Here is a 57,671-nt window from a genome sequence, read left to right as displayed (position 1 = left end):
TACAGAACAGATGTTTGTACATTTGTTTAGTAAATCAGCCAGTGCATTTTGGTTAGATAGCAGTCGGGTTGAACCTGGTCTTTCTCGCTTTTCTTTCATGGGAGATAACAGTGGTGAAAACAGTCTCCTAATCCATTATCGGACGCAAGGGCAAGAACTGACAATTACACAGTCCGATACTGTCAGTTTCAAAACAGAGGGGATTTTTGATTATCTCCAGCGGGAAATTGAACGGCGACATTGCCCATCCGAGCATTTACCTTTTGATTTCAATTGTGGGTTTGTGGGTTATTTTGGCTATGAATTAAAGGCAGAATCTGGAGGGAAATTCAATCACACATCTGCCTTACCTGATGCCATGTTTATGTTAGCAGATAGAATGATTGCAATTGATCACCAAGAGCAAACTATCTATCTGCTTTGTCTAATTCATAAAGGAAAAACAGCCTCCGCAGAAGATTGGTTTGAAGCGATCAAAAACCAAATTGACAATCTTCCTCCTCTGTCGCCTATTGTTCCTCAAAACAAAAAAACACCTGTTATTTTTAGATTGAGCAGGTCTGAAAAGACTTATCTTGATGATATTGAAAAATGTTTGCAAGAAATTCATGAAGGAGAAACTTATCAAGTTTGTTTAACAAACCAGATTCACACAGACACAACAGCAGATCCTCTGGAATTCTATCGTTCATTACGTCAGATCAATCCTGCTCCTTATGCGGCATTTTTGCGCTTTGGTGATGTGGGAATTGCCTGTTCATCTCCAGAGCGATTTCTGCAAATTGATCGCCAAGGTTGGGTGGAAACAAAACCCATCAAGGGAACTCTACCACGAGGAAAAACACCCGCAGAAGATTTTATTCTACGCGATCGCTTGCAAAATAGCGAAAAAGATCGAGCGGAGAATCTGATGATTGTGGATTTACTGAGAAATGATCTGGGACGGGTTTGTGCTGTGGGTACTGTTCATGTTCCCAAATTAATGGCTGTGGAAACCTACGCTACAGTACATCAATTGGTGACAACAATTCGTGGTCAATTACGCGCTAATATGAGTGCTGTAGACTGCATTCGTAACGCCTTTCCTGGGGGTTCTATGACGGGCGCACCTAAGATTAGAACCCTGGAAATTATTGATAAATTAGAGCAAGAAGCGCGGGGAGTTTACTCTGGGTCTATTGGCTTTTTAGGATTAAATGGTTCAGCCGATTTAAATATTGTCATTCGTACCGCTGTCCTGACCCCAGAACAAACTTCCATTGGTGTTGGCGGTGGTATTGTGGCACTTTCTGATCCCCAAATGGAGTTTCAAGAAATAATGCTGAAAGCTAAGGCATTGATTCAGGCAATGATGATCACAATAAATGGAAGCAATTATCAAAGCATTGTGGCAAGCCCTAAGTGCGAACAATTTACAACAGGGATATGTGCGTTTACGGATCTACCACCTGCTATTTGTATTCCCCTCAATAATTGGGGGGGAGTGCCAACATTGATAACTAAGATTTTACGTCAAAATCGCGCCACCCATTAACCGCTCATACCTATACTTCAACTCATCCTGCATTAATGGCCAACGCGCTAAACTTGCATCCATCTCAATCACCTTTTCCGCTGCTTGTCGTGCTAACAGCAAAATGTCCTCATCTTCCACCAAACTAGCTAAAGTAAAATCCGCTACACCTGATTGGCGAGTTCCCATCACTTCTCCAGGACCGCGAAACCGCATATCCATTTCCGAGATAAAAAAACCATCTTGGGACTGTTCCAACACCTTCAAGCGTTGTTGAGCATCAGGACTTCTAGAACTACTCATTAATAAACAATAAGATTGCGCTGCACCCCGTCCTACACGCCCCCGTAATTGGTGCAATTGTGATAAACCAAATCTTTCCGCGTGTTCAATCAGCATCACAGTGGCATTAGGAACATCCACTCCCACCTCAATCACAGTGGTAGAAACGATAATTTGAGTTTCATTATCGCGGAATTTGTGAATTGCTGCTTCTTTTTCGGCTGAAGTCATGCGTCCATGCAATAACCCAATTTGAAAATCAGGAAAAACACTTTCTTGTAACTTTTGATGTTCATCTACAGCCGAACGTAAATCTAATTTTTCCGATTCTTCTACCAAAGGCAAAACTATATAAACTTGTCTACCTTGGGCAACTTCTCGACGGATTAAATCGTAAGCCTGGGGACGTTGTTGACCACTTAACATTGTGGTTTTAATTTGTTGTCTTCCCGGTGGTAATTCATCAATTTGACTAACATCTAAATCCCCATGTACAGTTAATGCCAAAGTCCGAGGAATGGGCGTAGCTGTCATGGTTAAAACATGAGGTTGTTCGCCTTTTTGCTGTAACTTTGCCCGTTGTTGTACCCCAAAACGATGCTGTTCATCTATTACTACTAAGCCCAAACGTTGAAAATTAACTTTATCTTGAATTAAGGCATGAGTCCCGACTAATAAAGGTAGCTCACCTGTTTCTAACTGAGAATGAATTTCTCTCCTTTTGGCTATTTTTGTCGAACCTGTTAATAATTCAACAGGCAAATGTAGTAAGTTAAACCAACTAACTAACTTACGATAATGCTGTTCTGCTAATACTTCCGTGGGAGCCATTAACGCCGCTTGATAACCTGATTGAATTGCTGCCAAAATAGCAATAACAGCAACCACAGTTTTCCCTGAACCAACATCACCCTGAACTAAGCGATTCATGGCTACAGGTTTTTGTAAATCGGTGAGAATTTCATTAACAACTCGTTGTTGTGCGCCGGTCAGTTGAAAAGGGAGAATTTCGTTAAATTCTTCTAATAATTTACCTGTGGGTGCAAGTATGGCACTAGTTTGAATTTCTCGCGCTTTTTTTTGCCGTTGCAATAAGCCCAGTTGCAAGTAGAAAAATTCATCAAATACTAACCGACGACGAGCGATTTTTAAGGAGTCACTATCTTTAGGAAAATGAATATTAGGAATTGCATCTTTCAATTCCATCAAAGCATATTTTTCCCGTAAACCTTTAGGTAAAGGATCTTTTAAATTCACTGCTGCTGTTAAAGCGATCATCATTGCCTGTCTGACTGTATTAGCCATTACTCCTTCAGTCAGGGCGTAAATGGGAACAACTCGCCCAATAGTGAGAGAATCAATGGTATCTCCTGGATTTGCCAAAACTTCCAATTCTGGGTTATCCAAAGTTAAACCATATTTACCACCTTTTACTAATCCACAAGCTGCTAACATACTACCTACAGGATATAGGCGTTTTAAACTTTCTTGCCAACCACGACTACTAAAACGCGCACCTGCATAAAAACGGGTAACTTTAATTTGTCCAGTATTATCTTTGAGGATTAATTCTAAAATTGATAATTTCTTATTTTTAGGACTGGTGAAAAAATTAAACCGTTTTACCGTCGCTATGATAGTTACTGTTTCTCCTCCTTCTAACTCACTAATATTTACTTGACGGGCATAATCAATATGATCACGAGGATAATAAAATAGTAAATCACGGACTGTATATAAATTTAATCGCCCTAAATTCTCGGATTTTCTGATGCCAATTTCTGGTAAATCTCTCAGTTGTTTATCCAGTGTTGGTGCTAGTCTTTTACTAACTTCGGCAACAATTGGAGTTGTGGGATGTTGATTTTTAGATTCGTAATTTATTTGAGGTTCTCCTGTTTCTAGCTCTTGTTGAAGTTGATTTAGATATCTTCTAACTTCTGCTACTAAATGTTGTCTTTCTGGTAATGTTAAATTTGGATAATTGGCAAATTGCATTCCTACTTCATGCCAGCGGAGTCTTTCCTTTGGTGGTAAAGCAGTTGGGAAATTACCAAAAGTCAAACAAAGAAATTCACTAAAGCGATATTGCTTACCTACTAAATCTATAAAGCCTTTTTCTGCCTCAAATGCTAAAGCTTTATGTAATCTTATCCAATCGAGCATTTCATTAGTCATTGGTTAATTGTCAGTTTTCAGTTGTTAGTTGTCAGTAGGGGCGAAGCATTTGGAAGATAAATTATCGGTCATTGCCAAAAATAGTTCTCCAAATGCTTCGCCCGTACAGTTGTTAGTTGTCAGTAGGGGCGAAGCATTTGGAAGATAAATTATCGGTCATTGCCAAAAATAGTTCTCCAAATGCTTCGCCCGTACAGTTGTTAGTTGTCAGTAGGGGCGAAGCATTTGGAAGATAAATTATCGGTCATTGCCAAAAATAGTTCTCCAAATGCTTCGCCCGTACAGTTGTCAGTTGTCAAGGGAGTATGTAGTTTTAATAGATATATATTTTCAATAACCTATACAGGTTCTAATTTTTAATTTTGCATTTTTCATTCCGCCCTGCGGTACTAATCCTCAAACCAACTAGCACGCCAAGCGGCTTCAGCTTCAGCAATTTTAAGTTCTCGTTGTCTTTTTTGATATTCTCGTCCGAGTTTATTCAATTGCATTAAAATATTACGAATTGCCTTGCGTTCTGACAATAGTGTTGCTTCAGCAAATTCTATTTCTCCTAGTCGTAAGTGAATAGCCATAATCTGAGTGAGGCTAGAATCTTCGGAATCTTCCTCATTACGAATTTCTATGACTAAGTTTAATAAATTGGGAGGGCTGGGTATCATATTACTAGAAGCTTCTGAAGCAGCAGCAGCAGCGGTGGCAGCGACTAAAATCGGTTCTGGTAGTTTTTTGGGTAAAACCCCTGTTTTTTGGATGAAGATATTAGCTGATTGGGAGACTTTTTTTAAAGTTTCTTGAATCTCTTCTTCTAAATTTTGTTGCCATTCAACTAGTTCTATGGGGTTAGAAGGATCTAATGCTTGAGGTTGTTGTTCGTTTTCTTCGTTTTCTTCGTTTTCTTCTTCCTCCTCAATTTCTACAACTGCTTCTGTTTGGGTAACTTCTGGAGGTTGAATATAACTAATTAATTCTTTAGCGGCTTGTTGACTTAATTTACGAAGGCTTTGTTGTAATTTTTGCCGTTGATTTAGTGATAAGTTCAGAAATTCATCAGGATATCCTTGGGTACACAGGTAATAACTAGCCAAAATCAATTGTTTTTGTAAGGCTGATCCCAAGGTATTTATATATTTAGTATAGGCTAAATTGAGTTCGTGAGCGATCGCACTAATCGCCTCTTTTAATTCAGTAATGTCTTTTTCTATCCGTTCAATTGCTCTTGCCATAACTTTAAGCTAATTAGTTGTCGGTTGTCAGTTGTCAGTTGTCAGTTGTCGGTAGGGGCGAAGCATTTGGAAGATAAATTATCGGTCATTGCCAAAAATAGTTCTCCAAATGCTTCGCCCGTACAGTTGTCAGTTGTCGGTTGTCGGTTGTCAGTAGGGGCGAAGCATTTGGAAGATAAATTATCGGTCATTGCCAAAAATAGTTCTCCAAATGCTTCGCCCGTACAGTTGTCAGTTGTCAGTTGTTAGTTGCTTTCTGTAGTACAAATATACGGATTTTAAATAAATAATCATCATTTAAATAAAATACAGGCCACGCAGAACGCGCTGGCCTGTAAATGGGAATAGTTATTAGTCAAAAATAAAAGTCCATAATCAACAACCAATTATTAAGTATATATTCTTAACAACTGACCACTGACAACTGACCACTGACTAAAAACAAAATTACTTAGCACCCATTTGGGCAGCAACTTCATCAGCAAAGCTCATTTCGTTCTTTTCAATGCCTTCACCTAGCACATAACGCACAAAGCGACTAACTTGAATTTCTTCGCCAACTTTGGATTTTACTTGTTTCACCAATTCTTCTACCGAAATACTTTGATCACGGATATAAGGTTGATCTAGTAAAGTCATTTCTTTGAGGCGCTTATCAATTCTACCTTGAACAATCTTTTCTTTGATGTTCTCTGGTTTATTGCCTAAGTCGTCCTTACCCATTTCGATGCCTTTTTCTTTAGTGACAATTTCGGCAGGGATTTGGTCTACGCTAACGTATTCAACGTTAGGACAAGCGGCAACTTGCATTGCTGCATTTTTAGCCAAACTTTGGAACTCTTCATTAGCAGCGGCTGAAGCACTTTGAGCGGTCAATTCCAATAATACACCAACACGACCACCAGTATGAATATAGCTATCTGCTATTCCTGGTGTATCAGTGGTGAGAGAGAAATTCACAAAGCGCCGAACTTGAATATTTTCACCAAGAGTTGCAATTGTTTCTTTGATGAATTCATCAACAGTGACACTGGACTTTTCAAGATAGGGTTGAGCCAATAAAGACTCTACACTATCAGTGGTTGCAGCTTGTTGTGCCAAGTTCTTAACCAAGGCTTTAAAAGCTTCATTGCGGGCAACAAAGTCAGTTTGGCAGTTGACCTCTATGAGTACACCTATATGTCCATCAGCTTGAATATAGGTGTCTACTAGACCTTCTGCGGCGATGCGAGCGCTTCCTTTGTCAGCTTTAGCAATACCTTTTTGCCGTAGCCAGGTTATGGATTCTTCGACATCGCCATTATTTTCCTTCAGTGCCTTTTTGCAGTCCATCATGCCAGCACCGGTTTTTTGGCGTAGCTCTTGGACGAGTTTCGCAGATATTTCCGCCATATTGCCTCAATTCTTAACTTGACAGATACAAATATTATTCAAGATTATCAGACGATCAGGACTCATTTGAAAATCATTTAAGAGACTTCCAATCAAAAAAAATATCCCAATCTGTAGTATGGATGTAGGGGTAAAGCAGTCCCTTGAAGCCGGGGAATAAATTCCCTGTCTAAAAGCTAAAGTCGGTTAAAACCGACTATTTTAGCGTAAATAGGATAATTATTGATTTTGAGTTAACCAGAGTGCGTTTTAACGCACTTTAGTTTTTAGACCGGAACTTAAGTTCTGGGCGGGAATGTTGCAGCCAAACAAATAAGTTATCCCTAGCCTAAGTTGACACCAATGAGAGCTGCTAAACCCCTACTTGTTTGCCAGACTACTTATGCTTCGCCTTCAGATTCAGTGCTATCACTTTCATCATATTCATAATCTTCGTCAGCATAATCATCGTAATCTTCTTCTGCTTCTAGTTGACCGTGACGGCCTTCGTAGATAGCATCTGCTAATTTACCAACAATTAGCTTAATGGATCTGATTGCGTCGTCGTTGGCTGGGATAGGAATATCCACAACGTCTGGATCACAATTTGTATCCAACATGGAAACAATGGGAATACCTAATTTTTCGCATTCTTGAACTGCGTTATATTCCCGCTTCTGGTCAACAATAACCACGATATCGGGAACTTTCCTCATGTTTTTAATGCCGCCCAAGTATTTTTGTAGCTTCGTCATTTCCCGACGCAGCATAGAGGCTTCTTTCTTTGGCAATAAATCCAGTGCGCCGGTTTCTTCTCTCCGCTCTAAATCTTTGAGACGCTCGGCTCTGGTTTTAATCGTTGCCCAGTTGGTGAGCATTCCACCCAACCAACGTTGGTTAATGTAGTGAGAACCACAACGGAGGGCTTCTTGGGCAATAATTCCGGCTGCTTGGCGCTTAGTGCCAACAAACAGGAATTTTTTACCTTGCTCTGATTGGGTCCGCATATAATTATACGCGTTATCCATCAACTGGGCTGTTTGTACCAAGTCAATGATATGTACACCATTTCGTGAGGTGTAGATATAAGGAGCCATTTTAGGGTTCCAACGTCTGGTCTGGTGACCAAAGTGAACACCTGACTCCATCATTTGAGCCAAGGAAACTACTGGCATATTTTGTTACTCCTATTCGGGTTAAACCTCCATCTAGGTGCATTTCTCAATTTAAGAAACACCCGAATTCCCAGATGTGCGGATTTTAGACAACTGTACTAGGGTAACACAAATATATTGAATTTTGTGGTGAACTGGGATTTTTTATTTTCAGTATCATTATTTTAAGGATACTGAAAGAGCTAAAAATCATGCTAATTTAGTAATATAGTTAACATTTGATTACGATAAAAAACTATATGAATACGATTTTAATTATTGAAGATGAAGTTCAAATCAGAAACAATCTTAGGCAGATATTGCACTTATCAGATTTTGATACATTAGTTGCAGAAAATGGGTTACAGGGTTTAGAGTTGGCTAAAGATAAACATCCTGATTTGATAATTTGCGATTTAATGATGCCTGAGTTAGATGGCTATGGTGTATTAACTCAACTGCGTCAGCATAGTGATACTGCAACAATTCCTATAATTTTCTTAACTGCTAAATCAGAGTGGTCAGATTTACGTAAAGGGATGGAACTTGGTGCTGATGATTATTTAACAAAGCCTTTTAATTCTAATCAATTATTGCAAGCGATCGCTACCAGACTGAATAAACAAGCAATATTTGAGCAAAAAACTCAGGAAAAATTGGATAATTTACGCAGTTGTATTACTAATTCACTACCCCATGAAATTAATACTCCTCTCAATCATATTATAGGAATATCAGAATTATTGATGGCAAACTATGGAGAATTTGACCAGGCAGAAATATTAGAAATGCTACAACATATTCATAAAGCTGGTCAACGCTTGCATAGATTAACTGTGAATTTTATCATGTATGCAGACCTGGAGTTATTAGCATCTAACCCGGAAAAAGTAGCAGCACTGAGAAATAATGGAGTTAAAACTTTTGTCACATCAATAGTTGAAAGTGTAGCTTTAAAAATTGCCAAAAAAGCTGGGAGAGAAGCTGATTTAACGATTGAAATCTCAGATGGTATGGCGCAAATATCTCCTGCAAAAATAGCTAAAATTACTGAAGAAATAATTGCGAATGCCTTTAAATTTTCTCCGCCTAATACACCAGTGAAGATTGTCGGAAATAGTCATAATAATGCCTTTCATTTGTCTGTAATTGACTATGGACGTGGTATGACTCAGGAGCAAATTAATAATGTTGGGGCTTATGTCCAATTTGAACGTAAAATGTATGAACAACAAGGTTCTGGTTTAGGATTATTAATTGCTAAAAGATTGGTAGAACTACATGGAGGAGAGTTTTCCATTGAGAGTATCTATGGGGCGCAAACTATTATGAGAATTGTGCTTCCTCAGCCGAAATTTTAAGAAATTTTGGTCATAGACTTGACTAGAAAAGCAAGAGAGAACATTGAGAATATATTCAAAGCTATATCGAACATTTTGGGAAGGGAACAGGGAACAGAAGAAGATGTCAGGGTTTTCGGCATTTTCCCTATAATGGAAATTGTGGATTTGTGGAGATATAGAAAAAAATGACTAAGCTACGGGTGGGTTTACTGTTTGGTGGACGTTCTGGAGAACATGAAGTTTCAATAATTTCGGCACGGGCGATCGCTCAAGCCCTCAGTTTAGAGGAAAATGCTAATAAATACGAAATTTTGGCTTTTTATATCCAAAAAGATGGTGTTTGGCAAGCAGGAGAAGTTGCACAACAAGTTTTAACATCTGGTGTTCCCCAAGAAATCCCCTCCATAACCCCTAATTTATGGCAATTCCCGCCCGAAACTGCCCAAGTTGAGCTTTGGTTTCCCGTTCTTCACGGTCCCAATGGCGAAGATGGTACAATTCAAGGTTTATTGACTTTAACCCAAGTTCCCTTTGTTGGGTCTGGGGTATTGGGTTCAGCAATGGGAATGGATAAAATTGCCATGAAAATGGCCTTTGCCCAAGCGGGACTACCTCAAGTAAAATATAAAGCTGTGACGAGGGCGCAAGTTTGGTCAAATGCTTGTGTATTTCCCAAATTGTGTGATGAAATTGAAGTTGCATTAGGCTATCCCTGTTTTGTCAAACCTGCTAATCTAGGTTCATCGGTAGGAATTGCTAAAGTGCGATCGCGTCAAGAATTAGAAACAGCTTTAGATAATGCAGCCACCCATGACAGACGGATTATTGTCGAAGCTGGAGTTGTGGCCAGGGAAGTGGAATGTGCAGTTTTAGGTAACGACAACCCCAGAGTTTCCGTCATTGGTGAAATTACCTTTGAGAGTGATTTTTACGATTACGAAACTAAATATACCCCAGGGAAAGCCGATTTATTCATTCCTGCAAACTTACCAGAGGTGGTAGCACAACAAATTCAAGATATGGCTTTACAAGCTTTTGCGGCTGTTGATGCGGCTGGGTTATCCAGAGTAGACTTTTTTTATGTGGAAGCTACGGGAGAAATTTTCATCAACGAAATTAATACTTTTCCAGGTTTTACCTCTACAAGTATGTATCCCCAACTCTGGGCTAATACGGATATACCCTTTGCCAAATTAGTAGATCAGTTAATTCTACTAGCAATTTCAAGACATTCTCCAATTAATTAAGGGGATTAGGGAGAGAAGATAGCGGATTAGGTAAAGGGGGAAAATAAATATTTTCCTCTTGTCTAAACAATGATTTGCGTGATTGATGTGATTAACGTGATGGATAATGAGCAAGAGGTTAAAAAAAATAAAGATCCTAGAAAAATTCTCGTCAATCTAGTGAGAAAGTACCCTGGGATCTGGTTCTTGAGTTTGTTCCTAATTCCTATAGGAGTTGCAATTTTTGCATATCATCAACTGAGTTATATTAGCTATGTACCACAAAAAGAACAAAAAGAAACCGCACTTATCCCTGTACAATCAACCATTTCCACATTTTCCGATCCGAGTAATCCTCTACCTTTATGGTTGATAATTGCAGTTATCTTCTGCTGTTCTAGTGGTTCTTTTGTAATTTTCTACCTACTGCAAAACTCAAGAGAAGGCACAAAAGCTATTCAACGCACTCGCAATAGTCAAAAATTGTCCTCGCAGAAACGTCATAAATCCCCAAATTTTCCATCTGACAGCAAAAATTTGCTCATAATTTCGCCACCAGAGAAAATCTATCCCCTCAATACCAATGCGGAATTTGTCAGAGACAGACAAGATTCACGATTCCTCTAGAAACTTGTAAACACAAGATTTTTAAGAAAGTGCCAACTTGGCAACCAAGTTTTAATTACCTAAGTTACATTGATGCAAGATAAACAAATTCAATATTGTGGCTATTAGAGGCTACTACATATTGATTTTTTTCATGCAGTACCAGAGTTTATGCTAACATTTTTCAAGCATAAATAACAATGATTTACAAATAATTGATTGACCATTGATGGAGTCGAAAATAATAACAATAATCAGGTTTGACATTTGCTGCAATGGGAATATTAACCGCATATAGATACTGTTTTTGCTACATTACCCCCCCAATGACTTGACAGTATTTGTATATATTTCTAAACGCTACAGCAGTAAATGTAGAGTGGGAGATTTCAGGCTTTTGGTATGCCTCCTCCCACTCTCTTTTTATTTTGTGTAGGGGTGAAGCATTCGCACGAGAAAAATATGGAACAAACAGATAAACTATATTGGCGAATGCTTCACCCTTCCCACGAGAAAAATATGGAACAAACAGATAAACTATATTGGTGAATGCTTCACCCTTCCCACGAGAAAAATATGGAACAAACAGATAAACTATATTGGCGAATGCTTCACCCTTTCCACGAGAAAAATATGGAGCAAACAGATAAACTATATTGGCGAATGCTTCACCCTTTCCACGAGAAAAATATGGAACAAACAGATAAACTATATTGGCGAATGCTTCACCCTTTCCCATAAAAATGACAAAGAAATCCATCTATTAAATTTATGCCCTACAATTCCAATATTCACCACCGTCGTTCCATCCGATTAAAAGGATACGACTATACTCAACAGGGAGCATATTTTGTCACCATTTGCACCCATCAACGTAATTGTTTATTTGGTGAAATTGTAGATGGTGAAATAAAATTAAATACAAATGGCGAGATAGCAAGGGGTTCTTGGTTATCTATTCCTCGATATTTTAAAAATGTCGAGTTAGATGAATTTGTGATCATGCCCAATCATTTACATGGGATTATTATCATTGATAGTTCTGAGGTGGTGGGCGAAGCATTGGCAAATCAAGATTTTTCACAATTGTTTTCTGAGGTGGTGGGCGAAGCATTGGCAAATCAAGATTTTTCACAATTGTTTTCTGAGGTGGCGGGCGAAGCATTGGCAGATCAAGATTTTTCACAATCGTTTTCTGAGGTGGCGGGCGAAGCATTGGCAAATCAAGATTTTTCACAACAACAAAATTTATCAAGCCAATGCTTCGCCCCTACAGTCTATACGGGTGAAACAGTTAAAATTAATGGGACAAAACCACAATCTTTGGCGGCAATAACTCAAAATTATAAATCAGTTTCTACACGCCAAATTAATCGGATGAATAAAGCTAAAGGAAATGTAATTTGGCAGCGTAATTATTATGAACATATTATCCGCAATGAAGAAGCATTAAATAATATTCGTGAATACATTGTCAACAATCCGATAAATTGGGTAAAAGATCAGGAAAATCCTGCTAATTTTCAGACAATGCAATTATTATCTAATAAAAATCCAATCAGATTTATTTAAAAGAAATTGGTATCTTTTAAAAACTCCAAAATTGCGGCATTCACAACAGTAGAAGAACCAGTTGAGGCATCATGATAGCAATTTTGCAAAATTTGTAACCGAGAATTGGGAAGATGTTGATGTAGTTTTTCCCCATGACTAGCAGGAAACCAACTATCTTGATCTCCCCATAATACCAAAGTTGGACATTCAATATTTTTGAGATTTTTTTGAATATTACTCAACATACTTGGCTGATTTGTTCGCAAACTCTCAATTTCTTGAGCAGCAATTTGTAAATCTTCCGCAACTTTTACCAAAGTTCCCGGAATTTCAATAAATGGGTAAGTAATCCAGTAAATATCTTCCTCTGTTAACAGGGAAGGATCATACAATACCTTCCGTCTTTCTGTTCCCATAACTTCTCTGACTAAAGGTGCAAACCAATATGCGAGACGTAAATTATCAACTGCATGGATAATCTCTATTGGTGTTTGTGCCAGTAAACCCATAGACCAATGAGGTAAGCTTTCTGTAAAAATAGGGGCATTAATTACTACTAAACGTCCGATTAAATCAGGATTTTTACCAGCTAATCCTAAAGAAATTAATGCTCCTATAGATTCTGCTACTATTATGGGTGGTTCATCACATAAAGCTTGAATAATGCGTTTTAATTCAATAATTTGATGTCCATTTTCTTCTCGACGAGATACAGGCTTTTCGGAAAAACCAAAACCTTTAAAATCACAGCAAATTACCCGAAAATGTTGAGATAATGGTTCAATACTATGTCGCCAATTATAACTCCAACTGCCTAAACCATGTAATAGAATTAGCGGTTTACCTCGACCTTTTTCACCATAAGCTATTTGAATTGGATAACCTTGAGCATCAGGAATAACGAGATATTGCCGTCCTTGAGGAAAATTATCTTGCCACCAATCTTTCATAATTTTCTAGGATAATTTAATTACCAGTGAAGACTTGCCATAATATTCTTAGTAATATCACAGGGATGGATATTAAGACAATAGCCAGTAGAAATAAACCCACAGTAAAAATGAGGATAAATGATTTATCTGCTTTTTGATTTTGCTGAGGAGATTTTAAAGATTCTTCCAATAAAATAATATTGTAATTATTAGCTTTCCACGCAAAATCAAACAAGTCTCCTAACATGGGAATAGCCCCAACTAAGGAATCAACAATTACATTCATTACCATCCTGCCTAATGTGGCTGTAGGTACGCCTAATTGTGCAGCTTCAATGATAATATAAAAGGAAAGTATGAGTCCTAAAGCATCACCTCCTATGGGAAGTAATCCAATAATAGGATCTAAACCAATTCCTACTTGTGTTCCGGGAACGGTAATTATATTATCTAATACCTTACTAAATTGACGTAGACGCTTTAATCTAGGTGCATAAGCATCAGGTGTAATTGAAAACTGTTCGGAAGAATTAGGCATTATTAATAATTTTCGATGACTTGATGATCAACTTTTCTATTATCTCATTTATCTAACTAAAATTTTTTTATATTTGCTTGATAAAATTGTAGCTAGATTAACTATTCTTTGATAATTGTCGAATCGGTTTATGTTATCAGTATTTTTGCTTAATTAATGTTTAGAAAAATGTCTAATTAAGTACCATAATACAGCTATATTAACTATAGACGAGCCAATAGTAGCATAACCGAGTCCGCTTTTCTCATGTTGTTTGGTGAGAATATCCCCCAGTGTTGCCCCAAATGGTCAAGTCAGAACAAATGCCACCCAAAACAAGATAACTTGGGAAATTTAAGTATAATAATGCGCTGCCAATACGAAAGCAAGTAAACTAGCAATTAAAACATATCCGCAGGATCAGCAGATTGGAGTTTATTAGTAGCAATTACTCCGGAAATAGCACACATAATTATAGTTAATAATAGCACTTGTAAACCACGAATTATGGTCATATACATGGGCAAATTTGTCGCTGTTCGGGTTAGCTGATAAAGTCCTAAAGATACGGCTACCCCTGGGAAAAATCCCAAAGCTGCTAAAATTAAAGCTTCTTCAAAAATAATAGTTAGTAAATAAAAATGACGATATCCGATGGCTTTAAAAGTTGCATATTCTCGCAAATGGGCGTTAACATCTGTGGAAAGAACTTGATAAACAATAATTACTCCAACCACAAATCCCATTGATACACCGAGATTAAAAATAAACCCAATGGGAGAATTGCTACTCCAAAAGTTATTTTCAAATTCAATAAATTCCTGATGAGTGAGAACCTTAATATCATCTTTCAAATAAGCCTTTAATTGGGCAACAACTTGGTCAGTTTTATAACCTGGCTTGATTTTAACTAAACCGATGTTCACACTACTTGTAGGCTGCCTGGCAAAGATTTGGGAGAAGTTATTTGCACTGGTAATTAAACTACCGTCAGCGGCAAAGGAAGCACCAAGTTTAAATAAACCACCAATAGTAATTGTGCTACCATTAATTTCAGTTGTGACAGTTTTACCTTCTTGAATTTTCTTTATTGCTTGTTGATATTCTCCTCTGGCTGCCCGATCAAATAAAACTGTATTTGGTAATTTAATCTTCTGTAATTGTTGATTAATTTCTGGTAAATCAAAAGCTGGTTGATCTGGATTTATCCCAATAATTAAAACTCCGGTTTCCAAATGTGTTTGGGGATTCTTCCAAATAATATGATTGCAATACATAGCTTCAGCCGATTTCACCCCCGGTATATCCATTGCTTGATAAAGTCGTCTCCGGGAAAAAATAGACATACTTTGTAAACTACGGGCTTGGGGACTAATGAGAATAATATCAGCTTGTAAACTGCGATGTAATCTAGTATTGCTGTCATATAAAGCAGTTTGAAAGCCTGACTGCATAAACATAAGAATATCAGCGAAAGCAATACCTGATATTGCTACGAATAAACGACTTTTTTCATGAGTAAGTTGCAACCAACCCAAAGGAGTTCGTCGTCGAAATTGTTGAAAAATACTAATCATAGGAATGATAATTGACAACTAACAACTAACAACTGTACGGGCGAAGCATTTGGAGAACTATTTTTGGCAATGACCGATAATTTATCTTCCAAATGCTTCGCCCCTACTGACAACTGACAACTGACTAAAGACTAATAATTACCTTAACTTGCATATTAGTAAATTTAGCTGCTTGCTGACTGGAAGCTGTATTTAGTCGGATATGAACCTTGACTATTCTGTTATCAATATTGCTAGAAGGATCTGTATTAGTGAGATTTTGCTTGCTTACATGTAAACCGATTCTTTCTACTTTTCCTTGCAATTCTTGAGGAAAAATATCACCAACTATTCGCACCTGTTTACCTTGAAGAATTTTGGTAATATCACTTTCGTAAACTTCAGCAACTACATACATTTGACTGGTTTTACCAATGTCAGCAATGCCATTATTAGTAATCAATTCTCCTGGGTGGGTATGGATTTCAAATACTTGTCCATTTTGAGGAGATTTTACATAAGCTTTCTGGAGATTAATAGTAGCTTTTTTCACTAATACTTCTGCCCGATTTAATTCGGCTATTGCAGCTTCTACATCTACTTTCCTAACTTCAGAAATCTGATCTAGTGTTGCTGAAGCTTCCTTTTTTCGTTGTTGGCTACTTAATTCCAGTTTTTTTAATTGTGATTGTGCCGCTTCAAGACTTTTTTTAGCCGTTTCTACATTCAAGCTTTTACTATCTCTTTGAGACGCAGAAATTGCCCCTTCTGTATATAATTCTTGATAACGTTTATTTTCAGATTCAGCATTGAGTAATTCTGCCTGGAATTTTTCTATAGTTGCTTTTTGAGTATCAATATCACCTTGACTTTCTACAGCTAATCTGTCAATTATCGCTTTTTGAGCCGTAATTTCTCCTTGTTTAACACCTGCTTGAATTTGAGCTATTTTAGATTGAATTATCCTCACTTCTGCTTGCGCTTGGGTTAATTCTGCTTGCAAGCGATCGCTATTATCTAAAATAGCAATTGCCTGTCCTACTTTGACCATATCTCCCTCCTGAATTAATATCTTTTCGACTCGACTTCCTTCTCCAGATACAGGTGCTGATAATTTAATTACTTCCCCCTCTGGTTCAATTCTACCTAGGGCTGTGACTGTTTTTATCTCTGGTATTGCGATCGCAGCAGTTGCTAATTTTTGATTATCTATATCCCGAAATTTTAGGACAATAAAAACACTAATACTAGCCACAGATAAAGATGCCAGCATAGCAATAGCTATAGCTAATCGGAGAATAGACTGAGAAGATAATGAACCTTGTAGCTTGTGGTTTTGCACAACTGCATACCTTTTCAGTGCTGTTTCAAAATTAGTTAATGAAAAATATGAGGTAGAAAACGTAATCCTGGAAAACCTAAAAATGTAGATCTAGACAAAATCGGTTTAGTCAATTTATTGCATTACAGATGACAAATCAATTCTAGATTTTTGACAGAAACGAACATTTAGAGATGATATGCCAGAATAGAAAGTCAGATGGTTAACCAATGACAGTTTTAATAAAAATAAGTAGGTTAGCATTGAAAATCGTCGTTATGGCACTAGGCAAGAGGCAAGAGTGAAGAGGGTTTGGGCGATTTTACTTTTCGTTACATATTACGGTTTTTTGCCGTTCACCTACTTAGCACGAATATAATTAATAACGAGGCTAATGACAATAATATTAAATTATTAAGAAAAATCGAAATTTATACTTAGTTATTGTCGGAAAACTTTGTTAAATATTTCCCAAAATTATCAGAGGTAAGCTGTAGTGCATTTAATTTTTATAACTCTAGTAGGGGTAATTCATGAATTATCCCTACTAAATTAGGGTTATCAAATTTAGCTGCGTAACAGCTTAAAAGGGAAAAGAGAACAGGAAAGAAATTTATCTTTACTTTTGCCTCTTGCCTCTTACCTATTTACAAACTAGATAGCACCTCTTTAGCAGCAGCTAATGTCTGTTCAATATCTTCGGAAGTATGTGCTAAAGAAGTAAAACCAGCTTCAAATTGAGATGGGGCTAGGTAAATACCATGCTCTAACATTCCGCGATGGAAACGACCAAATTTAGCTGTATCAGCCTTTTTGGCATCTTCATAGTTATGCACAGGTCCAGCGGTAAAGAATAGCCCAAACATGGCACTAATATGACCACCACAGGCAGCATGACCCGTATCTGCACAGATTTTTAGCAATCCATCAGCTAACTGTTTGGTAATTTTTTCTAAATACTCATAAGTACCGGGTTTGCTGAGTAGTTCCAGGGTTTTAATTCCTGCTGTCATGGCTAAAGGATTACCGGAAAGAGTTCCAGCTTGATAAACTGGGCCTGCGGGGGCAACCATTGACATAATCTCACGACGACCACCGTAAGCACCAACGGGTAAACCACCACCAATGACTTTACCCATTGTAGTTAAGTCGGGGGTAACACCAAATTTAGCTTGTGCGCCACCGTAGGCAATGCGGAAGCCTGTCATGACTTCATCAAATACTAATAATGCCCCATATTCTTGAGTAAGTTCCCGTAGTCCTTCTAGGAAACCAGCATCAGGGGTAATAAAACCAGCGTTACCAACTACGGGTTCAAGAATGACTCCGGCGATTTCGTGGGGGTTTTGTTCAAATAAGGCTTTTACGGCTTCCAAATCATTGAAAGGCGCGGTTAAGGTGTTGGCTGTGACGGATTTTGGTACTCCTGGGGAGTCAGGTAAACCCAGGGTAGCAACACCAGAACCGGCTTTGACCAGGAACATATCTGCGTGTCCGTGATAGCAGCCTTCAAATTTGATCAATTTTTCTCGATTTGTAAAGGCTCGCATCAGGCGTAATACCGCCATACAAGCTTCTGTGCCAGAGTTAACGAATCTGACCATTTCGACGCTAGGAACGGCATCAATGACCATTTCGGCTAAAACGTTTTCGAGAGCGCAGGGAGCGCCAAAACTTGTGCCTTTATCTAGGGCTGCGTGTAGTGCGGATATGACTTCTGGATGAGCATGACCACAAATAGCGGGGCCCCAAGTCCCAACATAGTCAATGTATTTGTTGCCGTCTACATCCCAAATATAAGCGCCATTCACACGATCAAATACGATGGGTTGTCCACCGACGGATTTAAAAGCGCGAACGGGAGAACTGACTCCTCCGGGCATCAGGTTTTGAGCAGCAGCAAAGATTTCTTGTGATTTTGTGGTTTTAATGGTGGTGTTTACCAAGGGTATCTCCTCTGAGGTGGTGATTAAAATTGAGCTTCTATCTTAGGATAGGGTGAAAAGTTGCTTGTGAATTTCTCTGGTATGGGATTAGCTGAAAATGGTATCTTGAGTCAAAGAATTATTGTAAATTAACTGGTATGTCTTCTTCTGAACTGAAATCGCTTTCATCTGCTATCCCTGTGGACAAAATTCGCTACGATGACAAGGGTTTAGTGCCGGCAATTATCCAAGATTATTTGGATGGAACTGTGTTAATGATGGCTTGGATGAATCGGGAATCGTTGCAAAGGACTTTGGACACTGGGGAAACTTGGTTTTGGAGTCGTTCCCGGCAGGAATTTTGGCACAAGGGCGCGACTTCTGGACATATTCAGAAGGTACAAACTATTCGTTATGACTGTGATAGTGATGCTCTGTTAATCGGGGTGGAGCAGTTGGGTGATGTAGCTTGTCATACTGGAGAACGTAGTTGTTTTCACCAGGTTGATGGCACGGTGACACCACCACCAGGGGATAGTTTATCACAATTGTTTGCGGTAATTTGCGATCGCCGCGATCATCCTAATGAAGATTCCTATACCTGCAAGTTATTGGCTGGTGGTGATAATAAGATCTTGAAAAAGATTGGTGAGGAAAGCGCGGAGGTAGTCATGGCCTGCAAGGATGATGATGCCGATGGAATTGCTGGTGAAGTTGCAGATTTGTTTTATCATACTCTTGTAGCCTTAGCGCATCATCAGGTTGATTTAAAAGCAGTTTATCGGAAGTTGCAAGAAAGAAGGAAATAGGCTAATTTATGAATAATTGTCTGATAGCGTAGCGTGGTGCAAGCCATATCAGGATAACCAGGATTTGAGGATTTAGAGGATTGATGGTTAACATTTTTACTGTCTGAATCAGGATAACCAGGATTTGAGGATGTACAGGATGATGATGAAAATTGTAGGTTGGGTAGAATGAAATGAAACCCAACATTATATTAATTGTCACAAATCAGGATAACCAGGATTTGAGGATGTACAGGATGATGATGAAAATTGTAGGTAGTAAAATCACAATTTTATGATTTCAACAATGACAGACAAATAAACATCCTGAAAATCCTTTAATCCTGGATATCCTGATTCTGACAAATAAATTATAAAATTCACCAACAATTAAACAATCAAAATCCTGAAAATCCTTTAATCCTGGACATCCTGATTCTGACAAATAAAGACACAAAATCAAACCATCAATTAATCAATAACATCCTGTAAATCCTGTACTTCGACTTCGCTCAGTAACCGGTTATCCTGATTCAGACAAATAAATTATAAAACTCACCAACAATTAAAATCCTGTAAATCATAATTCTAAAAAACCAGGAAAAACTAAAAATGACTATTAACACAATTTTAGCAGAATTTAGACAAAATTCCACGTCTCCCCGTGAATTAGGTGATAAGTTTGAACGATTAATGTTGAATTTTCTCAAAACTGATCCCATTTATAAAGAGTATTTTAGCGAAGTCTGGTTATGGATGGATTTCCCGAAACGGGGAAATATGCCTGATACAGGTATTGACTTAGTAGCAGTAATCAGAGATACTGGCGATTATTGTGCTATTCAATGTAAATGTTATGGAGAAGATCAAACTTTAGAAAAATCAGATATAGATTCATTTTTTACCGCTTCCGGGACAAATTTATTTAAAAAACGCATGATTATTTCCACTACAAACAAGTGGAGTAAAAATGCCGAAGCAGCATTAGAAAATCAACAAATTCCTGTTATTCGTGCTGATATTTATGATTTAGCAAATAGTCCCATTAATTGGGATAAATTCAGTTTCAAAAATCCTGATCATTTAGAACTTAAACCAAAAAAACAAATTCGTCCTCATCAACAAACCGCTTTAGAAAAAGTCCTCGCTGGGTTTAAAACGGGAGATAGAGGTAAATTAATTATGGCTTGCGGTACTGGTAAAACCTTTACTGCTTTGAAAATTGCGGAAAATTTCCCTAGAGAAAATAATTTAATTCTCTTTTTAGTTCCTTCGATTTCTTTACTTTCCCAAACCTTGCGAGAATGGACTGCTGAAAGTGATATTAATTTTCATAGTATTGCAGTTTGTTCTGATGTGAATGTGGGTAAAAATAAGAAAAAATCTAAAAATGATGATGTTGCAGATATTACAGTTAATGATTTAGCTTTTCCTGCCACAACTAACGCTGATGATATTATTAAATCCTATCAAAAAATCCGTGAAAATAATACCCCAAATGTTAATAATCTACCAAATGTAGAGACGTTCCATGGAACGTCTCTACAAAAAAATGGAACGTCTCTACAAAAAAATCCAACGTCTCTACAAAATCAAAATCAACATAATCAATCAGAATTAACCGTTATTTTCTCCACTTATCAATCAATTCAAGCTATATCAGATGCACAGAAACAAGGTTTACCAGAATTTGATTTAATTATCTGTGATGAAGCCCATAGAACCACAGGTGTAACTATTTCTGGTGAAGATGAATCTTATTTTGTCAGAGTACATAATCAAGATTTTATCAAAGCTAAAAAACGTCTTTACATGACAGCAACTCCAAAAATATTTAGTGATGATACCAAAGTCCAAGCACAGGAAAATGACGCTTTTTTATGTTCCATGGATGATGTAAATATCTATGGTAAAGAATTTCATCGGTTAAGTTTTGGGGAAGCTGTCAGCACTGGTTTATTAACTGATTATAAAGTCATGGTTTTAGCTGTTGATGAAAAATTTGTGAGTGCAACTTTTCAACAACAATTAGCAGACGCAAATAATGAATTAGATTTAGATGACGCGGTAAAAATTATCGGTTGTTGGAATGGTTTAGCAAAACGTTTAATTAAAGATGCTCAAGGAGAAGATATAGAAGATATCAACCCCATGAAACGTGCGGTTGCTTTTTCTCGCACGATTAAAGATTCTCAAAAGATTGTTAAATTATTCGCTGATATTATTAATCAATATCAACAATTAAATCCTGATGATGAAGATTTATTACAATGTAATTTAGACCACGTTGATGGTACTCAAAACTCCTTACAAAGAAACGGTAAATTAGAATGGTTAAAAGCTGAACCCCCCCTACAAGGGGGGGGAAATAGCGGTAATATCTGTCGAATTTTATCAAATGCGCGGTGTTTATCGGAAGGTGTGGATGTTCCGGCTTTAGATGCTGTGATGTTTCTCACTCCTCGTAATTCTGTGGTGGATGTGGTACAGTCCGTTGGTAGAGTGATGAGAAAAGCTGAGGGGAAAAAATACGGTTATATTATTTTACCGGTTGGTATTCCTGCTGATATACCTCCCGAAATTGCTTTAAAAGATAATCAAAAATATAAGGTAATTTGGCAAGTTTTACAGGCTTTACGCTCCCATGATGACCGATTTAATGATACTGTCAATAAAATAGAATTAAATAAACGTCGTCCTCCCCAAATTGCTGTTATTGGAGTGGGAGGTAAAACTGAAAATGATGGTAGTTCTCAAAGTGCAAAAAAAGGAAGTTCTTACAAACAATTAGAATTAAATTTTCCCATTGAAGAATGGAGAAATGCCATTTATGCGAAAATAGTTACTAAATGTGGTGATAGACAGTATTGGGAAAAATGGGCTAAAAATGTAGCGGAGATTGCTGATACTCACATTTCCCGAATTAAAGCATTATTAGAAAATTCAGAATCAGAAGCGAAAAAAGTATTTGATGAATTTATCACAGGGTTACATCAAAATATTAATCCTAATGTCACCGAAGATGAAGCCATTGAAATGTTATCTCAACACTTAATTACCAAACCGGTTTTTGATGCTTTGTTTGAGGGTTACGAATTTACTAAATATAATCCGGTTTCCCAGACAATGCAAAGAATGTTAGATGTGTTAGAAGGTCAATCTTTGCAGAAGGAAGTCAAGACTTTAGACAAGTTTTATCAAAGTGTGCGAGAACGCGCTAGTGGTATTGATAATGCAGAAGGAAAACAGCGGATCATTATTGAATTATATGATAAATTTTTCCGTGCGGCTTTTCCCCGGTTGGTAGAAAGATTGGGTATTGTTTATACTCCCGTGGAAGTGGTAGATTTTATTATTAAAAGTGCTGATTTTGCTTTAAAACAAGAGTTTGGTGTGGGTTTAACTGATGAGGGTGTGCATATTTTAGACCCCTTTACCGGGACCGGTACTTTTATGGTGCGGTTATTGCAAAGTGGGTTAATTAAACCAGAGGATTTACAACGGAAGTTTACTTCAGAATTGCACGCAAATGAGATTGTTTTATTAGCTTATTATATTGCAGCAATTAATATTGAGGAAAGTTATCATTTTTTAACTAGATCCCCCCTTACCCCCCTTAAAAAGGGGGGAAATATAGAAGTCCCCCTTGATAAGGGGGATTTAGGGGGATCTTCTTATCAACCTTTTAATGGCATTGTTTTAACGGATACTTTTCAAATGTTTGAAAATGCAGGTTATTTGTTAGAAAGTATCTTTCCTGAAAATAATCAACGGGTAATTAATCAAAAGCAAAGGGATATTACTGTGATTATTGGTAATCCTCCTTATTCTGCTGGACAAACTAGCGAAAATGATGGGAATAAAAATCTCAAATATGAAAATTTAGATCAAAAAATTGCCAATAGTTACGCTAAACATTCTACTGCTACGAATAAAAACAGCCTTTATGATTCTTATATTCGCGGTTTTAGATGGGCTAGTGATAGAATTAAAGACCAAGGTATAGTTTGTTTTGTCAGTAATGGTTCATTCATTGATAATAATGCAATGGATGGTTTTAGAAAATGTTTAGTAGATGAATTTACTAGCATTTATTGTTTTAATTTACGAGGTAATGCGAGAACTTCTGGAGAACAAAGAAGACAAGAAAAAGGTAATGTTTTTGGTGAAGGTACAAGAACTACTATTGCGATTATTTTCTTAATCAAAAATTCCAGTAAGAAATCAGAAAATAAAGTATTTTATCATGATATTGGTGATTATTTAAGTCAAAAGGAAAAATTAGATATTATTAAAAATTTCGGTGATATTTCTACTATGAAATGGCAAGAAATCACCCCTAATGAAAATTATGATTGGATTAACCAACGCAATGATGATTTTGAAAGTTTTATTTCATTGGGTGATAAAAAAGATGCAACTAGTAAAACTATTTTTGATGTTTATTCAAGAGGTGTTTTAACAAGTCGTGATACTTGGTGTTTTAATTTTTCTCGCCAAGCAATTATTAATAATATGACTAGAATGATCGACTTTTATAATGAACAAGTTGAGGAGTTCAAAAATCATTTAAAAGGTCAAACTTTAACTAATGCTGAACAAAGAAAGAAACAAGTAGAAAGTTTTATTGATAATGATGCTAAAAAGATTAGTTGGACAGATACTTTAAAAACAGATTTAGGTAAATTAATTAATCATACTTTTACAAATCAATCTTTATTTCAAGGAATATATAGACCTTATTGTAAACAATGGTCTTATTTTAATAAAGATTTTAATGAAAGAACTTACCAAATGCCTAAAATTTTCCCAAATCAAAATTTAGAAAACTTAGTAATTTGTGTAACTGGACGTGGTTCTACAAAAGAATTTTCTGCTTTAATAACTAATATTTTACCAGACTTAGAGTTAATTTCTAAAAGTCAATGTTTCCCCTTATATATCTACGAAAAACAAAGCGAACTAGGATCACTATTTGCAACAGCAAACACAGAACAATACACCAAAAAAGAAAACATCTCCGATAGCATCTTAAAAGAATATCAGCAAAAATATCAAGACAAAACCATCAGCAAAGAAGACATCTTCTATTACATTTATGGAGTATTACATTCACCCGAATATAAACAACGCTTTGCATCAGACCTCAAGAAAATGTTACCACGAATCCCCTTTACAGCCGATTTTTGGACATTCAGTCAAGCCGGTAGAGAATTAGCGTATTATCATATCAACTATGAAACCATAGAACCTTATGAATTAGAAGAATTTAAAAAAGAATTATATTTAGATCACCAAGATTATCAAGTCGAAAAAATGGTCTTTGGTAAGAACAAAAACGGCATAGATAAAACCATCATCATCTATAATAGTAAACTTACCCTATCGCAAATCCCCCTAGAAGCCTACGAATATATAGTAAATGGCAAATCAGCCCTAGAATGGATAATGGAAAGGTACAAAGTCACCAAAGATAAAGATAGTGGCATAATTAACGACCCTAACCATTGGTCAGAAAATCCCCGTTATATAGTGGAATTAGTCAAAAGGATTGTGAAAGTAAGTTTAGAAACAGTGAAAATAGTTAATAGCTTACCAGCATTGAATGAGATTGTCTGATAATATTTGTCTGAATCAGGATAACCAGGATTATAGGATTTACAGGATGTGATTTTTAAATTTCTGGTTTAATTTTGTATCTTTTTGTCAGAATCAGGATAACTAGGATTATAGGATGTGCAGGATGTAATTTTTGTTTACTAAAAGATGATAAATATAGATTAAATAATGATATCATATCTTTAAATTCTGATGCTATGATGCAAACAGAAAATTGATCAATAACATCCTGTTAATCCTGAAATCCTGGACATTCTGATTCTGACAAAAAAAGACACAAAATCAAACCATCAATTAAACAATAACAATCCTGAAAATCCTGAAATCCTGGACATCCTGATTCTGACAAAAAAAGACACAAAATCAAACCATCAATTAAACAATAACAATCCTGTAAATCCTGTAAATCCTGGACATCCTGATTCTGACAAAAAAAGACACAAAATCAAACCATCAATTAAACAATAACAATCCTGTTAATCCTCAAATCCTGGATATCCTGATTCTGACAAATTCCCACAGAAAAATAATCAATAACAATCCTGTTAATCCTTAAATCCTGGATATCCTGATTCTGACAATTAAATATTGAGGCGCGGGCAAGATGCCCACCCCACAAGATGATAGAATTATCTAAACTACAACCTTTTCCAAAATCAACTTAGAACGCTTCATTTTTTCAGGAATAGCCACAGGATAATCACCAGTAAAGCAAGCTGAACAAAAACTATTAGTATCTTCTCTGGTGGTTTCTAGCATTCCTTTCCAACTCAAATAAGCTAAACTATCAACTTGTAATTGCTTGGCTATTTCCTCAACTGACTTCGTAGCAGCAATTAATTGATCTTGGGTATCAGTATCAATACCATAGAAACAAGGATGAGTTACAGGAGGAGAAGAAATTCTCATGTGGACTTCGGACACACCAGCATCACGCAAGGCTTGCACAAGTTTACGGCTAGTAGTTCCCCGGACAATGGAATCATCAATAATGACAACTCGCTTACCGAATAAGACATCTTTAAGGGGATTAAGTTTCATTTTAATCCCTGATTCCCGCATGGCTTGGGTAGGTTGAATAAAGGTGCGACCGACGTAGCGATTTTTAATCAGTCCTTCACCATAAGCTATACCAGAAGCTTGAGAAAAACCAATGGCCGCAGGAATACCAGAATCAGGAACACCAAACACTAAATCAGCTTCTACAGGGGCTTCAGCCGCCATTTTCCGTCCTAACCGCATTCGATAACTATATAAAGTTTCGTTGTGCATGAGGCTATCAGGACGGGCAAAGTAGATCATTTCAAAGATGCAAAGTTTGCGTTCTGATTGTTGATGCCATTGAAATGATTCTAAACCAGTTTCAGTGATCCAAACCAATTCTCCAGGGGCAACATCACGCAGATATTCCGCACCGATAATATCTAAACCGCAGGTTTCGGAAGCGAGAACATAACGGACTGGTTTACTATCTAAAGTACCAATGACTAAGGGACGAATGCCGTTGGGGTCACGGACTCCCATTATACCATCAGGTGTGGCAATAGTCAGACTAAATGCACCCTCGCAACGATGAAAGGCACTCATAGCCCCTGTTACCCAATCTGCACCAGCGTTGACTTCTTGAGCGATCGCATAAGCAATCATTTCCGAGTCCGTGGTCGTGATTAAGTTAAACTTATCTTTGAGTAACTCTTCTCGCAATTTTACGGTATTGACTAAATTACCATTATGTGCTAGAGCTAATAAACCCAACCGAGTTTCGACTACAGCGGGTTGGGCGTTAACTTTACGACTAGAACCGGTAGTGGAATAGCGATTATGACCAACTGCCAGATTTCCGGGTAATTGATCTAAGATAGTTTCATTAAAGACTTGAGACACCAAACCCATATCTTTGTGCTGGTGGACACGCGTACCCTCAAAGGTAGCAATCCCAGCAGATTCTTGACCCCGATGCTGAAGAGCATACAATCCAAAGTAGGTCAATTTAGCAACGTCTTGTTCTGGGGCATAAATGCCAAACACACCACAAGCTTCTTCTGGTTTGTCACAGGCGTTTTCATCCGAGGTAACGGAATTAAGGGGAATCATGCTGGTATTGCTCCTGGTGGGGTGTCGATTCAGTGGGAACTAGGAATTGGTGATTGGTGATTGGTGATTGGTGATTGGTGATTGGTGATTGGGAATTGGGAATTGGGAATTGGGAATTGGGAATTGGGAATTGGGAATAATTAATTTTTATCCTGACTCCTGACTCCTGACTCCTGACTCCTGACTCCTTCTTCTTAACAAATCTTTAACCATCCATTAAAACAGTACCGTAAATTGGTTAAGAATCAAGTGCGAATTGTGAATTTTCGTATTCAAACCTTGATTTTTGCTGTTGATTAGGTATTGGTGTAGATAGCGAGACGTTTAGAGATTGCCTGAGAATAGCGATCGCTCATATCTTCGAGACTAACCTGGAGTAACTTATGGTTATCTGCGGTTAAAATCTCTAAATTACCGGAATTAGTTACTGTTCCCAGTTTTTGCCAATTCTCTGGAAGAGTTCGGTGTAAATAGGATTCCCATTTTTCTTGGCTTTCTCCACTCACAGAAACTAAAATTCTCGCCCCACCTTCACCAAAAAGAACTTCATCAAAACGGGAATCGTGATTTGCACTAATTGGGAAATTAATTTCCGCCCCCAAATTCCCAGAAAGACAAGATTCCGCTATAGCTACAGCCACACCACCCTCAGCCGAATCATGGGCAGAATTTACCCAACCAGCGCGAATACCCTCACGACAAGCCTTTTGTACCAGTCGTTCTAAATCAAAATCAATTCTAGGGGGCTTACCAGCGATCGTATTATGAATAGTTGCCAAATATTCAGAAGCACCTAATTCTATTTTATATTTTGGATTTTGGACTTCGACTTCGCTCAGTCGAACGATTTTGGATTGAATTGATAAACCTAGAAGATAAATTATATCATCTGCATTTTGCCAACCTTGTCCGCAAATTTTGGTTAAATCAGGAATCAATCCCACCATACCCACAACCGGAGTCGGGTAAATTGGTTGAGGATTACCTTCCGCGTCAAAAGTTTCATTGTAGAGAGAGACATTCCCCCCAGTTACCGGCGTTCCCAACTCCCGACAACCCTCACTCAAACCCCGACAAGCGGACGCTAATTGCCAATAACCAATGGGTTTTTCTGGACTACCAAAATTGAGGTTATCCGTCACAGCGATGGGTTCAGCACCCACACAGCTAAGATTGCGGGCAGCTTCCGCGACTACTGCCTTTGCCCCCTCATAGGGATCAAGATAAACATAACGAGAATTACAATCTACCGTAGCTGCAACGCCGGATTTTAGATTTTGGATTTTGGATTTTGGATTTTGGGGTGCTTCTAAGGGACGGATACGAATGACAGCCGCATCAGCACCACCGGGTAACAATACGGTATTATTTTGAACTTGATGGTCATATTGGCGATAAACCCAGCTTTTAGAAGCAATAGAGGGAGTATCTAACAAAGTCAATAGAATCTGATTCCAACTTTGCAGACTTCCTGCAATTTCAATACCCGCAGCATTGCCAACAGGTAAACTATCACTTGTCCATTGCCATGCTTTTTGGGCATATTCGGGGACTTCTGTTAATAATTCTCTTTCATACAAAGGCGTATTTTCCGCCAAAGCATCAGCCGGGATTTCGGCAGCTATTTTCCCCTCAAACCAAATTCTGACAATGGGTTCTGCAATTACAGTCCCCGCAACCACCGCTTGCAGTCCCCAACGGTGGAAAATATCAATTAATTCCTGTTCTCGTCCTTTTTCGGCCACAAACAACATTCGTTCTTGAGATTCCGAAAGCAGGTATTCATAGGGAATCATTCCCGATTCCCGCACCGGAATTTTGTCTAAATCGAAGTCAATCCCCACACCACCTTTTGCAGCCATTTCCGAAGTGGAACAGGTGATACCCGCAGCCCCCATATCCTGTGCCGCAACTACAGCCCCGGTTTTAAATGCCTCTAAACAAGCTTCAATTAAGGACTTTTCGACAAATGGATCTCCCACTTGCACAGCGGGACGGTTATCCATTGATTCCTCAGTCAATTCCGCACTGGCAAAACTTGCGCCGCCCATGCCATCCCGTCCGGTGGTTGAACCGACATACAGCACGGGATTTCCTAAGCCTGAAGCCCCTGATTTGACAATTTCTGCCGTTTCCATCAAACCCAGTGCCATGACGTTGACCAGGGGATTGACCGAGTAGGCGGGGTCAAAATAGACTTCACCACCTACAGTCGGCACTCCAACGCAGTTACCATAATGGCTTATGCCCGCCACTACGCCTGTAAACAATCTTTGGGTTTTGGGATCATTCAAATCACCAAAGCGCAAAGAGTTTAATAAGGCTATGGGACGCGCCCCCATGGTAAAAATATCTCTTAATATCCCACCTACTCCCGTGGCTGCACCTTGAAATGGTTCAACGGCGGAAGGGTGGTTATGGGATTCTATTTTAAACGCTAATTGTAGTCCGTCGCCGATATCCACAACTCCAGCATTTTCACCGGGTCCAACAAGAATGCGGGGTCCGGTGGTGGGAAACTGTTTGAGTAATGGGCGGGAATTTTTATAACAGCAATGTTCTGACCACATCACCCCAAACATTCCTAGTTCGGCTTTGTTGGGGTGACGGCCTAAGCGGCGGACGATTTCGGTATATTCTTCTGGTTTTATGCCTTCTGAGGCTATTTCTTGGGGGGAAAAGGGATTTTCACCAAATGTGGTCATGGAAGTTATGCACCAAGAGGACAGAGAAATATTCTATCTGAGATTCCCAACTTCTTTTTTTTTAATCTTGTCATTGACAAAAATTTCTGGTAAATGGGCTGGAATCGTATCAGGTTTGTGTTTGACACTCCCCGGTCTAAAGACGCGGGGATTCTTAAGATTTTACAATCCTAATATCCTGTTCACACAGGTTCCCAGACTCAGTACGTTTGCACAAAAGTGCGTGCTGATACCGCCAGTTGCTCTACTTGGGGAAACCCCAAGACCGCACTGGCTCATCTTCTGGGCGTTTAGCTGTTAAACAGCAAGTTTCGCGGAGTCCCCGCGTACTATTTTGAAACCTCTATCTCTGATAGTCTTTGCAGCACCAATATCGGCGTGTTCGTGATATCCGCATTCCGTACAAATGAATTTCTCACCATCACGGTTTGACTTATCAGTATGCCCACAATTTCTGCATTCTTGACTGGAGTATTTAGGATTAATTTTAATTACAACTTTTCCTTGCTTCACAGCGAGATACTCAATTTTTAAAATTAAATCACTCCAACTTGCATCAGAAATAGAACGGTTTAATCCTTTTTTTCTAGATTGCCCATTCTTTAAAAATCTTCCAGTTTTTTCATCGGTCTTAACTTGGCAACGCCTCAACATACCGGAGACATTTAAATCTTCTAAAGCAATAGCATCAACCTTTCTAGAAACTATTGTATTAGCAACACTCCATTGATAAGCAGTCCTTTTATCTGTAATCTTTTTGTGAAACCGTCCTACCTTATTAGCTGCTTTTTTACGATTCTTACTACCCTTGACTTTACAATTAATCCGTCGCTGTCTGATTTTTAAAGTGCGTCTAGCTTTTTTTAGATATGGTAATGCCGTTATTTGAATATCACCAGCACTGCGTCGAGGGTTTTTGAGTTTGCCATCCTTGTTAGTTTTAGCATCTTTCCACGGCTCTCCACTTGCTCCATTTTTACTGACAAAACAAGTTAATGGACAAGCTTCTGCTTTAGTCCTAATATCGCAATAGTCACCTTGAATAAATTGCTGATTGTATTGAGCTATTCTGTCAGCCAAACTCCAATTGTAAGTAGACCGGAGCATATCTAGCCAACCGTCCATTTTATCGGATTGACTAATATTAGGACGTAGCTTATATACATAGTTTGTTAGCAAATATAAGTCCCTCCCATTGTTGTTTCCTTTATTTGATTAAACAATAGCCATATACAAATAGCAAGTAAATATTTTAAGGTTATGGCTAAGTTTTCTCCAGACGAGTACAGGCACGAAAGCAACGCAGTCTCACTGCTGAATTGTCTATTGCGTAAAATTTGATTAATTTCTTTTCTTACTAATGCCCAAAATGGATTATCCAATAATTGAAGCATAAATTTCATAAAATGTCTTTACCTTGATCTTGTAGTTTCCCTTTCTTTTTTGTTACTCTAACTCACATAAGGCGTTAACTTACTTAAATTAATAAGATCATCATTATTAGGCTTTTTTGCGGTTAAGTTTTAGCGTGAGTCTGATTTTATACTTGTTAATCCTAAGCATTCAGCTAATTGTGCAATTTTGAGTTCTGCTTGTTCAGCCCTGATTCTTGAGAATTGGGCTTTTTCTTGACCATAAACCTAATTCTACTCCTCAAGGTAAAATAGAATAATGTCGACATTCATTACTATGGGATGAACAATGAAACAAATAGTCGGTTCTGATACGGCATTTCTATGGCTATCAAGAGATAATAATTAAATCTTCAATCAATCTTGATTATCATCTGACACAAAATTAATAATTAGTTTCATAACTAATGACTAATAACTGATGATTGATCACTAATTAGGTCTTGTTCTGATGTCAAATATTTATAATACCCAAGAGTTAATTCAGATATTGGCAACCGAACGCCAAGCTTGCTTAAAAGGTGAACGTTTAAAGTTAGATGTAACTGTTTCTGGTAATCCATTTATAGATCAGTTTGTCAGAACCGACGGACTGCAAAGATTCACGGCCTACCAAGATTTTAAAACCTCTATTCATGAATATCAACGAGAAAATCAAGTTTCTGGAATTATCTGGAAAGATATGACTGTTAAAGGTAAAAATCTGCATTATCCAGAAATTGATACTGAATTAATCGCTTTAGAAAGTGATTTAGAAATATTGAAACCTGCCAAAGATACAATTTTAGAATTTTGGTATTTAGTCACAGGGGAAATGGATTTACATTTAAGTTTTAGTAATGGTAAACAACATCAAAAAATTGTAAAAGTAGATGTAGAAAGAATTGTCCAAAGAACAGAATGGGCAACTTTATTAAAATGGGAAAATCCGAACTTTCTAGAAATCATTTTACAATTAGGTTGGGGACAACCCCAAGAAGCAGCTTATAAACGGGGAAGACCACTAGCAGGGAGTGAATTTATTCATGCAGTTAATCCGGGATGTTATCCTATCGGTTAATATGAGGATTTTCATCAAGGTGTGGGGGTTGGTTGTGGTGTTATTTCGGAAGTAGGAACACCCATATAAAAAAGTAGAAATACTAAAACAAATGCTGCAAATGCTCCTGTGGCTTTAACTTGGGTTTTTGTCCTCATAAAAGGTATTGAAGCTTGTAAACCAAGATCACCAGAAACTAAATAACCGACAATACCAGCAAATGCAGATGCTAAAAATCTTACAATAGCTAAAGCATTACCATTCATACTTCTAGTGGTCTGTCAAGCTAAAAGTTGTGAGTTTGAGGAGTTTGAGGGAAAATAGAAAGGCTATTTACAGTAAACCTCAGCAGATATTCTAATAACTGATTATGTTTAAGACCTATATTGTCCGGTTAAGTCAAGAAGAACGGCAGACCCTACAAGATTTGGTATCCACAGGCAAAGCAGCAGCTTACAAAATTAAGCACGCCAATATTCTGTTAAACATTGATGTCAATGGACAAGGATGGACGGATGAAGAAGCTGCGACCGCCTTCAGTTGCCACCGAAACACAGTTGCAAATCTTAGAGAGCGATTGGTAAAAGAAGGCATAGAGTCAGCATTAAACCGCAAACCCAGTAAAACGCCGCCTCGTCAAACGATTATTGATGGAGAGGTGGAAGCAAAACTAATTGCCTTGCGTTGTGGGGAATCGCCTGCTGGTTATGCTCGTTGGACATTGCGATTACTGGCAGACAAGGCAGTCGAGTTAGAAATTGTGCCAGCAATTAGTCACGAAACCGTGCGTCAAGTGCTAAAAAAAACGAACTCAAACCTCATCTGCGGCAGATGTATGTAATTCCACCGGAACAAAGTGCCGAATTTGTATCTCATATGGAAGATGTTCTGGAGATTTATCACTTGCCCTATGACCCCAAGTATCCAGTGATTTGCATGGATGAGCAACCTATACAATTGGTCAAAGAAACCCGCGTTCCTCTGCCAGCTAAACCTGGACACTCAGAGTCGGTGGATTATGTTTTGCGATCGCAATGGAACAGCCAATATTTTTATGTTTACATAACCCTTGTCTGGGTGGCGTAAAACAGTCGTCAGTGACCGGAGAACAGCGGTTGACTGGGCAACAGAAATTAAGCACTTACTCGATAACGACTATCCCGATAGCGACAAAGTTATTTTAGTATGTGACCAGCTAAATACTCATAAACTTGCCTCCCTATATCAAGCTTTTGAGCCATCCATTGCCCGTCGTCTGGTTGAACGCTTGTCCATTCACCACACCCCTAAACATGGTAGTTGGCTCAATATCGCTGAAAACGAACTGTCCGCAATGACTCGACAATGTTTAGATCGTCGGATTCCTGACCGCGAAACTTTAGAACAAGAAACAACGGCTTGGTATATTCAACGCAATCATTTACAAAAATCTGTAGATTGGCAGTTCACAACAGCGGATGCCCGTGTCCGTCTCAAGCGTCTTTATCCACAAAATTAATATTGACAGACCACTAGTGCCAATTTTGGAAAGTTTATGGAATCGGTTATTTCTGCATCTATGATTGTCTTAGTAATTCGGACTCGTCAATCTATTTTCCACAGTAAACCCAGTCCATACCTGTTTGGTGCAACAATAGCGATCGCTATAATTACATTGATTATTCCCTATACTCCCTTAGCATCTGTGTTGGGTTTTCAAGCCTTACCTTTGAGTTTTGTCCTCATTTTAATGGCAATAGTTGCCCTCTATGTCACGGCTGCGGAAATTGTTAAAGGTATTTTTTACAGTCGGGTAAAGTTTTAACTAATATTTCTCTTTTTTGAGCCATTTTTTGTGAGGCTGTTCCGAATTATTTAACCATCATATTCGGTATCTATTTCAATATCTAGTGTGTCTTCATCAATCCTGATATACAAAATATTAGGACGGCAACAAACTTGACAATCTTCTATATAGTTTTGTTGCATTCCGGCACTGAAATCAATAAAAGTTACGTTTACTTCTCCACAATAAGCACAATAAAACTCTGATGTATTTTGCATTTTCTATATCTACTTAATAATTTATTTATTTTCCCACACTTTAATATTAAATGATGAAATTGTCAATTGGCTATTTTCTATAATCATTAAAATTATACCAATTTTATATAAAGGTGTGCTAAATAAATTTTATAGCGTGGAGAATCTCTACTCATGCAACTTCTGGACAACAAAGAATAAATTTTATCTTTAAAAGGAAATAATATTAGGCTAAATTAGATTCATACAGGACTTACGCAACTGGCACATTGGTAGGGTGCGTCCGACTGCATAAATCCTGCAAATAAACAGATTGTTGATATACTAAACACGGGTGAGATTTAAACTTTTGCCAAATGACAAAGAACCCAGATGTGTAGGGGTAAAGCAAGAGCTAAACCCCTACGTTTAGAATCAAACAATCAAGCCGTTTTGAGTATATCTGACGCACCCTACAACAGATTTTTAGTGTGACACTTGCGTAAGTCCTATAATCAAAGAACCATCAAGGAGAAACTATGTCAGCGGAAAAGCCTAGTATTTTGGTAACGGGGGGAGCAGGATATATTGGTTCTCATACGGTGTTAGCCCTCAAGCAAGCCGGTTATGAGGTGGTAATTCTTGATAACTTGGTGTATGGACATCGGGATTTGGTAGAACAGGTTTTGCGGGTAGAATTGATCGAAGGGGATACAAGCGATCGCCTTTTATTAGATAATCTTTTTCAGAGTCGTAATTTTGCCGCAGTTATGCACTTTTCCGCCTATGCTTATGTAGGTGAATCTGTAACAGATCCCGCTAAATATTACCGTAACAATGTTTTAGGAACGCTGACACTATTAGAATCAATGTTAGCAGCTTCTATTAAGAATTTTGTCTTTTCTTCTACCTGTGCCACCTATGGTGTACCGAATTTTATTCCGATTACAGAAGATCATCCCCAAAATCCCATTAATCCCTATGGGGCAACTAAATTAATGGTAGAAAGGATATTAACTGATTTTGATGTGGCATACAATTTTAAATCAGTGCGTTTCCGCTATTTTAATGCTGCTGGTGCTAACCCCCAAGGATTATTAGGAGAAGATCATCATCCCGAAACCCATTTAATCCCTTTAGTATTACAAACAGCATTAGGTCAACGAGAAGCTATTAGTATTTTCGGAACTGATTATCCTACTCCTGATGGTACTTGTATTCGGGATTATATTCATGTAAATGATTTAGCAGATGCCCATGTTTTGGGGTTAGAATATTTATTAAATGGTGGTGAAAGCGAAGTTTTTAACTTAGGAAATGGTAACGGTTTTTCAGTTCGAGAAGTGATTGCTGCGGCAGAAGATGTCACAGGTATGGTAATATCAGTGCAGGAATGCGATCGCCGGATTGGAGATCCTCCAGCTTTAATTGGTACAAGTGAAAAAGCCAGAAAAATCTTGAATTGGCAACCTCAATATCCAGGTATTAAGGATATCGTTTCTCATGCTTGGCAATGGCATCAAACAAGGCATAAATAACTTTTAGTGTAAGTATTATCTCCCCGATTTCTACGATTGATTCATCACTTATTGACATCATTAAAGGAGAAGTCGGGGAGCTTCCGCTCTTGTTGATTCAACTTTCCAGATGGTTATTTTTCAGTAATTCTAAATATTTTAAAGCTTCATGTTTAGATAAAATTTCATCAGTTTTGCTAATAATTTTCTAAAATTTCTTCTATTTGTTCAAATTCAGTCATAGGGATTTGTGCAGCAATTAGTTTTTTATTTTGATCTCAAATATAATTCTTATTGTCAGAATCAGGATATCCAGGATTTAAGGATTTACAGGATGGAGTTATTTTTGAGGATGAAAGATTAAGCGATACCTACGGTAAGCTAACACCCAGCTATTGAAGTATATTTTTAAGTTGTTCTATAGTATATGGTGGATTTTTCCGATGTATCATCCCATGACAATTAGGACATACTGGACGTAAATCTTTAATTGGATCAACTTCGTATTCTTGATTAATTTCCGATAAAGGAATTAAATGATGAACATGAATAAAACCTTGACCAATTTCACCATAAACTTTTTCAAAGTTAAACCCACAAACATAACAAGTTATGCCATAATATTCAATACATTGTTTTCGAGCTTGATTACTTCTTTCATAAGCATTAACTGTTACTTGACGAATAAACCCTTCTTTTAAGGTTTGAGTTTCTTCTGTTTCTCTTACTTCATCAGGAAATAATAGGATATCATCTATTACACTAACAGAATCGAAAAAGTATTCAAAATCTAGTTTTGGATTATTTAAAATATTACAGACTAAATCATATATTTCTTCTTCAGGATATGCTTTAAATCCATCATAAATTTCTTTTTCAACACGCCATAAATCTCTTTGCCACCAACCTTTACGACTGTTTTCATGATAAGGATCAAAAGCATCTCTAAAATTTTTAAGTGTATTAGATGAAATTTCAAGCATAGAGCCAATTTTCTGATGTGTTTCCCCTTTGTTACCAAGTCCTAATCTCTGATAACTATCTTTATCAAATCTTGAAAGATAATAACCTACTATATAAGCATAGGGACAATTACAATCACTAAATGAATCTATCAGGCGATCCCAATTATCAGGTTTTTTCATTATTCACAACTCCTTTTGATTATCAAAAATATTGTGTTTAACTATTCCCAAATATTCAACCTAAGCGACTGCAAACTCTGTAAACTTGCGAGTTTCAGGATCATGAAAAGCTAAAACAATATCCTCTTGTGGTACACCTTCCCTTAATAACTCAGTTGCAATACCTTCCTCAGTCCAATCTTCTTCAATGTAAATTTTCTCATTTTTAATTCTGACATAAACAGTAATACCTCTAACTTTGTGATCATTATGCCAACCTGTTTGAAACCAAAGATATTGATCTCTTTGTTCATCAAAAGCTAGAATACTATCAACACCATCAGGATTAGGCGTTTGTGATGCTAATTGCTCATATTCATTCAGAATTTTCTTGATCACATTGCGATATTGGTTTAATTTATCCATTGTACTATCTCCTCCTTATTCAAATCAACAACTATTAATTTTAAATCATTTTCTGCCATGATGAACGAAATCGCTTTTTGCAGAAAAAAAGATTGATAAATACTGCGACTTACCCCTAAATAAATTGTTACTTTAGGAAGAATAACTTTTAACAAGGTACGATAAATAATATATTGCCCTAAAGCTGTTTCAAATTCACGCATGGGTGAACGACCAATAAAACTTTTAATTTCTACAATAATTTGTTGTCCATTGCGTTCAATTTCTAAAGTTCTATCAGCTAATAAATCAGCAAATAATTGTATCTCCTCATATTTAATAGTATAAGGATCACGAATAATCATCCAACTGTCTTTAATCAAGGCATTTTTAATTGCTTCATGGTAAGTATCCCTAGCTGACATAAAAATTAAATTCAGAAAAATTTTAATAATCTGATCATAAACTATAAACTGTCTATTTCTGACAAATTCGTTTACCAGTAACTCCTGTAACAATTCCCTTACAATAAAATAAAGAAAGCAAGACATTACAGGATCACAATCTAAACCATGCTACAAGAATATCGTCAACAGGTTGCCGATCGCGCTCAATTGGGTATTCCTCCTTTACCATTAGACGCACAACAAACATCAGCATTGTGTGAATTACTGAAAAATCCACCCACAGGCGAAGAAGAGTTATTATTAAATTTATTACGCGATCGCATTCCCCCTGGAGTAGATCAAGCTGCTTATGTAAAAGCTGGATTTCTGACTGCGATTGCTAAAGGAGAAATTACCAGTCCTTTAGTTTCACCAGTTGACGCAGTAGAATTACTGGGAACGATGATTGGTGGTTACAACGTTCAATCCTTAATTGATTTACTCCAAGTTTCCAGCACCTCTGTATCAACTTCTTCAGAAACACCCTTGGTAATGGGAGGAGAAGGAAGAGAACAAATCGCCGCTTATGCAGCCAACGCTCTCAGCAAAATTATGTTGGTGTATGATGCTTTCCATGATGTTTTGGAATTGTCCAAAACCAACCCCTACGCCAAACAAGTGGTAAACTCTTGGGCAGAAGCAGAATGGTTTACGTTGCGTCCCACATTACCAGAATTTATCACTGTTACGGTTTTCAAAGTTCCCGGAGAAACCAACACCGACGACTTATCACCCGCAACCCACGCTACAACCAGACCAGATATTCCTTTACACGCTTTGGCGATGTTAGAAACTCGTCAACCGGGAAGTTTAGAAACCATTGCAGAGTTGAAGCAAAAAGGTCATCCTGTTGCTTACGTTGGTGATGTCGTGGGTACAGGTTCTTCTCGTAAATCTGCAATCAATTCTGTATTATGGCATTTGGGCAATGATATTCCCTTTGTGCCAAACAAACGGGCGGGAGGTTATATTTTAGGAAGTGCGATCGCTCCCATCTTTTTTAACACAGCCGAAGATGCCGGTGCATTACCCATTCAATGCGATGTCAGCAAAATGGCAACCGGTGACGTAATTACCATTTATCCCTACAAAGGAACTGTTCTCAACGCCGCAGGAGAAGTAATTTCCACCTTCAGCCTCAAACCTGACACCATTTTAGACGAAGTTCGCGCAGGTGGACGCATTCCCCTACTAATTGGACGTACCCTCACCGATAAAACCCGTCTAGCATTGGGTTTAGCGCCCAGCACTTTATTTATCCGTCCTCAAGCCCCAGTGGACACCGGCAAAGGCTACACATTGGCGCAGAAAATGGTCGGTAAAGCCGCTGGTTTGCCAGGAGTACGTCCGGGGACATCTTGCGAACCAATCATGACTACAGTGGGTTCTCAGGACACTACAGGCCCAATGACCAGAGACGAATTGAAAGAACTCGCTTGTTTAGGTTTCAGTGCAGACTTAGTAATGCAAAGTTTCTGTCATACAGCCGCATATCCCAAACCTGTGGATATTAAAACCCACCAAGAATTACCCGACTTTATCTCCTCCCGTGGTGGTGTGGCGTTGCGTCCTGGTGATGGTATCATTCACTCCTGGCTAAACCGGATGTTATTACCCGACACCGTGGGAACAGGTGGAGATTCCCATACTCGCTTCCCCTTGGGTATATCCTTTCCTGCGGGTTCGGGTTTAGTAGCGTTTGCTGGTGCATTGGGTGTCATGCCTTTGGATATGCCAGAATCAGTTTTGGTCAGATTTACAGGAGAATTACAACCAGGAATTACTTTAAGGGATGTTGTCAATGCCATTCCTTATGTGGCTATGCAAAAAGGTTTGTTAACTGTCGAGAAGCAGAACAAGAAAAATGTTTTCTCTGGCAAGATTTTGGAAATTGAAGGTTTACCAAATTTGAAAGTTGAACAAGCTTTTGAATTAACTGACGCTTCCGCAGAACGTTCTTGTGCTGGTTGTACAATTAAATTAAGCGAAGAAACAATTGCGGAATATTTACGTTCCAATATTGCCCTTTTAACTAATATGGTAGCCCGGGGTTATAGTGATGCCAGAACTATTATGCGCCGGGTGGCAAAAATGCAAGAATGGTTAGATCATCCAGTATTATTATCTGCTGACGCTGATGCCGAATATGCAGAAATAATTGAAATTGATTTAAGCCAAATCACAGAACCAATTGTAGCTGCTCCCAATGACCCAGATAATGTTAAGTTATTATCGGCAGTTGCCAATGATCCTGTACAAGAAGTTTTTGTGGGTTCTTGTATGACAAATATCGGGCATTATCGAGCAACTGCGAAGGTTTTAGAAGGTGCAGGAGATGTGAAAGCGCGGTTGTGGATTGCACCTCCTACAAGAATGGATGAACACCAATTAAAGGCGGAAGGTGTTTATGATGTTTTCGTGGCTGCAAAGGCGAGAACTGAGATTCCCGGATGCAGTTTATGTATGGGAAATCAGGCGCGAGTTGATGATAATACAACTGTGTTTTCTACCTCGACTCGTAATTTCAATAATCGCATGGGTAAAGGCGCTCAAGTGTATTTAGGTTCGGCGGAATTAGCAGCGGTTTGTGCATTATTGGGAAGGCTTCCTAATGTGCAGGAATATTTGGATATTGTGGCTGAAAGAATTCATCCTTTTGCTGATGATTTGTATCGCTATTTGAACTTTGATCAAATTGTTGGTTTTGAGAATGAGGGGAGGGTGATTAGTAAGGAGGAACAGGCTTTGTTGGTATAATGTAATTGGGGTGAGTCTTGATGACTCACCTTGATTTTAAGAAGTTTATATTTAATCTAATTGTTAAGATTTTTTACTCTATCTAAATTAAGCTATTTCAGTGATAAAGTGATAAAATGTAGTTATACTAACTCATTTAATCAACAAATCTCTAATTTTAAACGTTAACGAAAAAGATTGTCAACTATGGTAAATCAACTAGAAATTACAGATCAACGCAAAGAAAATGCTGAAGCGGAAATTCGTGACAAAACAAAGCGTGTTGACTACAACACCTTAGAATATCCTATCGAAGTAATTGTGCAAAAATATTTAGATGGGGAGAAGGAAGATGAAAATGAATTGTTTATTCCAGATTATCAACGAGAAATAGCTTGGGATGAAGATAGACAATCAAAATTCATTGAATCTGTGATGTTAGGTTTACCAATCCCTTATATTTTTGTTGCGGATATATCAAGTACAGAAGATTTAGCACGATTAGAAATTATAGATGGTACACAACGTATTCGGACTTTAGCTAAGTTCATTAACAATGAGCTTAGATTACAAAATCTAAATAAATTAGAAAGCCTCAATGGGTTTACTTTTCAAGATTTACCGCTACCACGTCAAAGACGTTTTAACAGAACTACCATGAGAATGATTCAATTAACCGAACATTCAGGTGAAGAAATTAGAAGGGATATTTTTGAGAGACTTAATACTGGTAGTGTTCAATTGAATGAAATGGAGAAACGCAGAGGATCTCGACCAGGAAAGTTTTTGGATATAATCGAAGAGTTATCAAAATATCAACAATTTCGAGATTTATGTTCTTTTACTCCAACTCAGATAAATAAGAGAGATCCCCAAGAATTTGTTCTCCGGTTTTTTGCATTTCTGAATAATTATGAAAATTATCCTAGGAAAAGTGATATTCATAAATTTTTGGATGATTATTTAGAGCAAGAGAATAAGTCTGAAACATTAGATATTAATGCAGCTAAAAATGAATTTTATTTAATGTTAAATTTTGTTCAAAAGTATTTTTCTGATGCTTTACATACCTATATCAAAATAAAAAAATCCTATGAACCTACAACTAGAATTAAGTTTGAATCAATTACTGTAGGTATTGCTTTAGCGTTAAGAATAAATCCAGATATAGTTCCCAATTTAATTGAGTTTTTAAACTCTAAAGAATTTAAAGATTATACCAATTCTAATGCGAGTAGTTCTAAAAACAAAGTAATTAATCGTATTTATTATGTTCGTGATCAGCTTTTAGGTAATTCATGAGAAGTACATTATTTGAAGATTTTGATAAACGCGCTCAAGAAGTAAGACGATATTTTATATTATTGAAAAATTTAGAGCAAGGTTCAATTCAATTAAGTATGGGTAATACAAACAATACAAAAATCAAACCGATAAACAATGATTTAGAAAAAACTCTTAAAGCAACAGGATTTTTGTTACTATATAATCTAGTTGAATCTACAATGCGTAATGCAATTGAAACAATATTTGATGAATTAAAAACTAAAAATATTTCTTTCGATGATGTAAGAGACGAAATTAAAAAGATTGTTATTGATAATCTAAAAGATAAAGATAATAAATCTACTAAAGATATTTTAGTTACAGTTCAAAATATTTCGGTTGATATCATATCAGCTACTTTTAATAGAGATAGATTATTTTCAGGAAATATTGATGGACAAAGAATCAAAGATATAGCCGAAATGTATGGATTTTCATATAAGACTAATGCTAGAAAAACTGGAAATGGTAAGGATTTACAACGAATTAAAGATCATAGAAAAGACTTAACACATGGTTTTAAGTCTTTTGAGAAAGTTGGTAGAGATGCTACTTCTGATGAGCTATTGGAAATTCAAAAAAGAGTTATTTGTTATTTAAGGGGAATATTAGAAAATATAGAGAGTTATCTATCTAATGAAAAATATTTAAAAAAGAATCCGGTTAAAAATGCTTTAATTAAAGACGGTTGGACAATTACAATAGATACTTGTCCTCTGGAATATGAAGACGTTGAACTTTATCCAGATTTAGCTATAGAAAAGATAATTTCAGAAAACCAAAAACAACGTAAAATTATTGTTGAGATCACAAGTTTTATCAGTTCTTCACTCATCAAAGATTTTCAGAATGCTTTAGGACAATATATTTTATATCGTAATTTGATTCAACTATCTCAAAATGAATCCCAAGAAATTTATTTAGCTGTAAAAGATGAAATTTATGAGACTTTTTTTCAAAGGAAATCAATTAAAACTGTAGTTCAATTAAATCAACTTGCTTTGGTTATTATTAATACAGAAAAAGAGGAAATTGTACAATGGATAAATTAGTTAATTATCGTGAAACTATTAATGAAACTCGCGAAACAAAAAATTAGCAGTGAAAACTCAACGCTTAATCAGTTACTAATGGAATTACAGGAAGAATGCCAGAATGTGATTTCTCTGATTAATCAATTACAACTTTCTGAATTAAGCGATCGCCAAAAGGGTAAAATTCTCTCAGAATTGCTGGTAGCTTCTATTCATTTGCATTCCCATTGTGATGAAGATTGGCAAAATTTAATTTCTGATGAGTTGGAAACTTTAGCAGATGATTAATGGAGAAAATCTTATGAATATAAAGAGGTGTAAAAATGATTGAATTACATCCTGAGTTTTTAACAAAAAATGGTCAAAAACAATTTGCAGTTTTACCTTATGAGGAATTTTTGAAGATTACGGAATTGTTAGAAGATTTGGAAGATTTAAGAGATTTACGGGATGCTAAGGAAGAAGAGAAAGATAGTCTTTCCGTATCTTTAGCTGATGTTAAGAAAATGCTTATACATAATCCATAGGTAAACAAAAATGAACTTTTACACAGTTGTTCTCAGACAAAGTTCCGGTTATTGGGTGGGTTTGTGTTTAGAAAATGGGATTGTTGGACAGGGAGATACTCAAGAAGATGCAGTTAATAAATTAAAGGAAGCAATAGAATCTTTTGAAGATGTTTATCAATCAGAAGATAATATTTATAAATCTCCTATTTCTATAGATGAATTACATGAATTTTTGTTAGTTGAGGAAAAAGAAAAACAATCAGAAATCTATGAATTGAGGAAGGTTTATGCCTAAAAATATACCTTCTTTAAAACCCAAAGAATTAATTAAATTATTAGAAAAAGCAGGTTGTACTTTTCATAGAGAGGGAAAAGGAGAGTAGTTCCTATAGATATGGGTGCTAGAGAAATGTCTCCAGGTTATGTTTTACGGATTTTTCGGCAATTTGGTTTTAGTGATGAGGAGATTGAAGGTTTGTTGAGGTAAATCAAGGATATTTTTGATCAAATTGTTGGTTTTGAGGATGAAGGGAGGGTGATTAGTAAGGAGAAGCGGCTTTGGTATAATTTAGGTTAGGGTGGGCTGGATGGACTCACCTGAATGTTATAATAGTTTATTATCGGGGTCAACAATGCCAGCAAAGGATACTTGCCATGATGCGGTCAAAAATGCTTTAATTAAGGATGGTTGGACAATTACGGCTGATCCTTATTATATAATTTATAGAAAATTAAGACTTGTTGCTGATCTAGGTGCTGAACGTCCATTATCTGCTCAAAGAGGTGATGAGAAAATAGTGATAGAAGTTAAAAGTTTTCTAAATCCATCATTTATTTATGATTTAGAAAGGGCTGTAGGTCAGTATATCATTTACCGTAATTATCTTAAAAGAACAGCACCAGACCATCAGATTTACTTAGCACTTGGTCAACTTGTTTATAAAGCTAATTTTGATGAAACTATCCAAGTTGTTGTTGATGAAAACCAACTTAAATTAATCATTGTAGATACAGATAAGGAGGTTATTACCAAATGGATAAGTTAGAAAATTACCGTTTTTTAATCAAAAAAATCTTAACAGAATATCATCAACTTTTTTCCTCTGCATCTCCTGATAATATAGAAATGCTATTAGCTTTTGATGAGCAAAGAGATCAATACTTATGGTTTCAAGTTGGTTGGACAACAGAGGAAAGAATTAAGGGAATTTCTGTCCATATTCGCATTAAGAATGAGAAGATTTACATTGAGGAAGATTGGACTGAGGAAGGAATTGCAACAGAATTATTGAGGGAAGGTGTACCCAAAGAGGATATTGTTTTAGCTTTTCATGATCCAGAAACTCGTAAGTTGACGGAGTTTGCTGTGGCTTGATTAATTTATAAACAGGAGAAAATACATCCTTTTGCTGATAATTTGTATCGTTATTTGAATTTTGATCAAATTGTTGGTTTTGAGGATGAGGTGAGGGAATATTTCATGGTCAGGATATCCCGATAGAGAAATCAACTATCAATTAACTATGAAAATACATAAAAAAAGCTGATTATTCGGGGGGGTAGATATATTATTACTTATATTTGTGAATTTTGAGGATGTTTTAGGAAACAATTAAAACATAGCTTTTGTCAGCTAAAAATAATCAAATTGTATTCAAAGGAGCAAATAAAATGGTACAATTCAATGCAGCACTAAGAACAGAATATGAACAACTCTACAGAGATTGTCAAATCAAATCTGATAAACTAAGTCAAGTTGATACGATTGTTAATCGTCTTATAGACAATCGCTCTCGCTATAAAAAAGTAGAAAGACTGACTGATGTTCCTTGGTTCATCGTTGCAGTAATTCATCAACTAGAAGCTAGTGGAAATTTTAATACTCATTTACACAATGGCGATCGCTTAAGTGCTAAAACAATTAATATTCCTAAAAATCGTCCCCCCGGAAAGCCACCTTTTACATGGGAAGAATCGGCACAAGATGCTTTAACTTTTGATGATTTAAATAATTGGACTGATTGGAGTATTGCCGGAAGTTGTTGGAAACTTGAAGGCTACAATGGACTAGGTTATCGGCGGTTTCACTCTGAAGTAAAATCTCCTTATTTATGGAGTTTTTCTAATCACTATACTAAAGGTAAATTTGTTTCCGATGGTAAATTTGATACCGATAAAGTGAGTGAGCAATGTGGCTCTGTTGTGCTTCTCAAAAGAATGGAAGAAAAAGGATTTATTTCCTTATCACCAGAAAGTGGAGTGGGTGACGATATTGATACAACAACAAAACAAAAAGAGGTAACATGGTTTGAGCTTTATCGTAAGGAAGAAGATGGCACATCTTATCCAGTTATCGCCGCTTGTGCAGGTTCAGAAACTATTGAAGTAGTAGAATTAAAAACCAAACTAACGGATGAATTTGTAGATTTTTTAGGCAAATATCCGACAGCAAAAACCTTTTTAATTGCTCCCTCTAGTAAGGCTATTCCTTCTGTTACCGCACCTGATATTACCATTACTCCTACCACTGATTTACCAATCTTAACTCGTATTCTGCGTTGGGGTAGTAAAGGAGATGATGTTAAAGCCTTGCAAAAAGCACTTAATGATTTAGGATTTAATGCTGGCAAAGTAGATGGTGAATTTGAAAATAACACAGAAAATGCTGTTAAAGCTTTTCAGTTAAAAGCAGGTTTAATGATTGATGGGGAAGTTGGTCCCATGACTTGGGGTAAACTTGGTGGTAAACCTGGAGATAGCATTTCTGAAGATCCATCTGATCCTATTTATTTACGATTGGCTGGTTTTGCTGAAATTGAAGCCGCTAAAGGACTTACTTGGAGTAGTGCAAGTAGTGAAGCGGAAAAATACCTCAAACCTTTCCGTAAACCTATGCAAAGTATAGGTCATATCGGAAGTGATCCAGTTTTTTATAATTGGTGTGCGGCTTTTGTTGCTTATTGTTGTCGTAACGTAGGAATTGATATACCAGATCAACCTGAAGGTTTTTGGGCAACAATGGCTTTAGTTGAATCTTGGAAATTTTGGGCAAAACAAAACGATTTTTGGTGTCCTAAAGGTTCGGTAACTCCTATGCGTGGAGATATTGTTACTTTTGATTGGCCTGGTAAGAAGGCTACGGGTGAATTTAATCATATTGGCATTATCAGAGCATATTCTCAAGGAAGTTCTGTAATCAAAACTTCTGAAGGAAATAAAGATAATACCAGTGGTAACTTTACTCGTAATTTGTCGTCTGTCTCAGGATTTATCAGAATCCGTTAACTGAGTAGAGTAGGAACTATAACAAAGCGATCGCTGTTTGGGTGTGGTTTTGTGGAGAGCGATCGCTTTTTGGTTATGCGTTGAGAAAGCGATCGCTTATTTGATGAAAGGAGTTCATGTTAAAATATGGTGATAATTTTCACTATTAACAGCTTCAACTTCTTGAATTTTTCCATCATGTTTATCAAGACGAATTTTACCTAAATGTTCAGGATCAGTACCGAAATTATAAGTAACACCTTGATTATCTTCATTAACTTTAATTAACATTACATAAAAAGCCATAATATTTATTGGTGAGAATTCGCGTTTATGTTCTCTGCCGTTGTGCTTGCAGTTTTAGCATGATTTCCGCGTGCATTTCGCGGGTAATGGGATAGAAGTAGACTAAAACTAACCCGGCAATTAAACAAACGGTTGGTATGGGTCCAACAGCAATACGAATGGCTAAAAGTGCAGATTCAGGTTGTACAGGTAAAGAACTTTGTCCAGCAACCGCTTCTTTAAAACCATAAGCTTGTAAGGTATTACCGACCAAAAATAGCCCGAAAGCTAAACCAAATTTTTGCAATAAAACCATGAAACCATAGAAAATTCCTTCCCGTCGTTGTCCAGTTTGCAATTCATCTAATTCAATCACATCAGGGATCATTGACCAGGGAATTAGATAAGCTGTAGAAACTCCCATACCTGCCATTACAGCCATAACATACATTAAACCAACTTGATTTGGCTGTAAGAAAAATAATCCAGCAGCCGCAATAATCCAGGAACTCATTCCTAAGAAATAAACGATTTTTTTGCCAATCTTTTTACTTAAATAACTCCAAATAAATAACATAAATAAAGCCGTTCCCTGCACTGCAATCATGACTGTGGGGACATCTCCCTCTTTAAGTTTCATACAGTTAACGACAAAATAGGGAATAATACTGGCTGTGATTTGCACACCTAACCAAGAAAAAAGATATATCGCAATTACAAACAGAAAAGGTTTATTACTAAAGACAATTTTTAGCTGTTCAAAAAAGGGAATTTCTGCTTCTTGTGGCAAAGAAATCCGTTTAGCTTCAAAAGCTAAAATGCGATCGCGCACCCCATAAACGCACCAATACAAAGATAAAACCGAAATTACGGTACACACAGCCGCTAAGACTAAATATTGTTGTTGGCGATCGCTAATTTGTGAGAAAATAATTTTTGATAAAATCAACGATAAAATACTGCCACCAATGGAAAACGTAAACCGAAAACTATTCAAACTAGTTCGTTCATCGTAATCTTGAGTTAACTCAGGAGTCATGGCTGTATAAGGCAAATTCACAACAGTATAAAATGCCTGAGATATAATCCCAATTACTACATAATACCAAAATAAACACCAAATATTACTACTTTTGTCAGCAGTAAATTGGGGGACAATCCACTGCAAGAAAAAGAAAAATCCAAAAGGAATTGCCCCATATAAAAGCCAAGGTAGACGACGACCCCAGCGCCGGGATTGGGTTTTATCAGTCAACATTCCCACCATAGGATCATTGATACCATCCCAAATTTTGCCAATCATCAAAATACTACCTGCCAAACCCGCTGGAATTCCTGCCACATTGGTAAAGAAAACCATCATGTAAAATACAGCAATATTTGCAGTAATCGCTGGTCCCAAATCTCCCGCACCATAAGCTAATTTAGTTTTAAAATCTAATTTTTCACTTGTTAGCGACTTAGGAAAATCGTTATTATCACCATTATCCTTAACCATAAATTACACCCTTATTAATTGACAATTGACAATAGATAACTAACAATTATTAACACACTTATTTTAGTTTTATGTCAGACCTTTACATTTCTTGGTCAGATTATCACCACAAAATTGAACAACTGGCTGTAAAGATTTATCAATCGGGTTGGGAATTTAACCAAATCGTCTGTTTAGCTAGAGGGGGACTGCGAGTAGGAGATATTCTCTCCCGCATATACAATCAACCATTAGCAATTTTAGCTACTTCATCTTACAATGGCGCGGGGACATATAAAAGAAGTAATTTAATTATTTCTCGTCAATTAACCATGACTAGTGAAAATTTAGGTTCACGGATTTTGCTAGTAGATGATTTAGTAGACTCTGGTATCACTATTCAAGAAACAGTTCCCTGGTTACAGAAACATCATGATTTTCCCATTCAAGAAATTCGCACCGCTGTAATTTGGTATAAAGCTTGTTCAGTTGTTGTTCCTGATTATCACGTTGATTATCTGGCTGATAATCCTTGGATTCATCAACCTTTTGAACATTACGAACATATTAGTCCTTGCGAACTGGCAAAAAAGGAGAATTTAGGGGTTGCAGAATAGCAGTGAAAGATACTCGTTTTGTTGTGACTTCATTGCCTACAAAAAAAGTGCTTTCTGGAAAACTTCATACTCAAATATAGCAATTCCCATACAAGTGAGGTGCAATAAGTCAGAATTAAACGCAGATAAATGCAGATGAACACAGATAATTTTGTACCTCATTAGACTAGGAAATGCTATATTAGCTTTGAGTCTTAATTATTATTTCTATAGGAGAGAAATCGGTGAGCATAGATAAACTTTTGGAGCAGGTAGTTAGTCAGGTATTAGCATTAATAACCTTTTTCGCTTTCCCCGTAATCCAATATTTTCTACTCAAGTGGACAGTACGACAAGAAGGACTACCGAGGCTTGGATACTTGCCAGAGTATGGTTTTAGATTGGTCATTCGGAACATACCTCGAAGAAGACTTTTAAAGAATATTAAATATAAAGTTTTTCTCAGAAGCCTTATTCCACCATCTAAAGGTTCTACAGCTTATACTTTCTATGATACTGATATTCTCTATAAAGAGGAATTATTTGTTTTTCACAATTCAGACCAAACTATGTTAAGCTTTCAATTACAGGGAGATAAAGAAGATAATATTGACTTTGTTATCACAGATAAATTGGGCAACAAGATTCAAAATGAAATCTCAATAAAAAATTTTGAAAAGCTGATTTGTGATTATTCAGCAACAGTTGAGAATTTCTTTAACTTTGACGTTCAAATTGAAAAACGAGTTGTTATTCAATCTTCTTCTTTGGTCAAAATGTGGCAGGAAACTCATTTAGGATGTGACAAATTCAAAGAATTTAATGTTGACCACATACTAACTCCTGGTTATTAGTGCAATAATAGAGGGATATAGCAATGAATTTTTGCAGTAGCCCAATCTGGTAATTCTGTTGATGCAGGTAAGCACTGTAATTGATTGTATTTGAAGCAGATTTCCAATTAAAACAACCATAACCAAACAGGAAGAGTAAACAACAAAACTATCATCCCCATAGCTAAAGCAGTAACAGCCAAATCTCTATCCAAATCAAAGGTTTCTGCTATTACCAATGTAGCCAAAGCTGGAGGCATACCCATTTGCAAAACTATCACCTGTGCTGCATTACCAGTAACACCAAAAAATGAGAGAGTGCTACCTAAAATCATCGGCACTAATAGCATTTTAATGAAGACACTACTCCCCGCTTGTGGTAATTTTCGCCAAGATTTTAGTTGGGAAAGTCGCATTCCAATTAACATCAAAGATAAAGCAACTGCACCCCAAGCCAATTTTTCTAAACAAAATATCACCGGAGAGGGAAGCGTCACTTGATGCAATAATAAGCCAAATCCAAAACTCCATAAAGCCGGATTAATCAAAATTACCTTTGCTATTTGCATCTGATTTTGGGTATTATTACCAAACTTAGCAGCAAGAAACACACCTAAACCATAAGCACCAAACAGCGAACCCAACATATCGTAAAATAAAGCCCAGGCAAAATATTCTTTACCTACCATTGCTAAAGTAATGGGAAAACCCAAATTACCTGTATTACCTACCATTGCTGCTAGAATCAAACTACCTTGAGTTGTCGCGGGGGGAACTGAATCAATGAAATGGGCTTGGGCTTTGATTCTTAACCAAGCTAATAATGCCCCCAGAAAGATTGCCAAGTGAGCTATTATCGGTGCAATCCAAATCTGTCCTGATAAATCTGTTTGTAGTAAAAAACCGATGATGCTTATAGGTACTCCCACCCAATAGAGAAATTGACCTACGTAGGTGGAAGTATTGTTAGGCAATTTACGTCCCAGTATAAATCCCACTAGGATTAATCCCACTAACTTGATATATAGTTCTAAAAGATTTATCAAAATTACACCATAATTCAAAATTAAGCATTAAACAAAACTCATTTCTTCTTTAACTAACTATTAAACACAAACAGGAGCAAAAACTTGAATAAAGCTGGGTTTCCTAAAAAACCGCACAATTCCTACCCTCTCTCTGGTGATGATATCCCAGTGGCTTTACGCGATACAAATGATGCAGGAAGTAAGATCAAAGTCCAACCTGTGGTTTTGATTACAGGTGGATTAACAGGATTTTTGTTACTGGCTGTCTCTAGTGGTTTTTTGTTTTCGCTGACAACACCTAAGCCAAATGCTAATTCTGTAGCTGAACCAATTAGTTCTACACCCATAGCCGCTAATACCCCAAATAATAATGATACAGTGTTGGGACATTTTCCCTATTCAGAAGCACCAGAATCAGAATTAGCCCCAATTACGGGTGACAGTAGAATCAGAATGCGAAAATCTGCCGCTGTCAAGTTTCAAGCCATGGTACAAACCGCTAGAAGTGCGGGTGTAATTTTAGTTCCAATTTCTGGCTTTCGTTCTGTACAAGAGCAAAAGCAGTTATTTTTCGGTGTAGGCGCACAGCGGAATCAAACCCCAGCCGAAAGAGCAGCCCTCAGCGCACCACCAAATCATAGTGAACATCATACAGGTTATGCGGTGGATGTTGGCGATGGCACAGTCCCAGCAACTAATCTCCAAGCCAATTTTGATAATACCAAAGCTTATCAGTGGTTACAGGCTAATGCGGCTAAGTTTAGTTTTGAAATTTCCTTTCCGAAAAATAATCTTCAAGGTGTCAGTTATGAACCTTGGCATTGGCGTTTTGTCGGCGATACTGATAGTTTAGAAACATTTTATAAAGCCAAAAATATCAAACCTGTAAAAACACCATAATGATAGTCAGAGAATATCAAATATCTGACACTGAAGCAATTATGAAACTGTTTGTAGAACGTCGAGGAATAAAACTTAAAAATTATGTAATGGAAAAATATTTATAATTTCTGGTTTTACATTAGTTCAGATTTCATGTATTTATTTCTTCCTTTGCGCCTTTGCTCCTTTGCCTCTTTGCGCGAAATAAAATTAAATGTAGTTTATCGGTGCAGTTCCCCACACCGATTTACATAATTTAACTCTAGTTTTCCGTGCCATATTCCTTAGGCTAATGCGGAAGCTTGGGGTTTGGCAAAAATCATCCTTCCAGCAGAAGTTTGTAAAGCACTGGTAACTACTACTCGCAATTCACCACCAACATAACCTCTACCTTCTTCCACTACTACCATTGTGCCATCATCTAAATAGCCAATTCCTTGAGTTGGTTCTTTTCCTTCTTTGAGAATTTTCAAATCAAGATAATCACCAGGTAAATAAGTTGGACGAACAGCATTGACTAAATCATGAACATTCAAAACTGGAACTTTTTGCACACTAGCAACTTTCGACAAATTATAATCATTGGTGAGTAATGTGCCATTGATTTCTTGAGCAAAACGCACCAATTTAGCATCAACAGTGGCAGTATCTTCATAGTCCACAGGATTGATTAAAATACGTTCAGGATAAGTTTCCCGAATGCGGTTGAGAATTTCTAATCCTCTTCTTCCCCTGACCCGTTTTTGGTCTTTACTAGCATCAGCTACTTGTTGTAATTCTTGTAAAACAAATTGGGGGACAAGAATTAATCCTTCTAGAAATCCTGTTTCTAGTAATGTTTCAATCCGGCCATCTATAATGCAGCTAGTATCTAAAACCTTAGTATTAGCAGGTTTAAGAGTTCCTTCCACCACCATACTTTCCACAGTATTGGGGTTAATTAATCTTAACAACCCCCGTCCGTGAGTATCTGCTAAGTTCATTCCTGTAACAGAGAGGATAATACTGCCAACAACCGCAACAAGAGGTTTGATAAAACCAAAATCTGGGGGAATGGGTAATAAAAATAGCGGGGCTAACATCAGATTGGCGAGTAATAGCCCAATTACTAAGCCAATGGCACGGGTGAGAATGACTTCTAGGGGCATTTCCCGGACTTGTGACTCTAGCCGACGGTATGTAGTCTGGAAACTCAGCCCGACTGCACCACCGATAATGGCAGCAAAGACAGCGAAAACTAGGCGTAAGGCATCTAAATCACTAACTCCATTAAGAGTACCAGGGGGGAGTAGATCAGTGCTGAAATAACCTATTCCCGACGCTGCCAAGATAAATGAGAGAATAATAATGACATCCAGCATGGTTATGTTGTGTTCCTACAACGATATTTATTCGATAGAGTAAAGTATGCTTGTTTGAGTCCTTTTTAGTGATGGAATCATCTTAGCTGCTCAGGCAGACAGAATATGCCAACATTATAACTAAAGCGTTTTTACTGCATATTATTTTTATTTTTAGGGAAAAAGGATGAAAAGTTGTAAACAAACTCCTCATTTTCATTATTTTTAACAGTCAAATCAAATTAACTTCACTATTGTTCAAAATGAGTCAAAAAGATATTGGTTGGGGGATTCCCAGTTCTGCTTATGTGCATATTCCCTTTTGTCGGCGACGATGTTTTTATTGCGATTTTCCGGTATTTGTGGTCGGGAATAACTCACGGGGCGAAAATTCTGGGACAATTGGCGAATATGTTGAAGTTTTATGTCAAGAAATCAGGATTGCACCAACTTATAGTCAACCTTTAGAAACAATTTTTTTTGGTGGTGGTACTCCTTCACTATTATCAACAGTACAGTTGCAATCTATATTGACAACCTTAGAACAGCGATTTGGCATTGCCTCTGGGGTAGAAATTTCTATGGAAATTGACCCAGGGACGTTTGATTTTGCACATATCGCTGGTTATCGTAGCTTAGGAGTAAATCGCGTGAGTTTGGGTGTCCAAGCTTTCCAAGAAGAATTGTTAAAAACTGCTGGGCGATCGCATTCCCTTATAGATATATTTACAGCTATAGAGTTAATTCACAAGGTCGAGATTCCCGAATTTAGCTTAGACTTGATTTCTGGCTTACCGTATCAATCTTTAGCACAATGGCAAGATTCCTTAATCCAAGCAGTAGCAGCCACCCCAACTCACATTTCCATCTATGACCTGACCATTGAACCCGGAACAGCCTTCAATCGTTATTACAAACCGGGAGATCATCCCTTACCCACAGATGAAACCACCGTCAAAATGTATCAAATGGGGCAAAAGACCTTAACTGATGCTGGTTACGAACATTACGAAATTTCCAATTATGCCCAACCAGGACATCAATGCCAGCATAATCGAGTTTATTGGCAAAATCGCCCCTATTATGGCTTTGGTATGGGTGCAGCCAGCTATATACAAGGTAAACGCTTCACCCGTCCCCGCAAAACCCAGGAATATTACCAATGGTTAAAAAACGGTGCTGTGATTGATTGTGAAATCACACCACAGGTAGATGTTTTGTTAGAAACTCTCATGTTAGGGTTACGGTTAGCCGAAGGAATCAGTTTAAATTCCTTAGCAACAAACTTTGGCAACCATCAAGTTGAGAGAATTCAAAGCTGTTTGCAACCATACTTTGCTCAGGGTTGGGTGAAGATTGTTGGGGATAGGTTGCGTTTCAGCGATCCCGATGGTTTTATATTTTCTAATGTGATGTTAGCGAAGTTGTTTGAGGAGTTAGGAGAATAATAAATTATGTTTCGCGCAAAGGCGCAAAGAAGCAAAGGCGCAAAGTTTGAAATTTGTGAGTTTCCAATTTTATATTTTAATTTAGCAATGCCGATTATTGCATCAAATCATCATTTGCAACGTCACCAGGATAAAAGTTGAGGTTAATTAGATCTTCCCATAAATATAGGCATTGAGAAGGAAAGGTTGATAACGGTAAATTGGTTTCTCCTGATGCTAAATCCCTAGCATTTTCATAAGCTTCCTCAAGTGCTACTTCTAGAGAAGACTGCAAACTAGGATTTTCATTCAGTAATTTTATGATGTCTCGGCGTTGAATCCGAATAGTTGCTAACCAACTACGAATACGTTTTGATGATTGATATTCCCACTTGAGTAAATGTCCAATTAAAATAATCAGACGATTTCTCAATTCTTGGCGTTCCCTTCTCCCCAAAGATTCAACTTCCTCAATTAAATTAACTAAATCAACTTGATTCCATAGCTGATAACGTAATAAATTAGCCTGTTGTTGAGTCCAGGCATAAAAATCCGTTTCATAAAGATTCAGGTTGACAGCGGATTCTTTCCCCCCTTGTGTCTGCATAATTAAAACCTAGTAACCTTGAATTAATTATAACTCCCTTCTTCCTTTGCGCCTTTGCTCCTTAGCGTCTTTGCGCGAAACAAAAACCTAAAAAGTCACCACACTCCGAATAGATTCCCCCCTGTGCATCAAATCAAAAGCATCATTAATCTTTTCAATCGGCATCACATGAGTAATTAAATCATCAATATTAATCTTACCATCCATATACCAATCTACTATTTTCGGTACATCTGTCCGCCCTCTTGCACCACCAAAAGCCGAACCTTTCCAAACCCTGCCAGTTACTAATTGAAAGGGACGAGTGCTGATTTCTTTACCTGCACCAGCTACACCAATAATCACACTCACACCCCAACCTTTATGACAACATTCTAAAGCTTGACGCATGATATTGACATTACCAATACATTCAAAGGAATAGTCAGCACCACCGTTTGTTAAATCTACCAAATAAGGAACTAAATCACCTGCAATTTCTTGGGGATTAACAAAATGTGTCATGCCAAATTTTTCAGCTAATTCGCGTTTTTTAGGATTAATATCTACACCAATAATCTTATTTGCGCCCACCATTCGCGCCCCTTGGATCACATTTAAACCAATGCCGCCCAAACCGAAGACTACCACGTTTGCGCCTGGTTCTACTTTAGCTGTATTCACAACTGCACCAATACCTGTTGTCACACCACAACCGATATAACAAACTTTATCAAAAGGGGCATCTTCCCGAATTTTAGCAACGGCGATTTCTGGCAATACCGTATAATTAGCAAAGGTGGATGTACCCATATAATGGTGAATCATGTCGCCACCGATACTAAAACGGCTCGTACCATCTGGCATTAAACCCCGTCCTTGTGTACCGCGAATTGCTTGACAAAGATTAGTTTTGAAGCTTAAACAATAATCACATTGCCGACATTCGGGAGTGTATAAAGGAATTACATGATCTCCCTTTTTGAGACTTTTGACATCAGCCCCTACTTCGACAACTATACCAGCGCCTTCATGTCCTAAAATTGCCGGAAATAAACCTTCAGGATCATCACCAGACAGGGTAAAAGCATCAGTATGACAAACCCCACTGGCTTTAATCTCAATTAAGACTTCTCCTGCTTGTGGTGGTGCTAATTGTACGGTTTCAATTGTGAGAGGTTTTCCTGCGGTGTAAGCTATTGCTGCTTTAACTTCCAAGATGCAATTCTCCTTTAAGGTTCGTTTTTGGGATTAATATCTACCCAAATAATCATAGTTTGTGCTTACCATTCGCGCATCTTGGATCATTTTACCTTGGATAATTAATTGTCTGAATCAGGATGTTCAGGATTTAAGGATTTTCAGGATAATTAATTGTCTGAATCAGGATTTCCAGGATTTGAGGATTTTCAGGATAATTAATTGTCAGAATCAGGATTTTCGGGATTTGCAGGGTAATATTGTCCGCAATGTGTCAAGATACTATTGAAGCATGATCTAGGTTCTACCCTATCCAGTCCTAACTTATGAATGAACAGCGTCTACAGGCATATTATCAGCTAGTTCAACAACTGCTTAGTTGTCCCCATGGTCAAGAAGCGGCTATATTACAAGCTAACAGGGAATTACTCGATGTTGATTTTTTAGAATTGCTGAAGGTAGGGGTAGAACAAATGTCTACCCAGGAAGGACAAGAAAATCGTGCTAACCGGTTGCTGGCTTTAGCTTCTCAACTGAGTGAACAGTTAGATATACCCCTAACCCCAGAACCAGAAACGCCGCTTAATCAAGCAAATTTTGATACCTATTTACAATTTTTATCAAAAGTATTACAAGCTACCGCAGAAAGTGAAGGTAATCCCCAGGTAGTTTACCCTTTACTGGCTGCAAATACGGATAAACTTAATCTCACCTTTGTTAAATTATTACAGGATTGGGCAACAAATACACTAGAAGAAGCAGAACCAGACGCAAAACAATTTTTCGCTGTAGTGATAGGTAATTTTAGTAATTTGATATGGCAATTTCCTTTAGGTAACAAACCTGATAATGTGGAAATTGCTATTACTGGTTATGAAATAGTTTCCACTGTTTTCACCCGTGAAACTTCTCCAGAACAATGGGGAACTTTACAAAATAATCTGGGGAATGCCTACTCTAATAGAATCAGGGGTGATAAAGCGGAGAATCTGGAAAATGCCATCGCAGCTTATAATGAAGCTTTAGAAGTGAGTACCCGCACCGATTTTCCTGTAGATTGGGCAATGACGCAAAATAATCTGGGGACTGCCTACAATAATAGAATCAGGGGAGATAAAGCGGATAATCTGGAAAATGCCATTGCAGCTTATAATGAAGCTTTAGAAGTGAGAACCCGCACCGATTTTCCTGTACAATGGGCAATGACGCAAAATAATCTGGGGAATGCCTACAGTGATAGAATCAGGGGAGATAAAGCGGATAATCTGGAAAATGCCATTGCAGCTTATGAGCA

The 57,671-nt window shown here is 37.3% G+C and carries 50 protein-coding genes and 1 pseudogene (1 of these 51 only partly in view); 27 read left to right on the top strand and 24 right to left on the bottom strand.

Annotated elements, in window-relative coordinates; translation table 11 throughout:
• Nucleotides 1-1,534: the 3' portion of an aminodeoxychorismate synthase gene (gene pabB, locus FJR09_RS11430; protein WP_168653534.1), read on the top strand. The gene continues 743 nt to the left of window position 1, outside the view; 1,534 of the gene's 2,277 nt are visible here — the last part of the coding sequence; its start codon lies beyond the left edge, outside the window; the stop codon is at nucleotides 1,532-1,534.
• Here pabB and recG read toward each other — a convergent pair.
• The gene (gene recG, locus FJR09_RS11425; protein ID WP_015083051.1) at nucleotides 1,508-3,973 is read right to left on the bottom strand and encodes an ATP-dependent DNA helicase RecG; all 2,466 of its coding nucleotides are present in this window, start codon (nucleotides 3,971-3,973) and stop codon (nucleotides 1,508-1,510) included. The genes pabB and recG overlap by 27 nt on opposite strands.
• Before the next feature lie 204 nt (nucleotides 3,974-4,177).
• On the opposite strand from recG, the gene FJR09_RS25180 reads away from it, so the two are divergent.
• Entirely contained in the window at nucleotides 4,178-4,333 is a 156-nt protein-coding gene (locus FJR09_RS25180) for a hypothetical protein (protein WP_235082108.1), read from the top strand.
• Between the two features lie 29 nt (nucleotides 4,334-4,362).
• Here FJR09_RS25180 and FJR09_RS11415 read toward each other — a convergent pair whose 3' ends face one another.
• The gene (locus tag FJR09_RS11415; RefSeq protein WP_015083052.1) at nucleotides 4,363-5,199 is read right to left on the bottom strand and encodes a hypothetical protein; all 837 of its coding nucleotides are present in this window, start codon (nucleotides 5,197-5,199) and stop codon (nucleotides 4,363-4,365) included.
• 24 nt (nucleotides 5,200-5,223) lie between these two features.
• On the opposite strand from FJR09_RS11415, the gene FJR09_RS11410 reads away from it, so the two are divergent.
• The gene (locus tag FJR09_RS11410; protein WP_254433098.1) at nucleotides 5,224-5,448 is read left to right on the top strand and encodes a hypothetical protein; all 225 of its coding nucleotides are present in this window, start codon (nucleotides 5,224-5,226) and stop codon (nucleotides 5,446-5,448) included.
• A 198-nt stretch (nucleotides 5,449-5,646) separates the two neighbouring features.
• Here FJR09_RS11410 and tsf read toward each other — a convergent pair whose 3' ends face one another.
• Nucleotides 5,647-6,591, bottom strand: a complete 945-nt coding sequence (gene tsf, locus FJR09_RS11405; protein WP_015083054.1) for a translation elongation factor Ts — start codon at nucleotides 6,589-6,591, stop codon at nucleotides 5,647-5,649.
• A 380-nt stretch (nucleotides 6,592-6,971) separates the two neighbouring features.
• On the bottom strand, nucleotides 6,972-7,745 hold the full coding sequence (rpsB, locus tag FJR09_RS11400; protein ID WP_015083055.1) for a 30S ribosomal protein S2: 774 nt from the start codon (nucleotides 7,743-7,745) through the stop codon (nucleotides 6,972-6,974).
• Between the two features lie 239 nt (nucleotides 7,746-7,984).
• Here rpsB and FJR09_RS11395 point away from each other — a divergent pair, with 239 nt between their 5' ends.
• The 3 genes from FJR09_RS11395 (at nucleotide 7,985) to FJR09_RS11385 (ending at nucleotide 10,920) form a co-directional block, all read left to right on the top strand.
• Entirely contained in the window at nucleotides 7,985-9,085 is a 1,101-nt protein-coding gene (locus FJR09_RS11395) for a response regulator (RefSeq protein WP_015083056.1), read from the top strand.
• Between the two features lie 167 nt (nucleotides 9,086-9,252).
• A complete protein-coding gene (locus FJR09_RS11390; RefSeq protein WP_015083057.1) occupies nucleotides 9,253-10,314 on the top strand; it encodes a D-alanine--D-alanine ligase family protein in 1,062 nt (353 codons plus the stop codon).
• Nucleotides 10,315-10,383: 69 nt separating this feature from the next.
• On the top strand, nucleotides 10,384-10,920 hold the full coding sequence (locus FJR09_RS11385; RefSeq protein ID WP_015083058.1) for a hypothetical protein: 537 nt from the start codon (nucleotides 10,384-10,386) through the stop codon (nucleotides 10,918-10,920).
• A gap of 289 nt (nucleotides 10,921-11,209) precedes the next feature.
• On the opposite strand, the gene FJR09_RS11380 is transcribed toward FJR09_RS11385, so the two are convergent.
• Nucleotides 11,210-11,659, bottom strand: coding sequence for a hypothetical protein (locus FJR09_RS11380; protein ID WP_168654081.1), 450 nt, complete (start codon nucleotides 11,657-11,659; stop codon nucleotides 11,210-11,212).
• Between the two features lie 11 nt (nucleotides 11,660-11,670).
• Here FJR09_RS11380 and FJR09_RS11375 point away from each other — a divergent pair, with 11 nt between their 5' ends.
• Nucleotides 11,671-12,471, top strand: coding sequence for a transposase (locus FJR09_RS11375; protein WP_015083060.1), 801 nt, complete (start codon nucleotides 11,671-11,673; stop codon nucleotides 12,469-12,471).
• Here the strand turns inward: FJR09_RS11375 and FJR09_RS11370 are convergent.
• From FJR09_RS11370 to hemL, 5 genes are all read right to left on the bottom strand, one after another.
• Nucleotides 12,468-13,403, bottom strand: a complete 936-nt coding sequence (locus FJR09_RS11370; RefSeq protein WP_015083061.1) for an alpha/beta fold hydrolase — start codon at nucleotides 13,401-13,403, stop codon at nucleotides 12,468-12,470. The genes FJR09_RS11375 and FJR09_RS11370 overlap by 4 nt on opposite strands.
• Nucleotides 13,404-13,419: 16 nt before the next feature.
• A complete protein-coding gene (locus FJR09_RS11365) occupies nucleotides 13,420-13,923 on the bottom strand; it encodes a DUF4112 domain-containing protein (protein ID WP_168652587.1) in 504 nt (167 codons plus the stop codon).
• A 380-nt stretch (nucleotides 13,924-14,303) separates the two neighbouring features.
• Entirely contained in the window at nucleotides 14,304-15,479 is a 1,176-nt protein-coding gene (gene devC / locus FJR09_RS11360; protein WP_174782865.1) for an ABC transporter permease DevC, read from the bottom strand.
• Between the two features lie 124 nt (nucleotides 15,480-15,603).
• Nucleotides 15,604-16,800 (bottom strand): ABC exporter membrane fusion protein, encoded by a 1,197-nt coding sequence (locus FJR09_RS11355; RefSeq protein ID WP_015083065.1) that lies wholly within the window; start codon nucleotides 16,798-16,800, stop codon nucleotides 15,604-15,606.
• A 626-nt stretch (nucleotides 16,801-17,426) separates the two neighbouring features.
• Entirely contained in the window at nucleotides 17,427-18,725 is a 1,299-nt protein-coding gene (gene hemL, locus FJR09_RS11350; protein WP_168652588.1) for a glutamate-1-semialdehyde 2,1-aminomutase, read from the bottom strand.
• Between the two features lie 137 nt (nucleotides 18,726-18,862).
• On the opposite strand from hemL, the gene hisIE reads away from it, so the two are divergent.
• Both hisIE and FJR09_RS11340 read left to right on the top strand, forming a co-directional pair.
• Nucleotides 18,863-19,513, top strand: a complete 651-nt coding sequence (gene hisIE, locus FJR09_RS11345; RefSeq protein ID WP_015083067.1) for a bifunctional phosphoribosyl-AMP cyclohydrolase/phosphoribosyl-ATP diphosphatase HisIE — start codon at nucleotides 18,863-18,865, stop codon at nucleotides 19,511-19,513.
• Between the two features lie 591 nt (nucleotides 19,514-20,104).
• Complete coding sequence (locus FJR09_RS11340) at nucleotides 20,105-25,111, top strand: type ISP restriction/modification enzyme (RefSeq protein ID WP_168652589.1); 5,007 nt, start codon at nucleotides 20,105-20,107, stop codon at nucleotides 25,109-25,111.
• 633 nt (nucleotides 25,112-25,744) lie between these two features.
• On the opposite strand, the gene purF is transcribed toward FJR09_RS11340, so the two are convergent.
• From purF to FJR09_RS11325, 3 genes are all read right to left on the bottom strand, one after another.
• The gene (purF, locus tag FJR09_RS11335) at nucleotides 25,745-27,205 is read right to left on the bottom strand and encodes an amidophosphoribosyltransferase (RefSeq protein ID WP_015083069.1); all 1,461 of its coding nucleotides are present in this window, start codon (nucleotides 27,203-27,205) and stop codon (nucleotides 25,745-25,747) included.
• A gap of 296 nt (nucleotides 27,206-27,501) precedes the next feature.
• A complete protein-coding gene (gene purL, locus FJR09_RS11330; protein WP_168652590.1) occupies nucleotides 27,502-29,910 on the bottom strand; it encodes a phosphoribosylformylglycinamidine synthase subunit PurL in 2,409 nt (802 codons plus the stop codon).
• Nucleotides 29,911-30,207: 297 nt separating this feature from the next.
• Nucleotides 30,208-31,089, bottom strand: a complete 882-nt coding sequence (locus FJR09_RS11325) for an RNA-guided endonuclease TnpB family protein (RefSeq protein ID WP_015083071.1) — start codon at nucleotides 31,087-31,089, stop codon at nucleotides 30,208-30,210.
• A gap of 684 nt (nucleotides 31,090-31,773) precedes the next feature.
• On the opposite strand from FJR09_RS11325, the gene FJR09_RS11320 reads away from it, so the two are divergent.
• Complete coding sequence (locus FJR09_RS11320; protein ID WP_015083072.1) at nucleotides 31,774-32,382, top strand: hypothetical protein; 609 nt, start codon at nucleotides 31,774-31,776, stop codon at nucleotides 32,380-32,382.
• 14 nt (nucleotides 32,383-32,396) lie between these two features.
• Here FJR09_RS11320 and FJR09_RS11315 read toward each other — a convergent pair whose 3' ends face one another.
• A complete protein-coding gene (locus tag FJR09_RS11315) occupies nucleotides 32,397-32,627 on the bottom strand; it encodes a hypothetical protein (protein WP_041458563.1) in 231 nt (76 codons plus the stop codon).
• A 104-nt stretch (nucleotides 32,628-32,731) separates the two neighbouring features.
• On the opposite strand from FJR09_RS11315, the pseudogene FJR09_RS11310 reads away from it, so the two are divergent.
• Both FJR09_RS11310 and FJR09_RS11305 read left to right on the top strand, forming a co-directional pair.
• A pseudogene (locus tag FJR09_RS11310) lies at nucleotides 32,732-33,859 on the top strand (IS630 family transposase).
• 36 nt (nucleotides 33,860-33,895) lie between these two features.
• A complete protein-coding gene (locus FJR09_RS11305) occupies nucleotides 33,896-34,165 on the top strand; it encodes a cation transporting ATPase C-terminal domain-containing protein (protein ID WP_041458565.1) in 270 nt (89 codons plus the stop codon).
• 50 nt (nucleotides 34,166-34,215) lie between these two features.
• On the opposite strand, the gene FJR09_RS11300 is transcribed toward FJR09_RS11305, so the two are convergent.
• Nucleotides 34,216-34,404 carry a CPXCG motif-containing cysteine-rich protein gene (locus FJR09_RS11300; protein WP_148761195.1) on the bottom strand — a complete coding sequence of 63 codons (189 nt, stop codon included), beginning with the start codon at nucleotides 34,402-34,404 and terminating at the stop codon, nucleotides 34,216-34,218.
• Between the two features lie 497 nt (nucleotides 34,405-34,901).
• Here FJR09_RS11300 and galE point away from each other — a divergent pair, with 497 nt between their 5' ends.
• Entirely contained in the window at nucleotides 34,902-35,900 is a 999-nt protein-coding gene (gene galE, locus FJR09_RS11295; RefSeq protein ID WP_168653362.1) for a UDP-glucose 4-epimerase GalE, read from the top strand.
• 371 nt (nucleotides 35,901-36,271) lie between these two features.
• On the opposite strand, the gene FJR09_RS11285 is transcribed toward galE, so the two are convergent.
• The 3 genes from FJR09_RS11285 to FJR09_RS11275 are packed head-to-tail and all read right to left on the bottom strand — an operon-like array spanning nucleotide 36,272 to nucleotide 37,833.
• A complete protein-coding gene (locus FJR09_RS11285) occupies nucleotides 36,272-37,024 on the bottom strand; it encodes an HNH endonuclease (protein WP_015083076.1) in 753 nt (250 codons plus the stop codon).
• 60 nt (nucleotides 37,025-37,084) lie between these two features.
• The gene (locus FJR09_RS11280; protein WP_015083077.1) at nucleotides 37,085-37,429 is read right to left on the bottom strand and encodes a XisI protein; all 345 of its coding nucleotides are present in this window, start codon (nucleotides 37,427-37,429) and stop codon (nucleotides 37,085-37,087) included.
• Nucleotides 37,417-37,833, bottom strand: a complete 417-nt coding sequence (locus FJR09_RS11275; RefSeq protein ID WP_015083078.1) for an element excision factor XisH family protein — start codon at nucleotides 37,831-37,833, stop codon at nucleotides 37,417-37,419. The genes FJR09_RS11280 and FJR09_RS11275 overlap by 13 nt, the downstream gene beginning before the upstream one ends.
• A gap of 147 nt (nucleotides 37,834-37,980) precedes the next feature.
• Between FJR09_RS11275 and acnB the strand changes: the two genes are divergently transcribed.
• From acnB to FJR09_RS11225, 9 genes are all read left to right on the top strand, one after another.
• Complete coding sequence (acnB, locus tag FJR09_RS11270) at nucleotides 37,981-40,611, top strand: bifunctional aconitate hydratase 2/2-methylisocitrate dehydratase (RefSeq protein ID WP_168653363.1); 2,631 nt, start codon at nucleotides 37,981-37,983, stop codon at nucleotides 40,609-40,611.
• Between the two features lie 186 nt (nucleotides 40,612-40,797).
• On the top strand, nucleotides 40,798-41,892 hold the full coding sequence (locus FJR09_RS11265; protein WP_015083080.1) for a DUF262 domain-containing protein: 1,095 nt from the start codon (nucleotides 40,798-40,800) through the stop codon (nucleotides 41,890-41,892).
• Nucleotides 41,889-42,968 carry an MAE_28990/MAE_18760 family HEPN-like nuclease gene (locus tag FJR09_RS25175; protein WP_015083081.1) on the top strand — a complete coding sequence of 360 codons (1,080 nt, stop codon included), beginning with the start codon at nucleotides 41,889-41,891 and terminating at the stop codon, nucleotides 42,966-42,968. Before FJR09_RS11265 ends, FJR09_RS25175 begins: the two co-directional genes overlap by 4 nt.
• A gap of 21 nt (nucleotides 42,969-42,989) precedes the next feature.
• Nucleotides 42,990-43,238, top strand: a complete 249-nt coding sequence (locus FJR09_RS11255) for a hypothetical protein (RefSeq protein ID WP_168634444.1) — start codon at nucleotides 42,990-42,992, stop codon at nucleotides 43,236-43,238.
• Between the two features lie 35 nt (nucleotides 43,239-43,273).
• On the top strand, nucleotides 43,274-43,477 hold the full coding sequence (locus FJR09_RS11250; RefSeq protein ID WP_053538042.1) for a hypothetical protein: 204 nt from the start codon (nucleotides 43,274-43,276) through the stop codon (nucleotides 43,475-43,477).
• A gap of 10 nt (nucleotides 43,478-43,487) precedes the next feature.
• On the top strand, nucleotides 43,488-43,754 hold the full coding sequence (locus FJR09_RS11245; protein WP_168653364.1) for a type II toxin-antitoxin system HicB family antitoxin: 267 nt from the start codon (nucleotides 43,488-43,490) through the stop codon (nucleotides 43,752-43,754).
• A 337-nt stretch (nucleotides 43,755-44,091) separates the two neighbouring features.
• Complete coding sequence (locus tag FJR09_RS11235) at nucleotides 44,092-44,505, top strand: element excision factor XisH family protein (protein ID WP_168642865.1); 414 nt, start codon at nucleotides 44,092-44,094, stop codon at nucleotides 44,503-44,505.
• Nucleotides 44,493-44,834, top strand: coding sequence for a XisI protein (locus FJR09_RS11230; RefSeq protein WP_168498341.1), 342 nt, complete (start codon nucleotides 44,493-44,495; stop codon nucleotides 44,832-44,834). The genes FJR09_RS11235 and FJR09_RS11230 overlap by 13 nt, the downstream gene beginning before the upstream one ends.
• 296 nt (nucleotides 44,835-45,130) lie before the next feature.
• Nucleotides 45,131-46,744, top strand: coding sequence for a peptidoglycan-binding protein (locus FJR09_RS11225; protein WP_168653365.1), 1,614 nt, complete (start codon nucleotides 45,131-45,133; stop codon nucleotides 46,742-46,744).
• Nucleotides 46,745-46,858: 114 nt separating this feature from the next.
• Here the strand turns inward: FJR09_RS11225 and FJR09_RS11220 are convergent, their stop codons facing one another.
• Nucleotides 46,859-47,029: a hypothetical protein gene (locus FJR09_RS11220; RefSeq protein WP_168653366.1), complete on the bottom strand. Its 171-nt coding sequence runs from the start codon at nucleotides 47,027-47,029 to the stop codon at nucleotides 46,859-46,861.
• Between the two features lie 25 nt (nucleotides 47,030-47,054).
• Nucleotides 47,055-48,506, bottom strand: a complete 1,452-nt coding sequence (locus FJR09_RS11215) for an MFS transporter (RefSeq protein WP_168653367.1) — start codon at nucleotides 48,504-48,506, stop codon at nucleotides 47,055-47,057.
• A gap of 71 nt (nucleotides 48,507-48,577) precedes the next feature.
• Between FJR09_RS11215 and FJR09_RS11210 the strand changes: the two genes are divergently transcribed.
• Nucleotides 48,578-49,102 (top strand): phosphoribosyltransferase, encoded by a 525-nt coding sequence (locus tag FJR09_RS11210; RefSeq protein WP_168653368.1) that lies wholly within the window; start codon nucleotides 48,578-48,580, stop codon nucleotides 49,100-49,102.
• 224 nt (nucleotides 49,103-49,326) lie between these two features.
• Complete coding sequence (locus tag FJR09_RS11205; protein WP_015083091.1) at nucleotides 49,327-49,935, top strand: hypothetical protein; 609 nt, start codon at nucleotides 49,327-49,329, stop codon at nucleotides 49,933-49,935.
• Between the two features lie 107 nt (nucleotides 49,936-50,042).
• Here FJR09_RS11205 and FJR09_RS11200 read toward each other — a convergent pair whose 3' ends face one another.
• Nucleotides 50,043-50,960 carry an AEC family transporter gene (locus FJR09_RS11200; RefSeq protein ID WP_015083092.1) on the bottom strand — a complete coding sequence of 306 codons (918 nt, stop codon included), beginning with the start codon at nucleotides 50,958-50,960 and terminating at the stop codon, nucleotides 50,043-50,045.
• Between the two features lie 84 nt (nucleotides 50,961-51,044).
• On the opposite strand from FJR09_RS11200, the gene FJR09_RS11195 reads away from it, so the two are divergent.
• Nucleotides 51,045-51,842, top strand: coding sequence for a D-alanyl-D-alanine carboxypeptidase family protein (locus FJR09_RS11195; protein WP_015083093.1), 798 nt, complete (start codon nucleotides 51,045-51,047; stop codon nucleotides 51,840-51,842).
• A gap of 266 nt (nucleotides 51,843-52,108) precedes the next feature.
• On the opposite strand, the gene FJR09_RS11190 is transcribed toward FJR09_RS11195, so the two are convergent.
• Nucleotides 52,109-53,185 (bottom strand): PIN/TRAM domain-containing protein, encoded by a 1,077-nt coding sequence (locus tag FJR09_RS11190; protein WP_015083094.1) that lies wholly within the window; start codon nucleotides 53,183-53,185, stop codon nucleotides 52,109-52,111.
• Between the two features lie 242 nt (nucleotides 53,186-53,427).
• Between FJR09_RS11190 and hemW the strand changes: the two genes are divergently transcribed.
• Complete coding sequence (gene hemW / locus FJR09_RS11185) at nucleotides 53,428-54,612, top strand: radical SAM family heme chaperone HemW (protein ID WP_168653369.1); 1,185 nt, start codon at nucleotides 53,428-53,430, stop codon at nucleotides 54,610-54,612.
• Nucleotides 54,613-54,706: 94 nt separating this feature from the next.
• Here hemW and FJR09_RS11180 read toward each other — a convergent pair whose 3' ends face one another.
• On the bottom strand, nucleotides 54,707-55,198 hold the full coding sequence (locus FJR09_RS11180) for a DUF29 domain-containing protein (RefSeq protein WP_015083096.1): 492 nt from the start codon (nucleotides 55,196-55,198) through the stop codon (nucleotides 54,707-54,709).
• 87 nt (nucleotides 55,199-55,285) lie between these two features.
• Entirely contained in the window at nucleotides 55,286-56,395 is a 1,110-nt protein-coding gene (locus FJR09_RS11175; RefSeq protein WP_168653370.1) for an S-(hydroxymethyl)glutathione dehydrogenase/class III alcohol dehydrogenase, read from the bottom strand.
• 308 nt (nucleotides 56,396-56,703) lie between these two features.
• Here FJR09_RS11175 and FJR09_RS11170 point away from each other — a divergent pair.
• The coding region (locus FJR09_RS11170; RefSeq protein WP_168654080.1) for a tetratricopeptide repeat protein at nucleotides 56,704-57,671 on the top strand (968 nt) is incomplete at its 3' end.

It is taken from the genome of Dolichospermum sp. UHCC 0406 (assembly GCF_009712025.1).
Classification (GTDB): Bacteria; Cyanobacteriota; Cyanobacteriia; order Cyanobacteriales; family Nostocaceae; genus Dolichospermum; species Dolichospermum lemmermannii.
Note: the sequence above shows the minus strand (reverse complement) of the source record. Positions and strands in the feature narration are given on the sequence as shown.

Excerpts from the sequence above, each read along its gene's own strand:
- purF (WP_015083069.1), bottom strand. The coding sequence starts at position 27,205 with ATGATTCCCCTTAATTCCGTTACCTCGGATGAAAACGCCTGTGACAAA.
- FJR09_RS11380 (WP_168654081.1), bottom strand. The coding sequence starts at position 11,659 with ATGGATTTCTTTGTCATTTTTATGGGAAAGGGTGAAGCATTCGCCAAT.
- FJR09_RS11370 (WP_015083061.1), bottom strand. The coding sequence starts at position 13,403 with ATGAAAGATTGGTGGCAAGATAATTTTCCTCAAGGACGGCAATATCTC.
- devC (WP_174782865.1), bottom strand. The coding sequence starts at position 15,479 with ATGATTAGTATTTTTCAACAATTTCGACGACGAACTCCTTTGGGTTGG.
- FJR09_RS11210 (WP_168653368.1), top strand. The coding sequence starts at position 48,578 with ATGTCAGACCTTTACATTTCTTGGTCAGATTATCACCACAAAATTGAA.
- FJR09_RS11305 (WP_041458565.1), top strand. The coding sequence starts at position 33,896 with ATGGAATCGGTTATTTCTGCATCTATGATTGTCTTAGTAATTCGGACT.
- FJR09_RS11265 (WP_015083080.1), top strand. The coding sequence starts at position 40,798 with ATGGTAAATCAACTAGAAATTACAGATCAACGCAAAGAAAATGCTGAA.
- purL (WP_168652590.1), bottom strand. The coding sequence starts at position 29,910 with ATGACCACATTTGGTGAAAATCCCTTTTCCCCCCAAGAAATAGCCTCA.
- FJR09_RS11285 (WP_015083076.1), bottom strand. The coding sequence starts at position 37,024 with ATGAAAAAACCTGATAATTGGGATCGCCTGATAGATTCATTTAGTGAT.
- FJR09_RS11235 (WP_168642865.1), top strand. The coding sequence starts at position 44,092 with ATGCCAGCAAAGGATACTTGCCATGATGCGGTCAAAAATGCTTTAATT.
- FJR09_RS11320 (WP_015083072.1), top strand. The coding sequence starts at position 31,774 with ATGTCAAATATTTATAATACCCAAGAGTTAATTCAGATATTGGCAACC.
- FJR09_RS11315 (WP_041458563.1), bottom strand. The coding sequence starts at position 32,627 with ATGAATGGTAATGCTTTAGCTATTGTAAGATTTTTAGCATCTGCATTT.
- FJR09_RS11180 (WP_015083096.1), bottom strand. The coding sequence starts at position 55,198 with ATGCAGACACAAGGGGGGAAAGAATCCGCTGTCAACCTGAATCTTTAT.
- FJR09_RS11365 (WP_168652587.1), bottom strand. The coding sequence starts at position 13,923 with ATGCCTAATTCTTCCGAACAGTTTTCAATTACACCTGATGCTTATGCA.
- FJR09_RS11390 (WP_015083057.1), top strand. The coding sequence starts at position 9,253 with ATGACTAAGCTACGGGTGGGTTTACTGTTTGGTGGACGTTCTGGAGAA.
- FJR09_RS11255 (WP_168634444.1), top strand. The coding sequence starts at position 42,990 with ATGAAACTCGCGAAACAAAAAATTAGCAGTGAAAACTCAACGCTTAAT.
- recG (WP_015083051.1), bottom strand. The coding sequence starts at position 3,973 with ATGACTAATGAAATGCTCGATTGGATAAGATTACATAAAGCTTTAGCA.
- FJR09_RS11280 (WP_015083077.1), bottom strand. The coding sequence starts at position 37,429 with ATGGATAAATTAAACCAATATCGCAATGTGATCAAGAAAATTCTGAAT.
- FJR09_RS11225 (WP_168653365.1), top strand. The coding sequence starts at position 45,131 with ATGGTACAATTCAATGCAGCACTAAGAACAGAATATGAACAACTCTAC.
- tsf (WP_015083054.1), bottom strand. The coding sequence starts at position 6,591 with ATGGCGGAAATATCTGCGAAACTCGTCCAAGAGCTACGCCAAAAAACC.
- FJR09_RS25175 (WP_015083081.1), top strand. The coding sequence starts at position 41,889 with ATGAGAAGTACATTATTTGAAGATTTTGATAAACGCGCTCAAGAAGTA.
- galE (WP_168653362.1), top strand. The coding sequence starts at position 34,902 with ATGTCAGCGGAAAAGCCTAGTATTTTGGTAACGGGGGGAGCAGGATAT.
- rpsB (WP_015083055.1), bottom strand. The coding sequence starts at position 7,745 with ATGCCAGTAGTTTCCTTGGCTCAAATGATGGAGTCAGGTGTTCACTTT.
- FJR09_RS11395 (WP_015083056.1), top strand. The coding sequence starts at position 7,985 with ATGAATACGATTTTAATTATTGAAGATGAAGTTCAAATCAGAAACAAT.
- hisIE (WP_015083067.1), top strand. The coding sequence starts at position 18,863 with ATGTCTTCTTCTGAACTGAAATCGCTTTCATCTGCTATCCCTGTGGAC.
- FJR09_RS11385 (WP_015083058.1), top strand. The coding sequence starts at position 10,384 with ATGATTTGCGTGATTGATGTGATTAACGTGATGGATAATGAGCAAGAG.
- FJR09_RS11250 (WP_053538042.1), top strand. The coding sequence starts at position 43,274 with ATGATTGAATTACATCCTGAGTTTTTAACAAAAAATGGTCAAAAACAA.
- acnB (WP_168653363.1), top strand. The coding sequence starts at position 37,981 with ATGCTACAAGAATATCGTCAACAGGTTGCCGATCGCGCTCAATTGGGT.
- FJR09_RS11300 (WP_148761195.1), bottom strand. The coding sequence starts at position 34,404 with ATGCAAAATACATCAGAGTTTTATTGTGCTTATTGTGGAGAAGTAAAC.
- hemW (WP_168653369.1), top strand. The coding sequence starts at position 53,428 with ATGAGTCAAAAAGATATTGGTTGGGGGATTCCCAGTTCTGCTTATGTG.
- FJR09_RS11415 (WP_015083052.1), bottom strand. The coding sequence starts at position 5,199 with ATGGCAAGAGCAATTGAACGGATAGAAAAAGACATTACTGAATTAAAA.
- FJR09_RS11245 (WP_168653364.1), top strand. The coding sequence starts at position 43,488 with ATGAACTTTTACACAGTTGTTCTCAGACAAAGTTCCGGTTATTGGGTG.
- FJR09_RS11220 (WP_168653366.1), bottom strand. The coding sequence starts at position 47,029 with ATGGCTTTTTATGTAATGTTAATTAAAGTTAATGAAGATAATCAAGGT.
- FJR09_RS11275 (WP_015083078.1), bottom strand. The coding sequence starts at position 37,833 with ATGTCAGCTAGGGATACTTACCATGAAGCAATTAAAAATGCCTTGATT.
- FJR09_RS11190 (WP_015083094.1), bottom strand. The coding sequence starts at position 53,185 with ATGCTGGATGTCATTATTATTCTCTCATTTATCTTGGCAGCGTCGGGA.
- FJR09_RS11230 (WP_168498341.1), top strand. The coding sequence starts at position 44,493 with ATGGATAAGTTAGAAAATTACCGTTTTTTAATCAAAAAAATCTTAACA.
- FJR09_RS11375 (WP_015083060.1), top strand. The coding sequence starts at position 11,671 with ATGCCCTACAATTCCAATATTCACCACCGTCGTTCCATCCGATTAAAA.
- FJR09_RS11340 (WP_168652589.1), top strand. The coding sequence starts at position 20,105 with ATGACTATTAACACAATTTTAGCAGAATTTAGACAAAATTCCACGTCT.
- FJR09_RS11215 (WP_168653367.1), bottom strand. The coding sequence starts at position 48,506 with ATGGTTAAGGATAATGGTGATAATAACGATTTTCCTAAGTCGCTAACA.